Here is a 54406-nt window from a genome sequence, read left to right as displayed (position 1 = left end):
CCGCTCGCGACAGCGTGTACAGTCCCTCGCGGCCGTTCCACAGGAGATAGCCCGTGTAGAGGCACGCCGGCACGGCGACGATGGCGAGCACGCCCTCGATCGCCGACGCTTTCGTGAACAGGAAGTGCGGCGCGACGACGCCCCAGAACGCCGCGAACAACGCCCACGCACCGGCGTACGCGTACCGGGCGACGCCACGGCGTCGAGCCACGTCGAGGACGGCACCGACGAGGAACGCGGCGAGGACGAGCCACCCGAGGAGGTCAGAGCCGACGGTGACACCACCGACGCTGACGGACTCGACGGACAGCGGAATCGACATACACGAATCGAGGTCGCGTCGGCATATAGACCTGTTGCCCTCGTGTCGAGGGTGCTCACGACCGCGTTTCGAACGCGCTCGCGACCGCCACAGCATGCAGTCGGCCGTCGCTGGCCTACCGAGCGCGCAGTCCGCCGTCGTCGACCTACCGGGCGCGCGACCGCGTCGTCGGCGTCCTCTCCCCGTCGACGTCGGCTTCGACGTCCGGGTCGGCGTGCGCCTTCGCGGTCGCGTACGCCTCTCGGACGCGCGTGAACGCGTCCTCGGTCCCACCGTGGTCCGGGTGCGCCTCCTTCACGCGGTCGCGGTACGCCGACCGAACCGCGTCCACGTCCGCCGACGGCGACAACCCGAGCGCGTCGAACGCCTCCCGGACGACGGCTTCCGGGTCGGCGTCCTCGTCGTACCACTCCACGACCGGGACGTCGAACGGCAACCGGCCACCGAGGTGATGCCCGTGCATCTCGTGCTCGCACAGCACCGTCGCCGTCCCCGTCGCCTGCAGTCGGAAGTACGCCTTCGCGTCGAACGTCACCGCGACGTCGCGCTCGGGCAGATAGAACGCGACCGACTCGCCCTCGAGCTCGTGGTCCTCCAGGAACGACTCCTCGATAGCGTCGAGGTACTCTCGGATCTCGACGCGGCGACGCCCCTCGCTCGAGACCGACGCCCCAGACCCGTGATCCGCGCGTCCGGCGTCGTCGAACAACCACTCCGCGACCGCGAACGTGCACGCTGCGACGACCGTGAACGCACCCGCGAGCGACGCGCCAGCCACCACCCACGGCGGCAGACCCGTCACCCACTCGAAGAGTTCGACCCCGTACACGACTGTTCGGCTGACGATAGGGGACGCGCGCACAAATGTGCCACGCCGACACGCGTCAACCCCACGACACCCCTCGGACGACCACACCCGCACGCCACCGTCCACGCGACACCGTCAGCGCCACATCCCACGATTTTTGACCCCACGCACGTCAACGAACACGACATGAAGGTCCCGAGACGCCACCTCCTCCGCACCGCCGGCGCCAGCGCGCTCGCCGGCACCACCGCACTCGCCGGCTGCCAGACGCTCACCGAGACACCACACCTCCTCGTCGTCGAGAACGAGACCGACACCACGCACACCGTCACCGTCGTCGTCCGCCGCGCGACCGACGGCACCACCAGCGAGCCACGCACCGAGACCACGGGCACGAGCTCGCGCTTCGTCGTCGACTTCACGTACGACGTCCCCGCCGGCGGCCGACAGGAAGGCCCTGGCGTCCTCCCGACGGGCGACACCTACGAGGTCGTCGCCAGCACGCCCGACCTCGGCACCGGTCGCACCACGTACACCGACCGCGAGAGCGTCCGCATCACGCTCGCCGACGACACCATCACCGCCGAGACGTTCAACCCCAGCTGAATCGACGGCGACGGCGACGACCACCGCTGGCGCTACCAGCGCCACGCTCGACAGAAAACCCGGTCGTGAACGGCCAGCCCTACCCGATGTACCGGAGGTCGTCGTCAGTGACCTGCGGCGACTGCTGTTGCTCCATCTGCTGGATCTTCTCGATGACGTCCTCCATCTCGTCCGCGCGCTCCTCCAGGGACTCGTACTCGATCTCGATCTCGAACAGCTCGACGAGCACCTCCAGAACCGCACGCGCGCTCTTCGGGTCGACGAGATACCCGGACGTCTCGCCCATCAGGCACGCCGCGTCCATCCCGCGGCGGCCACCGAGCCCGAGCACGAGCCCGGACACGCCGACGATACCACCCGCGGGTTCGTCCTCCCGGAACTCCACGCCGACGTCCTCCAGGGCCTCGACGCGCGCCTCGCTCGACGCCGCACCGAGCACGTCGTACTCCTCGATGAGCTCGCCCGTCGGCACCCCACCGAGCGCGTACGCCGACTCGCACCCGAACTCAGCGGCGATGTCGAGGAACGCGTCCGCCATCCGATAATGGCCCTCGTTACTCTGGGCCTGATGGTCGCCCGTCAGAATCAGGAGGTCGCGACCGTCGGTCTCGACCGCGTGGAACTCCGCGTGCGTCAACTCCGCCACGCCGTCGTCGCCGACGTCCACCTGCGGCGGCAGGTCGTTCGAGTACACGCGACGCACGAGCGTCGACTCCAACTCCTCCAGCAGGTGCTCGGCAGCGAGTTTCCCAACGTGCCCAACACCAGGCAGTCCTTCGAGGAACACCGGGTCGTCGAGTTCGACGTCCGCGACCACCTCGATGTCGAGTGCATCCATACGCGCTACTCGCGGGCGCGTCGCTTAAGTTTGCGTCGGTACTCGCCCCAGCGGTCCTCGGGCGAGAACGGCGCCGGCGCCGAGTTCACCGCGTCCGCGCCGCACTCCGGGCACGTCTCGGCGAACGTGTACACCGGTCGGTCGTGCGCGGACGTCCACGCCGAACAGACGCGGATGTCCGAGTGCATCTACTCGTCGTCGGTGTGGCGCTCGCGGTGATAGTCGCCCTCGCCACCGACCGCCTCGATCGCCTCGCGAGCGCGCGCCGCACTCGCCTCCAGTTCGGATTCGGCGGTCTTGTAGTTCGGCGCCTGCACCTTGATGCGGTACTCGGGCGCGCCGACGTACGTCACCGACAGGTCGACCTCGTCGGGGACCTCGTCGTCGCCCTCGCCCGCCTGCATCGCCTCCTTCACGTCGTCCACGCCGTCCGGGTTCGGCGACTCCAGGTCGACGTAGCCCGTGACGTTCACGTACGGCACGGAGACGTTCTCGCGCGCCGTCTCCACGAGCGACGTGATCTCGTCGTCGTCGAGGTCGGTCTTCTCGAGCGCGCTCTCGCCGTGGATCGCCGCCTCCTCGAAGCCGTCGTACAGACTCCCGAACTGGCCGAGGAGTTCGTTCGCCACGCTCGCGTACTGCTCGTCGCTCACGTCCTCGCCGAACGCGAGCAGCATCCAGTTGTCCGCCTTCCGCTCGTTCTTCCAGTCCTGGATCTTGTCCGACCGCTGGTGGTCGTTGACGTCCTTCAGCGACAGGTCGATCTGCTGTGAGGACTCGTCCACGTCGAGGACCTTGCAGACGACGGTCTGACCGACGTTCACGTGGTCGCGGACGTTCTTGATCCAACCGCTCGCGACCTCGCTGATGTGGATGAGCCCGCGCTTGTCCTCGTACTCCTCGAGGTCGACGAAGACGCCGAAGTCCTCGATCTCGTCGATCTTGCCGACGACGAGCTCGCCGTTCTCGGGCCACCCGCTGTACTTCATCGTGCCTCTACGACGCCCGTGACCTCGCCCTCGAGGTCGGCTTTGCCGCCGGTCGGGTGGGCGAGCGTGTGCCCACAGACGGCGCAAGCGACCTCGCTCGAGGCCTTCTCGAAGACGGTCTGTTCGCTCTCACAATCCGGACACGTGACGGTGATGAAACTTCCTGCCATAGATTTACTCCTGGAACTCGAGGCGGCCCGTACGCCATCCTTCGCGGAGGTGGGCCTTCCCGCAGTCGCTGCAGCGGTACTTGAGGTCGGTCTTCTTCGTCGGCTTCTCGCCGGACGGCACCTTCGAGAACTTCCCGGAGTTACCGATCGAGGAGATCGCGCGCTTGCGCTGTCGGCCCTGGACCTTCGTCATGCCTGTGGGGCGACCGCCACGGACCTTCTCCACTTCGTGCTCGTGGTGCTCGTTGCAGTGCGGACAGTACGTGTTGAACCGGCGTGGCATCTTCATGGATATCTACCTTGACGTGGGTTTGTTCGCGGGCGCTTAAAACCGGTACGGTTCACGGCGAACGCGGGTCTGCGTGGAATCCGCTGGATGACGCGTTCTCGGCGGGGTGTGTCGGCGTCGCGGTCGCTGACGGTCAGTTCCCGTCGTCGATGTCGATGGTGCGCCCACCGTCTGCTTCGGCGGTGGCGTCCTGGCTGGCGTCCGTTACGGCGTTCGAGTCGTCGGTATCGGGGTCAGTGGCGTCGGCGCCGACGTCGGTGGTGTCGTTGGCGTCGGTCGCGTTGGCGCCGTTGGGGGTATCGCTCTCGGCGTCGTCGGCCCGGAAGATGCTATCGGGGGTGCGCGCCTCCGAGCCGGTTCCGACGAACGCTTCGCCGACCTGTTCGCGCCACCGGTCGATCTTGTCGATGTCGTCGGACAGGTCGCTGGCGAACGCGGCGACCTCCGTCATCGACTCCTCGCACGTGCGTTCGAGCGTCTCGACGGTCGTCCTGACGGTCGCGAGGTCGTCGTCGACGGTGTCGACGCGGCCGTCGACGCTCGCGATGCGCGCGTCGAGCCGTTCGGTGCGTTCGTCCGCTCGCGACAGGTGCGTGTCGACGGTGTCGAGGCGTTCGACGACGGTGTCGAGGCGGCCGGCGAGCGTGCCCATGCGGTCCTCGACCGATTCGAGGCGCGCGCCGACGTCGGCGTGGCCGCCGCTGGCGTCGTCGAGCGTGGCTTCGAGCGCGTCCACGTCGTCGCTGGCGGCGTCGACGTCTCGACGGAGGCCGTCGACGAGTTCGGTCGCCGTCCCGTGTTCGTCGATGATGGCTTCGAGGCCGTCGGCGTACGCCGCGAAGTCCTCGAGTCGCGCGCGGAGCTGGGCGAGCCGGAGGTCGTCGCTCCGGGCGAACGCGGGCCCGAACGCCTCCTGGAGCGCCGCCGTCTGGTCGTCGGAGAGGGCGTCGGCTTCGACGTCCGCGACGAGGGCGTCCACGAGCGCGCCGTCCGGGAGCGCGTCCGCGATCGTTCGTTCGTCCATCGCCGCGACGACCGCGTCCGGGTCGAGCGCGGCCGCGATCGCTCGTTCGTCCATCGCCTCGACGACAGCCTCTGGGTCGAGTGCGGCCGCGACAGCGCCCGGGTCGATGGCGTCCGCGACCGCGGTGGCGTCGACCGCGCTCGCGACCGCTGCCTGGGACGCTCCCGCGCTTGCCCCGTCGGTCGGCTCGTCGGTCGGTTCGTCGCGGCCGACGGGGTCGACCATGTCTATCTCGGGCGCGTCGATGACGGACTCGACCGTCTTCGGGTCGTCGCAGCGCACGACGTACCCGGTCGTCACCTCCTCGCCCGCGGCGACGATATCGACGAGCGCGACGCGAGCGCGGTCGCCGTCGAGCAACCAGTCGCCGCCTCCGCCGGCGTCGAGGTCGAGCGCGTCCAGCGGGAACGACGCGGCGAGCGACTCCTCGACGCGGATGGCGGCGTCGTCGTCGCGCGTGCTCGTGATGCGATAGTGCACTCGCATGTGGTTGTCGCCCGGCTCGATACCCTTGTCGACGCGGACCCCGTCCGTCTGCGTCGTCGTCGTGTTACTGAGACTGCCTGTGGTTGCCATTGACGCCCCTCTCTACGTTCCTATCACACCCGAACCACCATTAATTTCACGCCTATAATTTTGGAAGCTTAGTCTGGTCCGTCGATGCGTAGCGGGCGTGCCCCGCAGCGGTTCGACACGCTTAATGGCCGCGTATCCGAAGCGCGAGCCATGAAGCGACTCATCATCGACGGGGACCCCGGCGTTCGGAAGGACGCGACCATCGCCTACGACGACGAGGAGTCGATACACGTCTTCAACGTGAACCGACAGGGCGACTGGCACGGCCCCGAGCGCGTCCAGCTCTGGTGTACCGTCGGCACCGAGGACGAGCTCGAGACGTTCCAGACACGCGACTACATCCCGCACCACCTGGAGGTCGACCGCGTCGAGGCCGAAGCGGTCGAAGTGCTCTCCGAGAAGAACAAACTCAACGTCTGACGTCGACTCCTCCCCGTCTCGCCGTACTACCCGAGTAGCGACGCGACCACGGGTCGAGTAACCGCGACGGACGCGTTCGTGGACGCGTCCGCGTCGGACGCCGTCTCGTCGTCGACGAGCGCGCCCCGGTCGACGGCGTACACGACGACGTCGCCCCAGCGCTGCACGCGCTCGATGCCGGGGTCGGCGGCGAGGTCCGCGACGTCGTACCGCGAGCGCTCGTTCGGCCCGACGTAGACGTACGCGACGTCGTACTCGCGGAGGACGGTCGCGCGCTCGCTCGCGTCGCCGGTCTCGTAGAGCGTCTCGACGGCGGCGACGCGCGCGTCCCACTCCGCTTGCGTGTGGTAGTTTGCAGCGTGCGCCCACCCCGCGATGGTCGGGAGTCCGGTATGGCTGGAGACGCCGCTGACGAGCCCCGACGCGGGATCGTTCGACCCGTAGAGGTACCGTCCGGTCGTCGGCGCCTCCACCACGACCGGCCGACCCTCGCGGTCGTTCAGCCACTCGATAGCGGCCGCCTGGTTCGGATAGCACTCCTCGCTCCAGTCCTTCGCGTCGAGCGTCCACTCTCCTTGCCCGGTCTCGCCGCTGCGCGAACACACCCAGTGCTGGCTCGGGTTCGCCTCGAAGTGCCCGACGAGCGCGAACCCGCCGTACAGCGACAGCGAGACGAGCAGGACGACCGCGCCGACCGTCGACCCGACGCGCAGCACGCGCCCCCAGTCGACGCCACCGCCGGCACGGCCGCCGTCCGTCTCCGGGTCACCGTCGGCGTCGATGCCACCGTCCGCGCTCGCCGAGCGCGCGCTCGCCGTCGGCGCTCGCGCGAGCGTCGGGCTGACGAGCCAGCGCGGCCACGCTCGCGACGCGACGTCCGCGAGCATCACGCCACCGGCGACGCCCCACATCACCCACACCTGCCAGTAGAGCTTGAACACGGTGTTCAGGCGACCGGGGCCGGCGCGTTCGGCGACGTACACGAACTCGACGAGCGTCACGAGTCCGGTCGCGCCGAGCACGAGCACGACCTCGAACCCGACGTCCCGACGGAGCCGGAGGAGCACCATCCCGACGAGGAGGACGGGGACGACGGCGACGAGCACGGTCGCGTCGAGCACCCACGCGACGCCGGCGAGGGTCGCGACCGCGACGGCAAGACCGACGGCGGCGCGTCGTTCGGGGCGGTCGTCGTCGAGCAGGGCCGCTGCGAGCGCGAACAGCGCCGCGCCGCCGGCGGCGACGAACGCGACCATCGACCCGTGGTACGCCGCGAACGCGGCGAGCGCGAGCACGCCGAGCGCGACGAACGCGCGGTCGCGGAACGACGTCTCGAGCGCGAACGCGCCGAGGACGCCCGCGATGGCGACGACGACGAGGTTCGCGCCCACCCAGCCGACGACGAGGTTCGCGACCGCGAGCGTCGCCAAGATCGCGACGAGCAGTCCCGTCTCGAGGGCGTCGCGGTCGACCCGGGACCGGTCGAGGAAGTACGCGACCGTCACGAGGAGGAACGCGCCGTGCACGAGCACGAGGCCGACGAGCGACGACCGGTCCGGGAGGAGCGCGGGGTACTGGCCGCTCGTCGCCCCCGAGAAGAACGGGAGCGCGAACGCGACCGAGAGCGCGCCGACGACGCCCGCGAGCACCACGGCGACCACGAGACGAGACACCTCCTCGTGGACGCGGGACGCGTCCGCGACCGCTCGCACGCGGTCCGCAACTGGTGCCGGAAGCACGGACGCGGGATGGGTCGCCGCGAACGCCGTGGTGAGCGCGACGATGCCCGCGACCGACGGGAAACTCCACGTGTTCACGACCGCGAGCAACCCGCCGAGTGCGGGGGCGGCCGCGAACAGGTACGCGCGCTTCCGCCAGACCGCGTCGGCGGGCGCCTGCCAGTACGCGAACGCGAACGCCGCCGCGACGAGCAGGAGCGGCGGACTCATCATGTGCGCGTGCAGGTCGCCGTTCAGGTACGCGAACAACGGGAACTCGTTTATCGTCCACGGGATGACGCGGCTCGCCGCCCAGTACCCGAACGCGTCAGCGGACACCGCCAGGCCCGAGAACTGGTAGCCGAAGATCTCGACGAACCGGCCGCCGCTCTCGGGCGTGACCACCTGCACGGTGTCGTTCGGGACGACGAGGAAGAGCACGCGTAGCGGCGCCAGGAGGACGTCCACGGGACCGCTGAACGTGATGGGTTGCTGGAGGTGCTGAACGAGGAGGATGAGGCCGCGTGCGGGCGTCGACAGGTTGCTCGCGACGCCGACGAGGAACGCGCCGAGGACGCCCGCGCGCCGCGGTGAGATACCGCGCGCCAAAGCGACCGACCGCCCGAGCCCGTACGCCGCGGCGACCGTGAGCCCGTAGTACGCCGCCAGCGCGAGGTTGTACGCGTACGCGGGCGCAGTTCCCGTGAGTCGCCCGAGCTGTGCGGCGATCATGTGCCCGCCGTAGTAGTACTGGAGGCGGTCGCCCGCGAACCACATGTCCTCCGGCGGGAGCGCCGGCGCCCGGTAGAGCGTCGCGAGCAACCCGAAGTCCAGCATCTTCTCGCCCGCGTACGGGTCCGCGGCCGCGTCCGCCGCGCGGACGGCGACGACGAGCGCGAACCCGACGACGAACACGACGAACGCCTCCACGGCCGGGCCGCGCTCGGGGACGTGTCCGCGGGAGAGCGCGTACGCGGAGCCGGCGAGGACGACGAGGAGGGCGACGACGATACCGGGCCACCCGAACGCGACCTGGCCGACCCAGTAGCTCGCGACGCCGAGGACGGCGATCGCGACCGGGAGCCCGAGCCCGCTCCCGCGGTCCGGGAGCGGCGAGAGGAGCAGCGTCGCGAACGGCGTGGCGGCGGCGGCCAGGGCGGCGAGGACCGCCAGCCAGACGAGGACCAGCGTGTACTCCATCTATCACCACGTAGGCGAGCGCGGTGGCTAAACCCTTTCTGCTCGCGATACCGACCACGCGCCGAGCGTTCGCCGGTTCGAACTTCGGCCATCGGTCGTCGACCGAACTCTGTCGCGAAGCGAACGATTTTACACCACGCGGGGACCGACGTAGGGTAGATGTCGCAGTCCCTCGGCGTCGTCCTGCCAGCGTACGACCCCGCGGTCGACACGCTCGCCGCGTACGTCGACGCCCTCCACGACGCGCTCGACCCGGACGTCGTCCGTATCGAGCTGGACGCGCCCGACGACGCGACGCTCGCCGGTCTCGAGGACGTGGACGCGACCGTCAACGCGGTGGACGCACGCCGCGGGAAGGGCGCCGCCATCACGGCCGGGTTCGAGGCGCTCGTCGACCACGTGGACGTGCTCGCGTTCGCCGACGCGGACGGAGCGACGCCGGCGCACTCCATCGCGGACGTCGTCGACGCCGTCAGCAACGACGACGTCACGCTCGCCGTCGGGTCGCGTCGCCACCCGGACGCCGACGTTCGAAGCCACCAGACGTTCGCGCGCCGATACCTCGGCGACGGGTTCGCGTTCCTCGCCCGCTCGCTCCTCGGCATCGACCTCTACGACTTCCAGTGCGGCGCGAAAGCCATCACGGTCGACGGCTGGCGGACGGTGCGCCCGCACCTCTACGAACCGGGGTTCGCGTGGGACGTCGAACTGCTCGCGGTCGCCGCCGCACACTCGCTGCCCATCCGCGAGATTCCAGTGACGTGGGAGGACCAACCCGAGTCGACGGTGTCGCCGGTGTCGACCGCGTACGAACTCGGCCGCTGCCTGCTGCGGAGCCGACACCGCATGAAGGAACTCGGCGGCAGTAGCGTGCACGCAGCGATAGCCGACCGCCGGTCCGGCCGGAGCGCGCTCGTCGACCGACCCCACGGCGACGTCGAGGAACCGTGACGGGCGACGAGGACACTCGGACGACCGATGCGTCCGCGAGCGACGGTGGAACGACCGGCGCCGCGACACGTTCCACGTCGAACGCGGGCGTCCTCGGTCGGTTCCGCGCGCTCGTCTCCGGCGTCCGCTTCGCGGAGTTCGCGTCCGTCGGTGCGGTCGGCGCGGTACTCGACACGACGCTCCTGCTCGTCCTCACCGGCCCGTTCGGGGTCGCGACGTGGCTCGCGAAGCTCACGTCCGCCGAAGCAGCGATCCTCCTGATGTTCGCAGTGAACGAACGCTGGACGTTCGCCGACGAGGGCGACCCAGACCGGTGGCCGCGCCGCCTCCTGAAATCGAACCTCGTCCGCGTCGGCGGCGTCCTCGTCGCAACCGGCGTCGTCACCGGCCTCGACACCTACGTCGACGTCTCCATCCCCGTCCTCGGGTTCGACCTCTGGCTCGTGTTCGCGAACGGCGCCGGCATCGCCGCCGGCCTGCTCGTGAACTACGTCGCCGAGAGCCTCTTCACCTGGCGCGTCCACGAGTGACTAATTGCCATACGGCGTTGCAATCACAACCCTTAACTAGCGGAGCGCGGTACGTGATGGTAGCGGGATGGGATAGCCAGGAGATTCCGGCGGGCTCATAACCCGCAGATCGGTAGTTCAAATCTACCTCCCGCTATGCTTCTGACGCGAACAACACGAGGAGCGTAGCGACGAGTGTCGTGAGTGTCGAACATAGCAGCGGGGAGGTTCGAACCAGGGAGCACGAGGCGCGAACGAAGCGAGCGACCGTGCGACCGTGGTTCGAATCTACCTCCCGCATTCGCGCGACTTTCGTTCTCGATCGTTTCTTCGAACTCCGAATGTCTAGTCGTTCGGAGCGGTTGCTCCGGTGGTGTTGTTGGCGAGCGGGGTGGGTGGTCGGTGGTTCTAATCGGTCGGTCTCAGGGGAGGAGGACGCCGTCGATGACGTGGACGACGCCGTTCTTGGCTTCGATGTCGGTGGCGACGATCTCTGCGCCGCCGAGGCCGCCGCCGTTGAGGGTGGTGCCGTCGGTGGTGACGTTGCCGCCGGCGAGCATCTTGACGGGGGCTGGGTTGACGATGGAGGGTGCGTACCGGCGGCCTTTGGTGACGTGGTACTTGAGGATGGTCGCGAGGTCGTCTCTCGCGAGGAGTTGGGCGGGGGTGGCGCCGAGTGCGTCGAGGAGGGCCTCGAACGCTGCGTTGGTCGGCGCGAACACGGTGTACTGGCCGTCGTCGCTGTCGAGGGCGGTGCCGAGACCCGTCTCCTGGAGTGCCGCGACGAGCGTGCTGAACGTGGCGGGGTCGCCCGCGGCGATCTCGGTGATGGTCTGCTCGGCGCTTGCGCCCTGGCGGTTGCCCTTGCCGGGGCGGGCGGCGACGGTGCCGGCGCCGGTGGCGAGGAGGGTTCCGGTTGTGAGCGTCTTGAGGACCGTTCGGCGGTCGATGGGTGTCATTGTGATACCTCGTCCGTATGGACCACCGATAAGAGATTAGACACTAGCCCGAACTGGTTGGGTTGCTTTGTTGCCAAAGTATCGCTTAGAGGCCTTCTCAGTGCGTTTTTGCCACTTGAGGGCAATCGTTGCGAAGCGGTAACTATGCCATAATTACTGATACGATGGTGTCGCGGTGGTTGGCGGGGTGGTCAGTCGCCGGACGCTTCGTTCGCGATGGTGGCGCGGTCGTCGGCGACGGCGTGGTCGTCGAGGAGGTGGCAGGCGACGTCGTGGTCGTCGTCGACGGCGCGCGTTTTCGGCGCGTCCTGCTCGCACGGCGTCGTGAACGCGTCCCCGAGTACGGACGCGGCAGCGTCCGCGTTCCCGTTCGCGAGGGCGTCGATAGCGTCGGCGAGCACGCGCTCGGCGTCGTCGTCGCCGAGCGCGTCCGGGAGGTCGTACTCCGCGCGGACGGCGTCGTCGACGGCGTCCGACCGGAGGTCGCTCGCGTCCTCGACGTCGGCGTGCGTGCGGGCGAGGTCCATCGCGGCGTCGCCGTCGAACTCCCCGCCCTCGACGTCGTGCCGGAGGTCGAGGACGCGCCGCCACGCTGACTGGTCGAAGTCGTACGCGTCGGGCTGGATGACCTTCGGGCAGCGCGTGTGGAACCGGCACCCGCTCGGGGGGTTCTCCGGGCTCGGGACGTCGCCCGTGAGTTCCACGCCGAGGCCGCGCTGGCGCGGGTCCGGGTTCGGAATCGAGGACAGCAGTGCTTGCGTGTACGGATGCTGCGGGTCCGCGAACAGCTCCTCGGTCGGTGCGACCTCGACTATCTCTCCGAGGTACATCACGGCGACGCGGTCGCAGACCTCCTTGACGACGCCGAGGTCGTGACTGATGAACAGCATCGACAGCCCGAAGCGCTCTTGGAGGTCGTTGATGAGGCTGAGGATCTCCGCCTGGATGGAGACGTCGAGCGCGCTCACGGGCTCGTCGGCGACGACGAGCTCCGGATTGACGACGAGCGCGCGAGCGAGCGCGATGCGTTGCTTCTGGCCGCCCGAGAACTCGTGGGGGTAGCGGTCGGCGTCCGCGGCCTCCAGACCGACGCGCTCCAGGAGGTCGGAGACGATCTCGTCCTGTCGCTCGGGGTCGGTGAGGCCGTGTATCTCGAGGGGTTCGGCGACGCTCTCGCCGACGGTCATCCGCGGGTCGAAGCTGCTCGTCGGGTCCTGGAACACCATCTGTGCCTGCCGGCGGAAGCGCTTCAGTTGCGCGTCGGAGAACCCCGCGACGTCTCGCGGGTCGCGGTCGGCCTCGTCGTCCCCGCGGAAGCCGTCGCGGACGCGGTCCAGCAGCGACCGCGAGTCGTCGTCCGCCGGGAGCTTCCCGTGGTACCGTATCTCGCCGGCGGTCGGGTCCTCCAGTCGCAGGAGCGACGTCGCCGCCGTGGACTTCCCGCAGCCGGACTCGCCGACGAGCCCGAGCGTCTCCCCGCGGTGCAGGGTGAAGTCGACGCCGTCGACGGCCTTCACCGTCCCCACCTGGCGACGCAGCAGGCCCTTCGTGATTGGGTAGTGCTTCTTGAGGCCGTCGACGGTGACGAGCGGTTCGCCGTCGGCGCCACGGTCGGCGGGGCGGCGAGCGACGCCATCGGCCGTCGCATACTCATCGTCGGTCGCGGGCTCGTCGTCGCGGTCGTCGCGGTCGTCGCGAGCGGGTTCGTCAGTCATCTCGCTCACCTCCGTCGGTCCGCGCCGTGTCGTCGTCGGCGTCGTCGGTCGCGACCGCGACCCCGGCGTTCTGTACGACGGTCGCGTCGTACCCGGCCTGGTAGTACACGCAGGACGCGACGTGGTCGTCGGCGCCGTCGACGTTCACCGCCGGTGGCTGGTCGCCCTCGCGGCAGGCGTCGACCGCGTGCGGGCATCGTGGCGCGAACCGACAGCCATCCGGTGGGTCGGTCGGGTCCGGGAGCGTCCCGCCGATGCCCTCCGCGGCGTTCCGACGACCGGGCAGACACTCGAGGAGCGCCTTCGTGTACGGATGCGACGGGTTCTCGAAGACGTCGAAGACGCTCCCTTGCTCCATGACCTTCCCGGCGTACATCACGACGACGCGGTCGGCGACCTCCGCGACGACGCCGAGGTCGTGCGTGATGAGGAGGATGCCCATCCCGAACTCGTCCTGGATGTCGCGGAGGAGCCTGAGAATCTGGGCCTGGATGGTGACGTCGAGCGCGGTCGTCGGCTCGTCCGCGATGAGGAGGTCGGGTTCGCCCGCGATGGCGATCGCGATGACGACGCGCTGGGTCTGCCCGCCCGAGAACTCGTGGGGGTAGTCGTCGAACCGCTCGCCGGCCTTCGGGATGCCGACGCGGTCGAGCAGGTCGACCGCTATCTCGCGCGCCTCGGCCTTCGAGACGTCGCGATGCAGTCGCACGGCTTCCACGACCTGTCGGCCGACCGTGTAGACGGGATTGAGCGTGCTCTGTGGGTTCTGGAAGACGTGCCCGATGCTGCCGCCCCGGAGCGTCCGGAGTCGCTTCTCGGGGAGCGTCAGGAGGTCCTCGCCTTCGAAGTCGACGCTCTCGGCGTCTATCTCGCCCGGGGGCTGCGGGACGAGGCGCGTGATGGCTTCGCTCGTCACGGTCTTCCCGCTGCCGGACTCGCCGACGATGCAGACCGTCTCGCCGCGGTCGACGTCGAACGACACGTCGCTCGCGGCGTGCACGGTCCCGGCTTCGGTGTGGAATCGAACGCTCAGGTCTCGGACGGACAGGAGTGGATCATCTTGCATCAGGCATCACCTCGAGGGTCGAGGACGTCGCGGAGGGCGTCGCCGAGCAGACTGAACGCGAGCACGACGAGTGCGAGTGCGAGCGTCAGTTCGCTCGACACCCACCACGCGTTCGGGAAGTTGTTCAGGCCGTTCGCGATGCTCTCGCCGAGCGAGATGACCATGATGTCGTTCAGACTCAGGTACGCGATGGCGGCTTCGGCGAGGATGAGCATCGGGATGCGGCGCGTCACCGACGTGAGGACGGTGTTCGAGACGTTCGGGAGGATGTGCTTGCGCATGATGCGGCGGTCGTCCGCGCCCGCGGAGCGCGCGGCGGTGACGAACTCGGCTTCGCGACGCTGGACGACCTCCGAGCGAACGAGGCGGGCTGCACCGCCCCAGGAGAGCAGGCCGAACACGAGGATGAGCAGGAAGAGGCTCCGGCCGAACACGTAACTCAGGACGATGTACGCGACGAACGCGGGGATGGTCTGCTGGATGTCGATGTAGCCCGTGATGGTGTCGTCGACGAGTCCGCCGGTGTAGCCGGCGAACGTCCCGACGAGCGTCGCGATCGGGAGCATGATCATCGACGTGAGGAGCGCGACCTCCAGGCTCACGCGGAACCCGACGAACAGGACCGCGAGCACGCTCTTCCCGACGTAGTTCGTCCCGAGCGGGTGCTCCCACGTGCCGAGACACCCGGAGTCCACCACCTGTCCGGCGCAGTTCGACGGCGAGGAAACGCCGATCGCGGGGCCGAACTCGAGGAACTCGTACATCGTGAACCGGACCGCGAACAGCGTCACCAGGCCGACGCCGACGACGGTCGCGGCGAGCGCGAGTGGCTCGCGGACGCGCTCGACGCGATTGTAGAGCGCGAGCACGACGCCGAACGCGATGGCGGCCGCGAGCAGGAGCGTGAACAGGTCCGTCGTCCCGAACGGCGTCGAGACGGGCGCGGGTGGCTGATGGGAGAACGTCTCGTAGCTGCCGTCGACCTCCTTGAACGTCGTCGGCATCCCGACGACTGCATTCCCGAACGCACCCCCGAGCACGAAGAACGTGACGTACGCGAGTGCGACCGCGCCCGTCGGGTGGTCCTTCAGTCGTCGAAGGTACAGTCGCGTCCGGTCGAGGTCGTCGAACAGGCGGCCGAGCACGAAGCACGCGAACACGAGCAGCGAGAACACGAACACCCACTCGACCCCGTAGACGTCCCAGTAGAGGTACCCGTAGTAGGGTATCTCGACGCTATCGAACGTCGGGTCCGGCGCGAGATAGTAGTAGTCGTACGCGAACGCGACCGCGAGCACCGTCGACAGCGCCGCGAAGACCTTCGTGCGGACGGCGACGCGACGCCAGTTCTCCACGACGGGGAGTGCGAACGCGAACAGGAAGCAGACCGCGAGGACGAGGTACGCGAAGTCGAGCGACGACGGCTCGACCCATCGGACCGTGCCAGCGAGGACGTCCACGGTCGGCACGCGCGCCCCCGACTCGGCGACGTTCGCGTACGCGAACACGCCGAGGATCGCAGCGAGGACCGTCGCGAACGCACCCCGGCGAACGCTGACGTCGTCGGGTTCCTCGACGCGCTCCCAGTCCACGCGCTCGAACGCCGCGAGTTCCCGACGGTCACCGGTCGCCATCGACGCTCACCTCATCGCAGGGCGTGGCCGAACGTTGCAGCATCGACCCAACGATTCACCCCCACATCTAAAAAGATGACATAGTGTCAAACGCCGGCTTTAGTATCGATACCGGTCACGTCGTGCGGTTCTCCGGGATTCCGCCGTGATACACACCCGGTTTTAATACCGAGCCTCGGAGAGTGTGGTTCGATGACCGACACTCGCTGCCGTCGCCGGCGATCCCGACACCAGACCCTCGTCGGGGAGGCCGAACCGTGAGCTTCCAGCTGAAGGTGGCGCGACGCGGGGCGTTCGCCGTCCTGTCGATGTTCCTCATCGTCACCGTCGCGTTCGCGTTCGTCACCCTCACCGAGGACCCGAACGTCGGCGCCGTCGCGTACGAGGCGTCGAACACCGGCGGCGACCCGAAGGAAGCCGTGCAGGCGTACCGCGAAGCCAGGAACCTGAACGACCCGTTCCTCCAGCGGTACGCGAAGTGGATGATGAACGTCGCGACGCTCGACTGGGGGCTCTCCTACAGCACCGGTCAGTCCGTGCTCGGCGTGCTCGGCAGCAGCCTCCCGTTCACGCTCCTCTATCTCGTCCCGTCGATGCTCCTGTCGCTCGTCATCGGCGTCACCGTCGGCCTCTACTCGGCGCTGAACCAGCACTCGCTGAGCGACAAGTTCGCGACCGCGACCGCGTACTTCAGTCTCGGCACGCCGAACTTCTGGCTCGCCCAGATACTGTTCGTGGTCGCCATCACGCAGATGAACTGGGTCCCGTACCTCTACATCGCCCCCGGCTTCGACATCTGGGGCGGCACCCTCTCGCTTCCGTTACTCCCGGACGTGCCACTCCTGAAAGGCGACCTCGTGAAGTACTACTCGCTGCCCGTCGTCACGCTCACGACCGTGCTTCTCGCCGGCCAGCTCCGGTACGCGCGCGCCGAGAGCCTCGAGTACGTCGACGCGGACTTCGTGAAGATCGCGAAAGCGAAAGGCGCGGGCCCGATCCGGATCGCGGTCCACATCCTCCGGAACGCCGCCATCCCGCTCGTCGCGCTGTTCTTCACGGACATGCTCAGCGTCCTCGTCCTGAACATCTTCGTCATCGAGTTCGCGTTCGCCATCCCCGGGTTCGCGCAGGTGAGCATGAACGCCATCACCGCCCGCGACCTCCCGCTCATCCTCGGGATGACGATGGTCATCGCGCTCGTCGGCGTGTTCGGGAACTTCCTCCAGGACATGGCGTACACCGTCCTCGACCCCAGAGTCGGGAGCGACGCGGAGTAGGTCGACCGCGGACATCGCTCTTCTCCCTTCCAATCAAGACGATACACCGAACCGACGGCCTGGCGGCCGTCGGATGCTACCGGAGTCCGGTCAGTCGTCGCCGTCGGCGTCGACGATGACGACCTCGCCGTCGACGACGTCGACGTTCACGAGCGTCTTCACGTCGTAGCCCGCGTCCGCGACCTCGTTGTCGCCGCCGACCTTCTTGATGACGGCGACGGTGTCGACGACGTCCGCGCCGATGTCGTCGAGCGCGCCCAGTACGGCCGCGAGCGTCCCGCCCGTGGAGAGGACGTCGTCGAGGACGAGCACGCGGTCGCCCTCGCGGACGTCGTTGATGTACATCTCGTTCTCCGAGTATCCCGTCGTCTGGTGGAGCGCGGTCTCGCCGTCGAGCCCGTACTCGCGCTTCCGGATGACGGTCAGCGGGATGTCCGTCATGAGCGACACGGCCGTGGAGATGTGGATACCCATCGCGGCCGGTGTGACGATCTTGTCGACGTCGTCGAGTTCCGCCTTCCGGATGATGCGGATGACGATCTCGCGCAGCAGCCCCGGGTCGAGCTGGGGGACGCCGTCCGAGATCGGGTGGACGAAGTAGTGATAGCCGTCTTTCTCGATGATCGGGCACTCGAGCAGGGACTCCTGCAGTCGGTCCATGCCGGAACTACTCCATGCGAAGCAAAAAGCTGGCGGTCGACGCGCCGATATCGGCGTCAATCCTCGACCGTCGTCGCGGGCCCGTTCCCGGCGTCCGTGCCTGCCGCGCTCGCGGTCGCTGCATCCGCGTTCCAGGACGCGAGCACGAGGAACTCGTCGTCGTCGGTCACCCAGAGGACGTAGACGCTGTCGTCGGCGTCGACGCCGTCGAGCGTCGCTGACTCGCCCGCGGAGACCGTCCGGCCGCTCGAGAAGTTCCCGACCGGCTCGAACCCCTGGTTCACGAGGCGGACGCGGTCCGCGTCCAGGTTGTCGCCGCCGTAGTGCGTGACGACGAGCGTATCCGTCGACGGGTCGTGCGCGAACGTGAACGACGCCTCCGGCCGCGGCTCCGTCGGCAGCACGGCCGATTCCAGGTCGAAGACGACGACGCCGGCGACGAACGCAGTCGCGACGACGAGCGCCGCCATCAACGTCGCGTGCAGTGCGTTCGTCCCACCGGCTCGACCCGTCACCATGTACTGATGACATCTCGGGCGGTGGCTACGAGAAGCTTCCGGCAGTCGACACGCGCACTCCCGTCAGGAGTCGGTGCTCGCGATGATGGACGACCGCTGGCCCTCCTGCCAGACGAGCTGGACCGACGACGACTCCTTGATGTTCGCGGTGTCCTCCTCGATACGGAGTTCGTCGCCGCTCGTGACCCCGTCGTTCCAGTCGGTGCCCGCACCGGTCGTGAAACCGCCCACCGACGACCCGTCCTCCCACGCGATGGCGCCGTCGACGGTCACGCGGAGCGTGCTCGTCGCCAGCTCGTCACCGCCGTTGTGCCGGAGAATAACTGCGTCATCGGTCCCGCCGCCGCTCGCGATGTCGAACTCGAACTCGATGACGGCATTCGGTTGCTGTTCGGTGACGGCGTTCCCGATGTCGAGGACGAACGCGCCGATGGCCGCGGAGAGGACGACGGTCACGGCGACCATCAGGATGACGCCGATGACCGGCGAGACGGCGTCGTCGTCGGTCAGCAACCCGCGGATGTCGGTCATCGACCCACGGTTAGCCGTGGACTTGGTTAAAACGTCCGGCCGGAGCGACGAGCGTACCGGCCCGTCGAGCGAGCCCGTTCAGGCGTCGTCGAGGTCGATCTCGGGCGGCGAATCCAGGTCCGCGAGGCGCATGTTCCGCTCGTGGTAGACGTGCACCGCGGCCGTGAGCGTGAACGCGATCGAGATGAGGAACGCCCACCCGAGCCCGTCGAGGACGTCCGAGTACGGGACCTCCGCCCAGATGGCGACGCAGAGCGCGCACGCGACCGCCCCCATCGAGAGGTAGAGCTCGCGCCACGGGAGTTCGTGCCCGGGCACGATCTCGAGGTAGATCGCGAGGTCGTTCGCGCGGTCGGTCGCCTCGATGACGCCCTCGTCGGCGTCGTAGTGCACGATGTTCACCTCCGAGAGTCGCGGCAGGTGCGTCTGCTGGAGCGTCGTGTACACGCGCTTGCGTTGTTCCGCCGAGACGTCCTCGCACGTCGTGTCGTACTCCCACGCGGCGACCTGCGTCGCGAGTTCACCGAGCTCGACGGGTTCGTCTCGTCGCTTCAGGTACTGGAGCACGAACCGCCGGCGTTGGTTTCGAAGTACGTCGAATATCTCGCCCTTGGAGAGGTCTTTCGAGGACCGCGCCGAGGACGCTAGCACGCCCACGATTCGCCCTCCGTCGGTACAGGGACCACCTGACCACCAGTCATGCTTGCCCCAACGTCACGCGCCGACGACCATAACTATTCTGTGGCAATCCCCGCCGGCACCGCGACACCCCGCGGCAATGTGACGTCGCGACACCCCCGCGGCAATGTGACGTCGCGACACCCCCGCGGCAATGTGACGTCGCGACACCCCCGCGGCGGTCGGACACCTCGATACCCGGAGGCGTCGGGTTTGAGAAGTATTAAGTCCGGAACGTGCCGGGTTGGGACTAGACATGGCTGTAGATCTCGCGACGTTGCTTGCCGTCGTGGGGTTGCCGTTCCTCGCCGCCGCACTCACCCCGTTCGTCTACCGGTTCCTGGGCGAACGGACGGCGTACTACGCCGCGGCGGTCGCGCTCGCGTGCCTCGGACTGGTCGCGAGCCTCTTCGGCACCCACGGTGCGGCGAGCGTCCAGTGGATACCCGCCCTCGACGTATCCCTCCGGTTCTACGTCGACGGCCTCTCGCTGCTCATCGCGACGCTCGCGAGCGGCGTGGGCGTCCTCATCCTCACCTACTCCGGCGCGTACATGCACGACGAGTCGGGGCAGGCGAAGTACTACGCGGCGCTGCTGGCGTTCATGGGGTCGATGCTCGGCGTGGCGTTCGCCGCGGACATGATCGTCCTCTTCCTGTTCTGGGAGTTGACGAGCCTGTCGTCGTACGTCCTCATCGGGCACTACCAGCGCGCGGGCCCGTCGCTGTACGCGAGTCGGAAGTCGATGCTCATCACGGTCGCCGGCGGGTTGTTCATGCTCGCGGGCTTCCTCGTCCTGCACGCGGTGTCGGCGGACGCGCTCGGGTCGGCGACGTGGGCGCTGTTCGGCGACGGCGGCATCCTGATGCCGGAGAACGCCGCGGCGATGCAGGCCGCGCTCGCCGAGCAGGGCCTGCTCGTGCCTGTGGTCGCGCTCGTCGGCATCGGTGCGGCAGCGAAGTCCGCGCAGGTCCCACTTCATATCTGGCTGCCGAACGCGATGGAGGCCCCGACGCCGGTGTCGGCGTTCCTGCACTCCGCGACGATGGTGAAAGCCGGCGTCTACCTCGTCGGGCGCCTCCGGCCGCTCCTCGGCGGCGAGGAGTGGACGGCTGCGTTCGTCGCACTCGGGTTGCTGACGATGACGGTCGCCGCCATCCTCGCGGTCGCGGCGACGGACATCAAGGAACTGCTCGCGTACTCCACGGCCTCCCACCTCGGACTCATCATCGCCGGGTTCGGGTTCACGTCGTTCTACGGCGCGGAGACCGGCGCCTTCCACATCGTGAATCACGCGCTGTTCAAGGCCGCGCTCTTCCTCGTCGCCGGCATCGTCGCGCACGAGGCCGGGACGCGCGCGCTGAACGAACTCGGGGGGCTCCGCGAGGACCTCCCGATCACGGCCGGTATCGCGGTCATCGCCGGCCTCGGGATGGCGGGCGTCCCGCCGTTCAACGGGTTCTACTCGAAGGAGTTCCTGTTCAAGGCCGCGTGGGAGTACGCGACCGTGCACGGCGGCGTCGCGTTCCTCGTGCCAGTCGTCGCGGTGTTCGGGAGCGTCTTCACGTTCCTGTACTCCATCCGGTTCGTCGCGATGTTCTTCGGCGACAAACCGGACGCGCTCGGGCACGTCCACAGTCCACCAGCGATAATGCTCGGCCCGCCGGCGTTGCTCGCGACGCTCGCCGCGGTCGTCGGCCTCGGCGGCGTCACCGCGACGTTCGGCGTCCACCTGGAACCGCTCGAGACGTTCGTCGCGAGCGTCATCCAGGCGACCGGCGGCGAACTCGGCGGTGGCGCGCACGCGGTCGCCGCGAGCGGCGCGGCGGGCGCGGTCGCGAAAGGCAGCGAGTTCACGTACCACCTGCCGACCTCCCGGGAGACCCTGCCGGCGGCGACGATGAGCGCCATCACGATCGTCCTCGGCGCGGCGGCGTACACCGAGTACGACGCGCTCCACGACCGCCTCGACGACCTCATCTCGGGACCGTTGACCGCGAACTACTACTACGACGGCCTCACCGACGGCGCGAACCCGTTCAGTGACCGCGTCCGCGAGGCCGTGCAGACGCGGCGCCTGCGGACGTACGCGACGTGGACGCTCGCCGCGTTCGTCGTCCTCACGCTCGGCGCGTACGCCGCCGCGGAGGTCGCCGTCGCGCTCCCCATCGACGAACTGTTCCCCGTGACGCCACCGAAGCTCGCGACCTGGCTCGTGCTCGCGCTCGCCGGCGTCGGCGCCGCGATGGTCGTCCGCGCGAACTCGCACGTCGCAGGCGTTCTCACGCTCTCCATCCTCGGGTTCATGATCGCCATCTTCTACATCCTCTCGAAGGCACCCGACCTCGCGCTCACGCAGCTCGTCGTGGAGACGCTCTTGCTCGTCATCTTCCTGCTCGTCCTCGACCGCCTCCCGGCGTTCTACGGGAACGTGACGCGGTCGACCGCGCTCCGTGACGGCGTCCTCTCGGTCGCGGTCGGCGCGACCGTCGCGACGACCGTCCTGCTCGCGACCGCCACCCGACCGGACTCCATCGCGACGTACTTCGTCGAGCGCGCGTACCCCGACGGCGGTGGAAGCAACATCGTCAACATCATCCTCGTCGACTTCCGAGCGTTCGACACCATGGGCGAGATCGCCGTCGTCTCGATGGCCGCGCTCTCCATCATCACACTCATCGCCCTGCGGGAGCGAGGTGAGACGCAATGAGTCGCTATGGAGATGACACGACCGTCATCGCGCGAACCGCGACGCGCATCGTGTCCCCCATCATCTTCGTCACCGCGATCGCGCTCCTCCTCCAGGGGCACAACCTCCCCGGTGGCGGGTTCATCGCGGGCGTGCTGACCGCGGCCGGGTTCGCGCTCATCTACGTCATCTTCGGCGTCGACTACGTGCAGGACACGCTCCTGCATCGGGACGTCGAACCGGCCTTCGGCATCCCGCGACCGGCGCTCGCCGCGGACTACCGCACGATGTTCGCGCTCGGCCTGCTGGTCGCCGCCGGCGCGGGCGTCGTCGCGATGTTCTTCGCCGACACCGGGTTCGCGTTCCTCGGCCAGCACGACTGGCTGTACGACGTGAAACCGCTGTTCAAGTTCCACTTCGCGAGCGCGTTCGCGTTCGACCTCGGCGTGTACCTCGTCGTCGTCGGCGGCCTGCTCGCCATCGTCTCGGTGGTGGGGGCAGAATGACGGAAGTCGTGCTCGCGGCCGTGCTCGGGTTCCTGTTCGCCGTCGGGACGTTCCTCGTCCTGCGGCGCGACGTGGTACGCGTCGTCTGGGGCGTGAGCATCATCTCGCAGGCCGCGAACGTCTACCTCATCACGATGAGTTCGCTCGGCGGCGGCGCGGTCCCGTTCGTGTCCGCCGGTGGGGCGGATGCGCCGGCGACCGTCGACCCACTCGTGCAGGCGCTCGTCCTGACCGCGATCGTCATCGGGTTCGGGACGACCGCGTTCGCGCTCGTCCTCACGTACCGCACGTACGAGGAACACGGCACCATCGACATGCTCGAACTCGCTGACGGCACGGAGGAAGCGGAGACGAACGGTGCGGTGGCGACCGACGGAGGTGCCGACGAATGAGTCCGCCGGTCGCGGTCATCGCACCGCTGCTCGTCGTCCTCGGGACCGCCATCCTGACCGCGCTCGCGCACCGGTCGCTGCGCGTCCAGCGCGCGCTCTCCGTGCTCGGCGGCGTCGCGTACCTCGGCGCGGTCGCGTACCTCTTCGCTCGCGTGAAAGCCGAGGGGACGCTCGTCTACCAGCTGTCGGACTGGCGAGCGCCCTACGGTATCACGATCGTCGCGGACGACCTCTCGGTGTTCATGCTCGCGTTCGGCTCGTTCGTCGGCGTCGCCGCGCTCGCGTTCGCGGTCGCGTACGTCGACGAGGTCGGGCAGCGCGTGAGCTTCCATCCGCTCTATCACTTCATGCTCGTCGGCGTCACCGGGTCGTTCCTCACCGGCGACATCTTCAACCTCTTCGTGTGGTTCGAGGTGATGCTGATGTCGAGCTACGTCCTGGTCGTCTTCTACTCGGGGCCCGAGCACACGCGCGCCGCGCTCCAGTACGTCGTCCTGAACCTCGTCGGGAGCGCGCTCATGCTCGTCGCCATCGGCGGCCTGTACGCGACGACGGGGACGCTGAACATGGCGGACATGGCGCGACGGCTCGCCGACCCGGCGGCGTTCGGTATCACGACGCTCGCGCCCGTCCTCGGCCTCTCGGTCGTCCTGTTCGTCGTGTTCGCGCTCAAAGCGGGTATCGTCCCGTTCCACTGGTGGGTGCCCGCGGCGTACCGCGCCGCGCCCGCACCAGTGTCGGCGGCACTCGCTGGTGTCGTCAAGAAGGTCGGTATCTACGCCATCATCCGCCTGTACTTCACGGTGTTCGCGCCCGCCGACCTCGGCGAACTCGCGCTCCCCGGACTCAGTGGGTCCGGGCCGCTCGCGTACTTCGGCCCGGTCCTGCTCGTGATGGCGATCGCGAGCATCCTCCTCGGCGGGGTCGCGGCGGTGAACCGGGACCGGATCGACGACCTGCTCGCGTACTCGAGCGTCGGTCAGGTCGGGTTCATCGTGCTGCCGCTCGCCCTCGCCGCGTTCGGTATCGTCGCGGGCGTCGACGCGCCGGCACCGTACGGTGACGTCGCAGGTGTGAGCGGTCTCGCGGTGCTCGGCGTCACCGCCGCGCTCGTGTACTCGCTGAATCACGGGCTCGCGAAGAGCGCGCTGTTCCTCGCGAGCGGCGCCATCCACGACGCGACGGGCACCTCGCGCCTCGACCGCCTCGGCGGGCTCGCAGAGCGCGCGCCCGTGCTCTCCGGCGGGTTCTTCGTCGCCGCCATCGGCCTCGTCGGCATCCCGCCGCTCGTCGGGTTCTTCGGGAAGTTCCTCGTGTTCGACGCCGCGGTCGTCGCCGGGAGCGAACTCGCGCTCGGCGGGGCACTCGCCGGCGCGATACTCACGATAACGTACGTCACGCGAGCGTGGAACCGCGGCTTCTGGGGGACGCCCACGGAGGTCGTCGACGCGACGCACACGAACCGCACGCAGGTCGCGGTCGTGGTCGTCCTCGCGCTCGCGGTCGTCGGCGTCGGGGTCGCGTTCGACCCCGTGCTCGAAGCCGCCATCGAGGGCGCGACCGCGGCGCTCGACACGCAGGGGTACGTCGACGCCGTGAACCCAGACACTACCAGTAGCGCCACCAGCGGAGGTGGGCACGCATGAACGACCACGCACCCGACGACAGCGATGTGCGCGACGGCAGCGACGCGGCCGAAGCCGCCGACGCACCCGACGAACCAGCGAACACCGCGCCGCGCGAGGACCTAAGCGACGACGCGCCCCGGCGCTGGCCGCTGCTCGGGTTCGCGTTCGCCGTCCTCTGGCTGTTCGTCCGCGGCGTCGACATCGCCGAAGGCGGCGAGCTCGTCCTCGGGTTGGCGCTCGGCGAGTTCCTCATCGGACTCACGGTCGGCATCCCGATCGCCTTCCTCTTCCGGCGGTTCTTCAGTCCGACGCCCGTGCTCGTCCGGACGCCGCGAGCCGTCCTCGCCGCACTACAGTACGCGACGGTGTTCCTCTGGGAACTCCTGACGGCGAACGTCGACGTCGCGTACCGCGTCCTCTCGCCGTCGATGCCGATCGACCCGGACGTCATCGAAGTGCCCTTGCGGGTCGAGACAGACCTCGCCATCACGACCATCGCGAACTCCATCACGCTCACACCGGGGACCCTCACCATGGACTACGACGCCGAACGGAACAGCCTGTACGTGCACGCCATCGCCGCGGACGACCCGTCGAGTATCGTCGACCCGATCCGGACGTGGGAGGACCTCGCGCTCGTGATGTTCGACGAACGCCGCGACCCCGGGAGTCCGGTTCCGGAACCCGAGGGTGACGCGACCGTCGAGCACGAAGGCGTCGACGCCTGGTCGGCCGACGTCGACGAACGCGACGAGGACGCCGGAGGTGAGGACGATGCGTGACCTCGGGGTCGCGCTCGCCGCGAACGAACCGCTCGGCGGACTCGCGCACGACGTCATCGGTCTCGGCCTCGTCGTCGCCGCCGCCGTGACGCTGTTCTCGGCGTACCGCGTCGTCGCGGGCCCGTCGACGCCGGACCGCGTCGTCGCGCTCGACACCATCGGGACGAACGTCGTCGCCATCGCCGCGCTGTACGCGATGTGGACGGGTCGCGGCCTGTTCGTGGACGTGGCGCTCGTCCTCGCCATCATCGGGTTCATCAGTACCATCGCGGTCGCGCGGTTCGTCACCGAAGGAGACATCATCGAATGACCATGCTCGCCTCCCTCCCCAACGCAATCGACGGCATCGCACCTTCGACGACCGGCGCGGACGCGGTCCCGCTCGCAGCCGGCGGGTCCGCGAGTCTCAATGGACCGATCCAGGCCGCGCTCGTCGTCGCGCTCGTCGCCGTCGGCACGTTCTTCCTCGTCGTCGGCGTCGTCGGCCTCGTCCGCCTGCCGTCGGTCTACAACCGGATGCACGCGACGAGCAAGGCGACGACGCTCGGCGCGTCGTCGATGCTCCTCGCCGGCTTCCTGTACTTCGGCGGTGACGGGTCCGGGCTCGCGGCGCTCGTCGCGGTCGCGTTCCTGTTCATCACCGCGCCGACCGGCGCGCACATGATAAGCCGCGCCGCCCAGAAGATGGGCATCCCGTTCGAGGACACCGTCACCTGGCCGCGCGACGACTGACCGCGCGCGAGCACGCCGCGGCGACGACCGACCCGGGGTCGTGTCGCGGGCGAACGCACCACGGGAGCGTGTCCTTCGGGAGTGCACCCCCGGAGACGGGTGAATACCGCCATTGCCGCAACTAATTTATCGCTGCAACAACAGTTAAATGAGCGTATGCCCGAGCGAGCGGTGGACACTGGGAGGGAGACGGAACCGGCGACCGAGTCGAGCCCGCCGACCGACGAACTGCTGCGAGCGCTCGCGAAGTCGCGAACGCTCGTCCGCTCGCTTCGAGACGGCCCGAAGTACAAACGAACGCTCGCCGAGGACCTCGACGTCTCCAAGTCGACGGTCTACAACTGGGCGCGGGAACTCAACGAACACGGTGTCGTCGCCCGAACGCACGAGGGATACGAGCTCACGGCACTCGGCGCGCAGGTCGCGGCGGTCTTCCAGATGACCGTCGAGACCACCGAGCACCTCTACGAAGCCCGTCCGCTGCTCGAAGCCGTGCCCGAGTCGATGGCGCCGCCACCGTGCGTGATGGCGACCGCGTCCGTCGTGACGACCGATACCAGTCCGACCGCGCCACTGGACGCGTTCATGACGTGGGTCGAGGACGCGACGCACGTCACCGGCCTCCCCGGACTCACGTACCCGCGGAGCTTCGAGGCGGTCGCCGACGACCTCCGTAGCGGCGACATGACGTGCGACGTCGTCATCGAGAACGACGACGTCGACGCGCTCACCGCGAAGTACCCCGCCGTCTGCGAGCAGGTGCTCGCCGGCCCATCGACCGTCCACTACGTCGACGAGACCCCACCGGTGGGACTGTACCTCCTCCCGGACAGCACGCCGAACGTCGGCGTGACGACGTACACCGACCGCGGCCACATCGCCAGCTTCGTCCGCCTGTCTGGCGAGGACGCCGCGACGTGGGCGCGTGGCGTCTACGAGGACGTTCGCAAGGACGCGACGCTCGTCGACTCGCAGTAACTGGTTGCGACCGGTCGCTCCGCGCAAGCCCCTGGTCGGGAGTGACGACTCGACGATGGCAACTCGAGCGACTCGGGAGAACGTTACCGAGGTGGGATGGCCGCGGTCGACGATTCGCGCAAGTCGACGTCGAGGGTATCGACCGCGGGACAACGGTTGGTGGGTGACTAACCGCAAAGAACCCGGCCGGAGGATGGGCTCGAACGACCACTGGGGAGTGGTGGCTCCGGCCGGAGAGAGACAGGCGACGTGGGCGTCGTTGCCGTCAGCTCGTCGTCGGGGGGCGGAACGGGGCCGCGTCCAGGGAGGTCGCTCCGTCTCCGGTCGAGCGGTCGACGCCCGCGAGAGACCACGTCCCTCCCGTCACCACCGTCCATGCGAAGACAACGCACGGCAGTCACCACCTAGCTAACTGGTTGCAGGGCCTGCTAGTTGCTACGCGGACACAACGGACCCCCACCCCCTCAACGTTCCTGATTTATCAACGCCATCGGGGTTCGCGAGCGCGACCTCGTCGAGTCCGTCCACGCCCGCTACGAGAGGACCTCCGCGAGCGCCGCCGCCACCTCTCGCCCGAGCGCCGCCTTCGACCCCGTGAACGCAGCGTACCCTTCCGCGTGCACGAGGAGCGCGCGCGTCTCGTCGGCACCCATGACGCTCGCGTCGTTCGCCACCACGAACGCGAGGCCCGCGCGCTCGAGGGTCTCCCTGGCCTGCTCGACCATCGCCGCATCGTCGCCGCTCGTCTCGGCCTTGAACCCGACGATAGGGAGGTCCGGGTGTGCGTCGCGCACGGTATCGATGAGCTTCCGCGTCGACTCCAGTTCGAGCGACAGGTCCTCGCGACCACTCCGGATCTTCTCGTCCGCGCTCGCGACCGTGTAATCCGATATCGCGGCAACCGATACGAGCGCGTCCGCATCCTCGTCCTCGACCACTCGCAGGACCGCGTCGGTCATCTCCGCGGCCGTCTCCACGTCCACGACCGAGGCGTACGGCACGTCGCCGTCCGGATGCACGAGCGTCACGTCCGCACCCGCGACGTACAGCGCTCGCGCCAGCGCACGGCCCGTCTTCCCCGACGACCGGTTCGTGAGGACGCGCACGGGGTCCACGCGCTCGCTCGTCGCCCCCGACGTCACCACCACGTGCTCGCCCGCGAGCGGCCGACCCCCGGCGGCACGCGCGGTCGCGAGCACGATCGCCTCCTCGGTCGCGATCTTCGCCTTCCCCTCCTCGACGCGCGGGTCGACGAACGACACCCCCCACGATTCGAGCGTGTCGATAGCGTCGAGCACCCCCGGATGGTCGTACATCGGCTCGTGCATCGCGGGCGCCACCACGACCGGCAGGCCCGTGCCGAGCGCGGTCGTCGCGCACGTCGTCACCGTCGAATCGTCGACCGCACTCGCCATCTTCCCGACCGTGTTCGCGGTCGACGGCGCTATCAGGAGGACGTCAGCCCACTCGTCGCGCCCGCAGAGCGCGACGTGCTCGACGCTCCCCGTGATCTCCGTGACGACGTCGTGCTCGGTCGCGAACTCGAGCGCCCACGGATGCACGATTCCCGTCGCGCTCTCGGTCATCACCGCTCGAACGCTCGCACCCTCCCGGCGGAGTTCGTGCGCGAGTTCGACGGTCTTCACCGCTGCAATCGACCCCGTTACGCCGAGCGCCACGTTCACGCCGGCGAGCGCGCCATCGTCTCGTCGCTTCGGTTCGTCCGACTCCGCAGTCATACCACGCGATTGGAGTGCCCCACACAAGAGCGTACCCGATACCGAACCCGCGCCCGAACGACCGTGCACGGTCGGTCGCGCCGTGACCGGTCGGGCGGTCAGCGGAATCGACGCGAGATGAGGACGCCGATCGAACCGATGGACAGCAGCGAGAACACGCCGTCGAAGTGCTGTCGTTTCGGGTCGTCGATCGGTTTCGAGATCGGGTCGAGCACGGAGAGCGGATCGAATCCGTCGTCCGCACCGCCGACACCGAGGACCGCGTTCACGTCCTGACTCGTCGACTCGGAGCCGCTGTCCGCGTTCGATGCCTCGTCGCTCGAAGCGCCGGCGTCACCGGCGGCCTCGGTCGAGGAATCCTCGCCGGCTTCGTCGTTCGCGCCCGAGCGTTCGTCCGCGGACGCGGAGTCGTCTCCACCCTCGGAGTCGCTCCCGCCGGATAGTCCACCGTCGCCGTCGTCGCTCCCGGACGTCCCCTCCGACCCGGAGTTCGAGCCGTCGCCCGACTCCGAGCCGTCACCCGATTTGGAACCGTCGCCGGACTTCGAGCCGTCACCCGATTTGGAACCGTCGCCGGACTTCGAGCCATCGGGCTTCTTCGAACCGTCGCCGGACTTCGAGCCGTCACCCTTCTTCGAACCGTCGTCAGGTTTCGAGCCGTCACCCGACTCCGGAGCGTCGTCGTCGGAACTTCCGTCGTCACCGCCGCTGAGTCCACCGTCGTCGGAGTCGTCATCGCCGCTCCCACCATCGTCACCGCTACCGTCGTCGCCACCGTCCAGTCCACCACCGGAATCGTCGTCGCCAGACCCATCGTCACCACCGGACCCGTCGTCACCACCGGACCCGTCGTCACCACCGGACCCGTCGTCACCACCGGACCCATCGTCACCACCGGACCCGTCGTCACCACCGGACCCGTCGTCACCACCGGACCCATCGTCACCACCGGACCCATCGTCACCACCGGACCCATCGTCACCACCGGACCCGTCGTCACCACCGGACCCATCGTCGCCAGACCCGTCGTCGTCGTCGCCGCCGCCGTCCTTCTCGCCGACGACTATCGTGGTGTTGGCACTGGCCGTATTCCGTTCGCGGTCACCGACCTGCGCGCGCAGCGTCAGGTCGCTTCCGTCGTGGTCCTCCGGGACCTGCATCGTGACGGAGACAGTCCGGTTCGCACCGGGTTCCAGCGTCTCGAACTGCCAGCCGACGCCGCGTCCCGCGAAGTTCGCGCCGTCGTCCGAATGGCTCTGCACCGACCACGTCGGCGGGAACCGCGCCTGGAGGGATGCGGACGACGCCGCAGTCGAACCGGTGTTCTCGACGACGAACGTCACCGTCACCGTCCCGCCCGGGTCCGTCGATCCGGCGGATATCGAGAGCGCGAGGTCGACGGCGGACGCGTCCGTCGACTCGTTCACCGGACTCGTCGCGCCAGTCCCGTCGACCGCACCGGCGACCGGCCCGGTAACGGCGAGGGCGGCGACGAGCACGACGAGCACGCGAACGCCACGTTTGTTTCTCATTAGTAGTTACTCCAATTATACCGTAGCGCGACAAATATATCTTTCCGTGCAGGCTCTACTGGCTTGAATTTTCGGCCCTGGAGCCGAGTTCGAGCGAGGTTCGGCGACGAAACGTTTACCTCCGGACCGCCGTCAGTACGGTCGTGGAGCGAGTCGAGGTCACGACCGTCGTGTACGCGGACAGACAGCGAGTGTACGAGTTCCTGCTCGACTTCCCCGGGTACGCCGCGTACTCCGAGCACATGAAGCGCGTCGGCCAGCGCGGCGACGGCGGCCCCGGCACGCGATACGACCTCACGTTCGCGTGGTGGAAACTCACCTACACCGCGCACTCGGAGGTCACCGAGACGCACCCGCCGGAACGCATCGACTGGCGTATCACGAAGGACATCGACGCGACCGGTCACTGGTTCGTCGAATCCGTCGACCCGCCGGACGGCGAGGACGTCGCGACGCAAGTCCGGTTCCTCGTCGAGTACGACCCGGACTCCGCGACGGTCGGGAACATCGACCTGCCGCGGTTCGTCTCGCTGTCCTGGGTCGTCGAGAAGGTGAAACCGAAGATCCAGCGCGAGGCGACCAACATCGTCGAGCGCGTCGTCGTCGACCTCGAAGGGCAGCGACGGCGCGTCGACCTGGACGTCGACACGACGTCGAGCGACGGCTGAATGCGCCGCGAGCGCCCGCGAACGGCCGCGAGCGCGCAGCAGGCGCCGCGACGCGCGCATGACAACCCTCTTGTTCGGGCCGTTCGTCCGCCCCGATTATGTACGAGGTGAGCGCGTGATGCGAGTGGTGGTCGTGGGTGCTGGCGAGGTCGGTGCGAACATCGCCAGCGGGCTCGCTGACGCGCACGAAGTGGTGGTCGTCGACACCGACCCCGAGCGCGTCGAAGCGATCACGTACCAGTTGGACGTCCTCGCCATCGAGGGCGACGGGACGTCCCTCGCGACGCTCAAGGAGGCCGGGGTGGAGGACGCGGACATGCTCATCGCGAGCACGGACAGCGACGAGGCGAACATCGTCGCGTGCGCCACCGCGAAGACCGTCTCGGACGCGTTCACGGTCGCTCGCGTCCGGAAGACCGATTACTTGACGACGTGGCGTGGCGCCGAGGGCGCGTTCAGCGTCGACTTCATGGTGTGCACGGACCTGCTCGCCGCGGAGACCATCGTCCGCATCGCGGGCCTGCCGGGCGCGCAGGACGTCGACTCGTTCGCGGGCGGACGCGTCCGCATGGCGGAGTTCGAGGTGACCGAGGAGAGCACGCTCGCGAACGAGACCGTCGAGTCCGCGGACCGCTTCGAGTCGTTGACGTTCGCCGCCATCCTCCGGAACGGCGACGTGGAGATTCCGCGTGGTGACACGCTCATCGAGCCGGGTGACAAGGTCGTCGTCATCGGGAGTCCGGAGAGCTGTCGGTTGTTCGCGTCGGAGTTGACGCCGACGAACGGCCTGGAGAGCTCCGACGAGGTGTACGTCGTCGGCGGGAGCGAGATCGGGTATCAGACGGCGCGACTGCTGGAAGCGCAGGGCGTGACGCCGCGGGTCATCGAGCGAGACCCGGAGCGCGCTCGCGAACTCGCGGAGGAACTCGTCGGGAGCGTCGTCCTGGAGAACGACGGGACGGACATCGACTTCCTGGAGCGCGAGCACGTCGCGGACGCGGACCTCGTCGTCGCGGCGTTGTCCTCGGACGAGAAGAACCTCCTCGTGAGTCTGCTCGCGAAGCGCCTGGGCGCGAAGCGGACGGTCGCGGTCGTCGAGGACGGGTCGTTCGTCGACGTCTTCGAGACCGTTGGCGTGGACGTGGCGGTGAACCCGCGGGAGGTGACCGCCGAGGAGATAACGCGGTTCACGCGCGAGGAGCACACGCAGAACGTCGCGATCATCGAGAGCGACCGCGCGGAGGTCCTCGAGATCGAGGTGGACGACGAGAGCTTGCTCGCGAACCGCACCATCGCGGACGCGACCGCGGACCTCCCCCAGGGCGTGGTCGTCGGTGCAATCACGCGTGACGACGAACTCATCACGCCGCGCGGTGATACGGTCGTCAGACCCGGGGACCACGTCGTCGTGTTCGCGGAGACGTCGATACTGGAGGAGGTCACGCCGCAGCTATGAAGGTGGACTGGCGCGCGAGCGTCTCGCTCGTCGGCCGGGTGACGAAGTACCTCGCGGTCGCGTTGCTGGTCCCCATCGTCACCGGGTTGCTCTACGACCCGCGCACGATCGTCCCGTTCGTCGTGACGGCGCTGGTCGCGGTCGGCGTCGGCACCGTCCTGGAACGCCTCGACGACGACCCGGACATCGGTGCGCGCGAGGGGTTCCTGATGGTGGCGGCGACGTGGTTCGCGGTGTCGGTCGTCGGCGCACTGCCGTACCTCCTCGAACATCTCGCGTTCCAGGGAGGGTCGCTGACATATACCACAGACACGACGCTCCATCACCCGGAAAACGCGCTGTTCGAGACGATGAGTGGGTTCACGACGACGGGCGCGACCGTGATGGGTGACATCTCCTTCGAGAGTCACACGCGAGCGCTCATGATGTGGCGACAGATGACGCAGTGGCTCGGCGGGATGGGTATCGTCGTGCTCGCGGTCGCCATTCTCCCGGAGCTATCGGTCGGTGGCGCACAGTTGATGGACGCGGAGGCGCCGGGCCCGGGCATCGAGAAGCTCACGCCGCGCATCGCGGAGACGGCGCGCGCGCTCTGGGTGGCGTACGCGGGCATCACCGCCCTCGAAGTCCTCCTCCTCTACGGCCTGCACGTCGCGGGAACGGCACCGGCCATGACCGCGTACAACGCCATCGCGCACGGGTTCACGACGATGTCAACGGGCGGGTTCTCGCCGGAGGCGCGGTCCATCGAGGCGTTCTCGGCGGCGGTCCAGTGGTTGATAATCCCGTTCATGGTCGCGGCGGGCACGAACTTCGCGCTGTTCTGGCACGCGACGAAGGGGAACGTCGACAAGCTCCTCAAGGACGCGGAGTTCCGCGCGTACGCCGGCGTCATCGGCGTCCTCGCGGCTGTCGCCGCGGCGTTCATCTACCTCGACCCGGGGCTGTCCGGGCCGGCGACGGCGTCGACGGCACCGCACTACGCCGACAAGGGCGTCGCCGCCGGGCCGATCGCGCACACGTTCCCGATATTCGGTGACGTCGAGGGAGCGCTCCGGCAGGCGACGTTCCAGGTGGTGTCGTTCGTGACGACGACGGGGTACGCGACGATGGATTTCAACGCGTGGAACGGTTCGGCGCGGTACGTGCTCGTGTTCGCGATGTTCATCGGTGGGTCCGCCGGGTCGACCGGTGGTGGTATCAAGATCGTGCGGTGGCTCGTCATCCTGAAGTCGCTGCGTCGCGAGCTGTTCACGACCGTTCACCCGGACGCGGTCAGGCCCGTGCGGCTCGCGGGGAAGCCGCTGGACGAGCGCGCCATCCGCGGCATCTACGGGTTCACGCTCCTGTACTTCGCCATCTTCTTCGTCGCCACGCTCGTGCTCGTCGCGGACGCGGCCGTGATGGCCGAACCCGCGCCGCTGTCCGTCATCGAGGCGATGACGGCGGTTGCGGCGACGCTCGGGAACATCGGGCCGGGCCTGGAACTCATCGGGCCGATGGGGAGCTACATCGACTTCACTATCGAGGCGAAGGTGTTCATGGTCGTCCTGATGTGGATCGGCCGCCTCGAGATCTTCCCGGTGCTCGTACTCCTGACGCGCGGGTACTGGTCGTCCTGACCGCGAACGCGGCTTTTTCGGGGCGCGGTCACCGGGCGCGCTCGCTCACGGGATCGCTGTCGCCGTCGTTGCGAGGTCGCGGTACGCGAGGAGCGATTCGATGCCAGCGACGGCGAGGACGAGCGAGACGGCGACGGCGAACACGCCGGAGACGCGCGTGGCGAGCACGACCCGCTCGCGCTCGGCGGCGTCGGCGTCGCCGAAGACGGTGAGGAACGCGCGCGGTCGGTGAACGGCACCGACGCCGAGGACCGCGGCGGTGGACGACGCGGTGACGGCGAGCACGGCGGCGGCTTCGACCATCGCGTCCGTGAACGCCATCGCGCCGACGGCGACGGCGGTGAGCGCCAACAGGACGACCGCCGCGAGGCCGTACGTGCGCTTGAACGCGGAGACGTCACCGGGCATGCCTCCGTCTGCTGGCGCTGCCCTCCTCAATCTACCGGCAGAACCGACCGGCGGGTCCCGAGGCCGCGTCCGCGGACACCGCTGGCGGGCGGACGCGACGTCGTGCGAACGAGAGTCGTAGCGACGACGTGAAAACGGATGGCGTGGATGCGCCGGGGTCGGCGTTCCGCGACGACGGGGTTACTCCGGCGTCTCGAAGTCGCCGCCGTACCGCATGAAGAAGTACGCCATCGAGAGCACGGAGAGCAATGCGGCGGTGCCGGCGACGGCGAGCGTCTTCGCGCTCCCGGGGAGCACCGGGCCGCTCGACCCGGCAGGTTCGAGGCTCTCGACGACACTGATGCTGGCCTCCATCCCGGCGCCGACGTGGGGCTGACAGAAGTAGTCGTAGTCGCCGGTCGTGTTGAACGTGTGCGAGTACTCGTGGCCGGTGTCGTACGTCTTCGACGCCGGGCCCTCCGTTCCCTCCCATTCCGCGCCGTCGGGCTGGTTCTCGACGACGATGTTGTGGTTGTCCGAGTCCCACACGAAGTTCACGGTCGTGCCGACCGCGATCTCGAGGTCGGCGGGCTCGTACACGAGCGACCCGCCGGGGCCGACGACGACCTCTTCGGTCGCGCCACCGCCGCCCCCGCCTTCGGTGCCTTCCTGTGCGGCGGCGGTCCCCGCAGCGCCGGCCGCGGCCGCGCCCGTGACGGCCGTCATGAACTGCCGGCGCGAGACAGGCGTGTCCGTAGCGTCTTCGTCCATACCCGGTGGTTAGGGGAGCCCCGTACTGAAATCTTCGATTCGCGCACGGCGGTTCCGTGCGGCGAGTCGGTGCTTCGTCCGTCCGGTGCGGTCGCGCCCGACCTACAGCGTGTAGTCGTGGGCGCCGGTCTCGGTGTCGAGGAAGGCGTCGGCGAGGTCGATGGCGGCGGCGACGTCGTCGCCGTGCACGCTCTCGACGGGCGTGTGGAGGTACCGCGTCGGGAACGAGATGGCGCCGACCGGGGTCGGCCCGGAGGAGCGCTGGAAGCCGGCGGTGTCGGTGCCGCCGGCGGGGAGGACCTCGTGCTGGACGGCGACGTCGCGGTCGGCGGCGACCGAACGCAGGCGGTCGACGACCTTCCGGTTCGGGATGACGCTCGAGTCCTTGAACTTGATACCGGCGCCGGCGCCGAGTTTCGTGACGTACTTGTCGTCGTCGGTCTCGGGGACGTCGTTCGCGACGGTCGTGTCGAGGTTCAGTGCGAGGTCGGGCGCGAGGTCGACGCCGATGGCTTCGGCACCCCGCAACCCGACCTCCTCCTGGACGGTCGCGGCGAGGTGCACCGTGACGGGCGGGTCGTCGAGGCGGTCGGCGAGCGCGCAGAGCGCGAACACGCTCACGCGGTTGTCGAGCGCTTTCCCGTTGATGCAGTCGCCGACGACCTCGGTGGTCTGCGTGGTTGAGACGCGGTCGCCGACCGCGACGCGTTCGCGGACCTCGTCGGCGGGGAGGCCGAGGTCGACGTCGACGTCGTGGACGCCGCGTTCGTCGTCGTCGTCGCTCCCGCCCGAGTGCGGGGGGATGGAGCCGATGACGCCCAGGAGCTCCTCGTCGTCCGTGTGGACGACGACGCGCTGCGCGCGCAGGACCTCGGGGTCCCAGCCGCCGAGCGCGTCCACCTGCAGGAACCCGTCGTCGTCGACGTTCCGGACCATGAACCCGATCTCGTCCATGTGCGCGGCGACGACCACCTCGTAGTCGGGATTCTCGCTCCCCTCGATGGTGCCGACGAGGTTCCCCATCGCGTCCGAGCGTACCTCGTCGACCGCGCTCGCGGCCGCGAACTCGCGGCGGACGACGTCGCGGACCGCGTCCTCGTACCCTGGTACCCCGTGCGCTTCGGTCAGCTCGACGAGCAGCGACTCGTCGAAGTCGAAGGCTGTCATGACTCCCCATCCGTCGCCCGCGCACAAAAACCGATAGGACGGCGAGGGCGTCGCCGGTTCACGGCGGGGCGCGCGAGGGAATGTGGTTCGACCCTGGTCAGGTGCGGACGTGCACGCGCCGACGGACCGTGGCGAGAACGTCGGTGAGCGCGTGGCGTTTGAGGACGGCGAAGCCGACGAAGATGACGACGAACCCGAGGGCGGTCGTGGCGTCGACGACGTTCCCGAAGACGGCCCAGGCGACGAGCGCGGCGACGACGGGTTCGAGGTAGGAGACGAGCGTGAGTTCGGTTGCGCCGATGCGTTCCAGGAGCTCGAAGTAGACGAGGAAGGCGACGGCGCCCGAGGCGAGCGCGAGGAACCCGAGCGCGACGATGGCCTCGGTCGTCCACGTGGCGTCGGCGAGGGATTCGCCGCGCGCGAGGCTGGCGAGGTGGAGGCCGATGGCGCCGCCGACCATCGCCCACGCCTGCGTCGTGGGCTTCGGGAGGCCGGCGTCGAACGGGCGTGCGAGGACGCTCCCGAGCGCGAAGCACGCGGTGCCGGCGAGCACGAGCGCGACGCCGACGATGCTGCCGTCGAGCGCGCCCGGGCTCGGGTCGACGACGACGGCGACGCCGAGGATGCCGAGTGCGACGCCGACGAGGCCGGTCGTCGTCAGCGGTTCCTCGAGGTCGAGCGCGCTCCCGACGCCCGCGGTGAGGACCGGGGAGAGGGAGACGACGACCGCGGCGACGGCGCCGGAGACGTACGTCTCGCCGACGTAGAGGAGCGCGGGGTACGCGCCGAACACGAAGACGGCGGGAACGAGGACGCTCATGAACTCGGTCCGGGTGCGGGGTCGCCAGCGGTCGGTCGCGGTGACGGCGTACGCGAGGACGACGACGCCGGCGAGGTCGTAGCGGAGCGCGGCGAACGCGAGCGCGGGGACGTGATGGAGGCCGACCTCGATGGCGACGAACGACGTCCCCCAGAGGATTGCGAGCGATACGAACAACAGGCTCGTGTCTGGGAGTGCTCTCCAGAACTTCTGCGATATCATTGGTTGCTATCCAACGCCAGCCGATGGTAGTATTAAAATCCGTTGCAACTCGAACTCCAGAACCAGAATTGTGAATTGCTCTCGACACAGGAGTTGTACGAAACTACGAATTTTATCGATATTCTGGATTCTATCCGAGCGAAGAACCGGTCGGGAGGCTGAAGTCGGTCGCGTGCGACCGTCGACGCATGGACGACCGCGACGTGCGCCTCCTCAAGGCCATCAGCGAACTCGGCACCGGCAGCCCCGAACGACTCCACGAAGAGACGGACATCCCCGTCTCCACCATCCACTACCGGCTGAACAACCTCCGCGAAGCCGGCGTCATCGAGAACGACTGCTACGACCTCGACCTCGACGCGCTCGGCCTCGGCGTCACCGTCATCCTCGAGGTCCTCACCGACTACTCCGGGAGCCACGAGGACGTCGCCGACGACATCGAAGCCATCGAAGGCGTCACCCAGTTGTTCTCGACGATGGGCGAGACCGACTACGTCGCCATCGCACGCCTCCACGATGGCGACGACGTCGGCCGCCTCATCCGCGACTTCGAGACCGTCGACGCCGTCGAACGCACCAACTCCACGTACGTCATCGACGAACTCCACGAGGACGCCCGCGCCCTCGGCAGCTACAGCATGGAGACCCTGCTCGCCACGCTCACCGACGACGACTGACAGCCGACGACCGACCAGCGACGCTCGACCGACCGGCGACCGACCGGCGACGCACGCCGAGACATAAAGTCCACCGCACGCGTACGGGAGCGCGTGCCCGAGGACGCAACGAAGTGGAGTTCGGTGGAGCGCGACCGCGAGGCCGCCGAACGCGCGGTTCGCCAGCGGCTCGCGGTCGTCCTCGCAGACGTCGCCTTCCCCGTCGAGGACCAGCTCGCCGTCGCCGCAGCCGTCGACGCCCCGCACAGCCAACGCGTCACCGTCGGCGACCGCCGGTTCACCGCGATGGAACTCGCCGTCAGACTCGAACCGTACCAGGACTTCCCCTACGAGTCGCTCGACGCGCTCGTCGACGACGTCGTCGCCGGACTCCGCGAAGAAGAACTACTCTGAATCGCGCCCACCGACCGGGCAGCCGCCCAGAAGAGGTCCGCTATCAGTGGTCGACCTGCGGTTCGTCCACGAGCTGCCGGCGCTGCTCGCGGAGGTGCGCGGGCATGTCCGCGTACGCGTGCTCGAACATCTCGCCGGGGTCCAGGCCCGTGTGGTCCTCTGCAGCCGCCACCGCCTCCCGCACGGTCTCCGTCGCCCACTCCTGGGTCGCCGCCTCGTCCGTCTCCGACCACCCGAACTCCTCCTCGAGGTACGTCCGCGCGCGGTCCAGGGGGTCCTCGAGCCGCCAGTCCTCGGCGTCGGACTCGTCGCGGTACTTCGACGGGTCGTCCGTCGTCGTGTGCGCGCCCTTCCGATAGGTCACCGCCTCGACGAGCGTCGGCCCGCCGCCGTTCCGGGCGTTCTCGAGCGCCTCCGAGACGACGTCGTACACCGCGAACACGTCGTTCCCGTCGACGCGAACGCCGTCGAACCCGTACGCCTGGGCCTTCTGGGCGATGGTCGCGCTCGCCGTCTGGCGTTCCCGGGGCACCGAGATGGCGTAGCCGTTGTTCTGACAGAAGAACACCGTCGGCGTCTCGAAGACGCCCGCGAAGTTCAATGCCTCGTGGAAGTCGCCCTCCGACGTGGCGCCGTCGCCGAACGAGACGAGGCTCGCGACGTCGTCGCCCTTGTACTTCGCCGCCATCCCGACGCCGACCGCGTGAGGCAGCTGGGTCGCGATCGGTATCGTGATGGGGAACGTCGTCAGGTCCGCGGGGTCCTCGTGGTCGATGTAGTTCCCTTCGCCGGAGAGGTGAAGCAAGACCTCGCGGAGGTCGACGCCGCGCTGGAGGAACATCGCGTGGTCGCGGTACGTCGGGAACAGGTAGTCCCGGTCGGGCATCGCCGCGACCGCACCGATCTGCGCCGCTTCCTGGCCGGCCATCGGCGCGTACGTCCCGATGCGGCCCTGTCGGTGGAGGCTGACTGCTTTCTCGTCGAATGTCCGGGCGAGTACCATTGTCTCGTAGAGCGAGCGTGCACGCTCTGCGGAGACGCTGTGGTCGGTGACCTGCGAGCCGCCCGGGGACATGACGCGAACGATGTTGTCAGCCTTCGACATTGGTGACACCTGAGGGTCTATCGGACAATCACCCGCACGGGTAATAAAGAATCGCCTCAAACAGATTCGTTCATGAAATTATCACCGAGTACTTAAACTCATCTCGGATTTATCGGCCGGTTGCGGCTTCAGGTCGTGGCAATATTGACGAATCGTCGAATCGAGCCACGGACTCGCAAGCCGGAAACCCTAACACGAGCCGTCGATTCGTGAGAGCCAATGACAGACTGGATCGGCGAGACGTTCACGAGCGACGTCGGCTGGAACCACCTGGAGACACTCGTCGACATCGGCGACCGCATGGCAGGCAGCGACGGGGAACGCCGTGCAGCCGAAGCGACCCGGGACGCCCTCGCCGACGCCGGCGCGCGCGACGCCCACCTCGCCGAGTTCGACATCCAGGGCTGGGAGCGCGGAACGAGCAGTCTCGACGCCGCCGGCGAGACGTACGACCAGCGCCACGAGGTCATCGCGCTCCCCCGGTCGCCGAGCGGGACCGCGTCCGGCGAACTCGTCGACCTCGGGTACGGCCTCCCGCGGGACTTCGAAGACGCCGACCTCGACGGCAAGGTCGTCCTCGCGCGCTCGGACGTCCCCGAGTGGTACGACCGCTACCTGCACCGCCGCGAGAAGTACTATCACGCCGTCGAGGCCGGCGCCGCCGCATTCGTCTACCGGAACCACGTCGACGGCTGCCTCCCGCCGACCGGGAGCGTCGGCACCGACGCCGACCCCGTCGGCGACATCCCCGCCGTCGGCGTCTCCGCCGAGGTCGGCGCACGCATCGCCCGACGCGCCGACGGCGACATCGTCGACGTCGACGTCACCGCCGCCATCGAGGACGCCACCAGCCAGAACGTCCACGCGACGCTCGGCCCCGACAGCGACGACGAACTCCTCCTGACGAGTCACGTCGACGCGCACGACATCGCCGAGGGCGCGATGGACAACGGCGCCGGCACCGCCACCGTCGTCCAGGTCGTCGACGCACTCGCGAAGCGCGAGAACGACCTCGACACGCGCGTCCACGTCGTCTGCTTCGGCGCCGAGGAGGTCGGGCTCGTCGGCTCCGCGCACCTCGCCGAGCGAGCCGACCACGACGACGTCGCCGCCGTCCTGAACCTCGACGGCGTCTGTCAGGGCCGCGACCTCGGGTTCTACGCGCACGGCTTCGACGAACTCGCCGACGCCATCGACGACGTCGCCGACCGCATGGGCCACCCCGCGTACGTCACCCCCGAACTCGGCCCGCACAGCGACCACTGGCCGTTCGTCAAATGGGGCGTCCCCGGCACGCACGTCTACGGGAAGACCCCCGGCGACGGCCGCGGCTGGGGCCACACGCACGCCGATACCCTCGACAAACTCGAGAAGCGCGACCTCCGCGAACAGGGGATCGTCCTCGCGGAACTCGCCGTCGAACTCGCGAGCGACGATACCACCATCGAGCACCGCGACCCCGACGAGATCGCCGCGCAACTCGAAGACGAGGACCAGGCCGAAGGCATGCGAATAACCGGCGACTGGCCGTACGACGACTGACGCCGAGTCCCGCGCCGTCACGCGACGAGTTCCTGAACGCACACTCGCCGACGGCGCGGCGGCGAGACCTGCAGGGTTTTTGGTCACCCCACCGCAACCCCCGAGTATGGACGAGTCCACGACGGCCGACGCGGTCGTTGGCATCGTCGACGCCACCGCCGCCGACGCACCCGACGTCACCGCGCTCGCCGCCGCCGTCGAGCGGGCCGGCGGCACGCCCGTCGTCGACGACGCCCCCGCACTCGCCGCCACCGACCTCGACGCCGCCGTCGCCCCCGGCGACCGAGCACTCGTCGAGTACGTCCGCGCACACGTCACCGCACCCGTCCTCCCCGTCGACACCGACCCGAGCACGCGCAGCGTCCCCGCCGCCGACGCCGCCGACGCCATCGTCACGCTCGTCGCCCGCGAACACGGCACGACGACGCGCAGAACACTCGCCGTGACCGCGCCCGGAACCGACCCCGTCCGCGCACTCGCGGACGTCACCCTCGTCACGAGCGAACCCGCGCGCATCAGCGAGTACACGCTCACCGCCTCGAGCCGCGTCGTCGGCCAGTTCCGCGCGGACGGCGTCGTCCTCGCCACACCCGCCGGCTCCCAGGGGTACGCGCGCGCCGCCGGCAGCCACGTCGTCGCCCCACACACCGGCGTGCTCGCCGCCGTCCCCATCGCGCCGTTCGCGACGAACGCCGACGACTGGGTCGTCCCCGACGACGACGTCACCCTCACCGTCGAACGCGACGAAGGCGACGTCTCCCTCCGCATCGACGACACCCACGTCACCCGCATCGGGTACGGCGACGTCGTCGAAGCCACCCCCGACGACTCGCTCACCATCGCCGTCACCCCCCAGAGCACCGGGCCGTGGCCGCACGCATTGGAAAAGCACTAATGGCTCAACCACACAGGTTGACCTATGGACCCAGCGACGATGTTCGGACCCCTCGACGCCATCCTCACCAGCAAGGTGCTCGGCGTCGAACTCGTCAAGTACCTGCTGGTCGTGCTCGTGCTCGCCAACATGGCGACGCGCATCCTCGCGTACCAGCGTAACGTCAGCGAAGCCGAAGACGAGGACGTCGAGACCGCCTCCCGCCACCCGCTGCACACCGCCTCGACGGTCGTCCTCATCCTCACCACGTTCTACTACACGACCTACGAACAGCACGGCGGCGTCGTCCTCACGATGCTCGTCCTCGGGATGTTCCTCACGGACTTCTTCGAGTTCGAGACGCGGAGCGTCGACCTCCGCAAGGACAAATCCGTTCGGCGCCCCAACGGCGCGCTCTTCGCGTCCCTGCTCGTCCTCGCGTACGCGACGTTCCAGCTCGCGAACGAGTTCGACGTGTTCGTCCAGGGACTCTCCCAGATCATCTGACCACGCAACCACCTCGACGCCGTTCTTCTCCTCGCACGACCCCGCACCCGAGCACCGCCGCCGGAACCCGACCTACGAAGGCCATTCCTACGAACCCACTCCGCCAACAGTAACCGCCGTACGCGACCGAACACCTCCCTCGACACGCTCCCGGCCGTTCGCAAATCAGAGACCTCCACCACGCGACCGACGACGACAACCGGCGCCCCCAGCCAGCGTCGTCGGCCGCTCGCGCACCTCACGCTCGACTCACCGACACCAACCACTCACGGACCAACACCACCACACCAGTCAAAGACGCCGACCGACGACCACGAGCGCAGAACCCAGTCGCTCGTCGACCATCACTCGCAGAACCGAACGCTATCGCAGAAACGCCGCCTCAGCCCGCGAAGTACTCGCGCGTCTGTTCGGCCGCCGGGATGACGACCCAGAACGTCAACACGCCGATGATGATGAACCAGCGCAGGCCGCTCTCGAGCACGAGCGCCATCTCGCCGTACGTCCCCAAGTCAGCCGGCGGCGCCCCCGTGAGCTGTGCACCCTCGAACGACGGCGTCTTGTACCAGCCAGCCAGGACCATCCAGATCAGTCCCACACCGGCGAGGATAGCCGTGCCTTTGGCGAATTCGTCAGCCATTACCTGAACCTTCGTCGGATTCGTCTTTAGACTTTCCCATTCCTTCAGTCCGGAATCGCGTCGAGAACGCGTACACGAACGCCCCCAGGACGATACTGCCGAGTCCCACGAGCGCGAGCACGACGTTCACCTCGTCCGGCGACGCCTGCGCGCGATTCGTCGCCACGTCCAACGCCACGAACCCGAGGATGACCGCAACCATCGCAATCAACGTCGCGAACACCGTCACCGTCTTGTAGAGACGCATCGGGACCTCGACCTCGCGAGACCCGCGAGCACCATCCTCTACTGGCTCGTCGTCAGTCATCGAAAGAACGGGACAGCAGTTACTTCGGCGGCCGCAGCCGGTAGTACCGACGGTTCAAGTCGTACATGTAGCCCTCCTGCATCGACCGCAGCAGCGCGTACGAGATCGTTCCCGCGACGAACGGCAGCAGGAACGTTACGTCCAGCAGGAGACTCGACCCGATCGGGAGCAGGTTCTTGATGGAGAGCATACTGATCGTGAACGCGAACACGACCCCGAACACGCCAACCGCAGCCCAGAACGGCTGCTCGACCGGGCGGCGCGCACTCCCCTTGTTCAGGAACGGCACGATAGCGATGAACCCGACGACGACGAGGTTCGCGACCACGCCGTACGTGCGGTCCGCCATCAGCTTCGCGCCCTCCGCCGCCGTCTCCCCACCGAGGATGGAGAGCTCGGGGTTCAGCGGGCCGAGCTTCAGGAGGCCGAACGACCAGTAGAGGTACCAGTCCGGGAGGATGATAGCCGGCGTACTACTCGGGTTCGCCGGCGGCCCGATGTGCGGCGGGAGCGCCGCCGACAGGAACAGGATCATCCCGACGAAGAAACTCGTCAGGGAGAGGTTCCGGATCATCTCGTGGGGCCACGCCGGGAACGCGAGCACGTCACGTTCCACGTAATCGGACTCCTGACGGAGGTCCTGGTCCTCGCGTCGCGCCCGCTCGAAGTACTCGTACGTCAACCGGGAGAGTCCCTCCGTGCGCTCCTTGCGCTCGCGCCACGTCGGCGTCTCGTCGTCCGGCGCGACGATGCCGGTGCCACTGCCGCCGTCAGCCATGGGTTCCTCGTCGTTGTTGTTGTCTGCCATTGTATTAGTGTGGTTCCGCGATGCCCTGCATCCAGACGATGCCGATGTGGACCGCGATGAGCGTCGTCACGATGAACGGAAGCAGGAACACGTGCAGGATGTACATCCGTTGCAGCGTCGCCTGACTCAACGTGAACCCACCGAACAGGAGCTGGGCGACCCATTCACCCGCCAGTGGTATCGACAGCGACATCTCAACGCCGATCTGGCCGGCCCAGAACGCGAGCTGGTCCCACGGCAGCAGGTAGCCCGTGTACCCGAACACCATCGTCAGCGAGATGAGGACGATGCCGAGGATCCAGTTGAGTTCGCGGGGTTCCTTGTACGCGCCCGTGAAGTACACGCGGAGCATGTGCAGGAACACCGCTGCGACCATGACCTGGGCCGCCCAGCGGTGGATGGAGCGGAGCATGAACCCGAAGTTCAGGTCGGTCATGATGAACACGATCTGGTTGTACGCACCCGACGGGTCACCCGTCGTCGCCGGCGCATAGTAGAACCCCAAGAGGGCACCCGATAAGGCCGCGACGACGTACGCTATCGTCGAGAACGACCCCAACGCATAGAGTGGATACCAGTACCAGAACTTGTTGTCGAGATTGTACTGTTCCGTGTGACTCTTCGGCATCTGCATGTTGACCTTGTAGTAGAGGTCCTCGAGGAGCTCGAGGTAGTCAACGATGCGGAGACGCCGGTCGAGGTACACGAGGACCATCAGGTAGCCCTTCTCCACGGGCGTCAGGTCTCGCTTCTGTATCCAGCCGCGATGGTCGTGTTCGTCTTTCTTCTCCAGACTCATTGTGTCAGCCCTCCTTCTCCGGCCGCGGCAGTGCCACGAACGACTTCTGCACGATACTGAACGGGTCGTACACGGACTGGTGGCACTGACAGTAGATCTTGTCCGCCGCACCGAAGTTCGCGGAGCCGGCGATGGTCTTGAACCCGGGCACGCAACAGAAGTGCGTGCACTTGTTCAGCCACGCGACACAGCCCTCGGCCGTGGACGCGTCGATCCACTCGTCCTCCTTCGCGAGTTCTTGAACGTTCTCGGAGCGGATCACCTGGATTGGCATCGTCTCCGCGGGCGCGAGGTCCTGAGACCGCCACGTGCCGGCAGCGGGCTTCCCGTTCGCTTTCGTCCCGAACGACGTGTTCCATTCGCGCCAGGGGTCACCGAGCTCCTGGAAGTCGTCGATGTGGATCTTGTCACCGCCCTTGTCGCTGTGCCAGTCGTAGCCGCTATCCGAGTACCGGAAGTAGTTGTCCTGGTCCGCTTCCGGGTACACGCCCGAGTACGTCTGCACGCCGCAGTACTGGAACCACGCGGAGGAGTAGTCGACGCCCGTCCCCTCGTAGTCCTCGGTGACGGCGGCGTCGGCGCCCTCCTCGTACTCCGGCCACGCACCCTTGAGGTAGCCTTCCTTGTCCAGCTCGACGGGAATCTGGGGCATTCCGCGCGGCGCGGGCCCGTCGGTGTTCTCGACGGCGTAGAACGTCGTCGTCCCACCGCCCGCGCCGGTTGGCGCGGTGGCGGTGTTCACGGCGGCGGCGCTCGCTGTCGTGACGCCGGCGAGCGCGGCCCCGCCGACGACACCTTTGACGAACCGCCGACGGTCCGATTCGACCGGATACTTGTCTTCGTCCAGTGGCATAGTTATCGCTTGTAGTACGGGTATACTGCCCGTTTCAGTGTCTCGACGGCGTTCTCGGGGTCGAAGTCCTTCGTCCCGTCGACGTCCTCTTCGCGAACGTAGAGGTCCTCCCACTTCCGGCGTCGTTTCTTGACGATCATGACGTCCGGGAGGAACTCCTTGCGGTACAGCAGGAGGATGAACGCCAGGTCGACGAAGATGATCGCGAGGATCGTGCCGAGGTACATGTTGCCGACCGCGTCCAGTCCCCAGCCGGCGACGAGCCCGTACGTGAACAGGCCGACGAACACGACCTCGATGACGGTGAGGAGGACGATAGCGACCGCGGCGGCCGTGCTCTCGCGAGCGGGCTCGTACCGGTGGATGTCGCCGTAGTTGCTTCCTTTGGTCGACATGGATTATTTCTTGTTGGGGGCCGCGGTGTGCGCGGATTCGCCGTATTTGAGCGTGTAGAACGTGAAGAGCAGCGAGCTGATGATGGCGAGGATGGTCGCCAGTCCGACGAAGTGCGCCTGGAACGGGACGCCCATGTGTTCGGGGTCCTGTTCCTTCCCGCCGCCGCCGGTGGACACCGAGTCCTGCACGGTGATGCTCGCTTCCATCCCCGCGCCGACGTGCGGTTGACAGAAGTACTGGTACTCGCCGTTAGTCGTGAACGTGTGCGAGTACTCGTACCCGGTGTCGTACGTCTTCGAGTCTCCGCCGGGTGTGCCTTCCCAGCCGGCGCCGTCGGGTTGGCTGTCCACGACGATGTTGTGGTTGTCCGAGTCCCACACGAAGTTCACGGTCGTGCCGTTCGCTATCGTGAGGTCCGCGGGCTCGTACACGAGCGAGCCGCCGGGGCCGACCACGACCTCTTTCGTCGGGCCGGAGGGCGCACCACCGCCGGCCGTGGTGTTGTTGGCCGACCCTGTACCGTTCGGTGCGCCCGTGGTCGTCGTGTTGTTGGGCGCGCCGGAGCGTCCTTGGTCCTCGGCGGCGGCGCCTGCGGACGCCGCGCCGACTGCCGCGGCGGCTCCGGTAACGCCGCTGGCAGTTCTCAGAAAGTCCCGCCTTTTCATATACATCCGTAGGTCAGGATTGACGTTGCTTAAACCCACCGATGCGGGTGTCTGGAGGGGGTTACGTGGTGGGGTTCGAGCTCTCGTCGGTGTCTCGCTCCGCGTCGCTGTGACCCGTCGTCGCGGCGTCGGTTTCGTCCGTCCGCTCGCGCTCGGTGGCGCCGTCGACGTCGCGGTCTTCGCGCTCGTCGTCGGTTCCGGCGTCGAGCGCAGTCTCGACGGTTCCCTCGTCGTCCTCGGTCGGGAGGAACGCGGGTCGTTCGCCGTCCTCGAGCCCGATCGCTCGGAGACGGTCGCGGTACTCTTCGGCGCGGAACTTGTCGGAGAGGCGCGCGTTCGCGACGGTGAAGAACAGGACGAACGTGGCGGCGAGGAACAGGAGGCCGAAGACGACCATGAGCCCGCGACCGATCTCGCCGGCGCCGGCGGCCCCTGGCGCGAACACGGCGCCGCCGAGGAGGACGACGCCGGAGAGCCCGAGGACGCCCGCGATTATCTGGAGCATGAAGTTCCCGAGTTCGCCGCTTCCTTCGGGGACCTCTTCGGGGTTCGGGAGGACGGCGCCTGCTGGTGGTTCCTCGGGTTCGTAGGAGTCCATCGAGCAGAGCGCGACCGTCGGTTTCACGTCCCGAAGCACCGTTCCGAACCCTTCGACGGAGCCGTCGGGTCGTACGAGGGCGTACCCTTCGTCGGAGAACGCGAGCACGGCGTCTTCGCCGTCGACGTCGCGGCGTTCGACGACCGCGAACACGTCTCGGGTGGCGACGCGCCGCTCCAGGTCCGCTTGTACGCGTTCGAGGAGTTCGTCGCCGGTGATCCACGTCTCCGCGTCGAACGCGGCGTCCCATTCCTCGGGCGTCATCTCCGCCATGTCTCGCGGGCCGAAGTCCTCGAAGTCGTACTTCTCTTCGACGCGTGCGCGGAGTTCCGCATCCGAGGGCGAGTCGTCGGCTGACGCGGCCGGTTTCGCGTCGGCCGGCGGTGACGCGTCCACGGTCGACTCGGCCTGGTCGTCCCCGTCGGACTCGGCCGGGTCGTCGCCCTCGCCGGTCGGGCCGTCGCTGTCGCTCCCGGGGTCGGGGTCGTCGGCCGACGTCGGTCGGGAGTCAGTCATCCTCCGACACTTCGGTCCACGGGCGTTTACTCTTTCCGACCGCGGGCGTCCGGGAACGCGTCCTTTAGGACGCCCCGGCCGTTAGGGCCGGGCATGGTCGAAGACGTGGTGGTCGCGACGGTCGTCGCCGCCGTCGTCACCGCCAGTTTCCCGTTCTACGTCTACGGTGCCTGGTACATCATCAACCAGCCGGTCGTGACGTGGGACGTCCTCGTGTATCACCTGAAGTTCGTCGTCACCGGGCTCGTCCTGAACACCGTTCCGGTCGTCTTCTGGATGGCGCCGCGGTTGTTCGACAACCTCAGTAGCCTCACCGCCCTCCACGCGTTCCTCGGCCTGCAGGCGTACGCGATGCTCCTGTTCGGCCTCTGGGGTATCGTCCGTATCTTCCAGGCGAAACGCGCGGCGGACCTCTACGACGACCCGGACCAGGACGTCTCCATCGACGAGCTCCACGAACACATGGGGAAGTGGCGGACGCGCCTGCGCGTCGGCGTGTTCGGGTACGTGTTCTTCTGGATTCTCGCGTACCTCGTCGGCGTCGCTCGCTACCTGCGGTGGTACAGCATCCTCTGACGGGCGTTCCGATAGAATCTGGAAGGACGACGACGGCGGCGCCGGCAGCGAGCGCGGTTCGTCGTTACTGCTGGCGGTTCGGCATCTCGTCGGGCGCGTTGTCGTGGCGGTTCTGCTCGCGCGCTTCGTCGTTCAGCTTCTCGGTGTTCTTTCGCTCCCCGGGTTCGCGTTCGTCTTCGGCGTCCTCGACGGCGTCGTCGTGCGCGTCGTCGACGTCCGCGAGCTCCTCGGCGGGGACGTTCGTTCGTTCCTCGGGCGAGAGTTCCTCGTGTCGGTCTTGGTCCGTCGCTTCGTCGTTCGTCATACCTCGAATGCGTCGAGCCACGCGGGTATGCGTCGGGCCAAACCGGCTTGGCCGAGCGACGGCCAGCGGCGTGGTCGACGTCACCAGGCCTCGCCGCTGGCGAGGTCGACGTCGCTGTCGCCCTGTTCGCTCGGACAGACGTCCGCGAGGACGCACGCGTCGCAGTCGGCGCTCCGCGCACCGCAGACGGCGCGGCCGTGGTCGATGAGGAGGTGCGTGAACTGCTGCCATTCGCTCTCCGGGACGACGTCGAGGAGGTCCTGCTCGATGGCTTCGGGCCGTTCCTCGGTCGTCAGTCCGAGGCGTCGGGAGAGTCGCTGGACGTGCGTGTCGACGACGATTCCCTCGACGACGTCGTGCGCGTGCTGGAGGACGACGTTCGCCGTCTTCCGCCCGACGCCGGGGAGGTCGGTGAGCGCACTCATCTCGTCGGGGACCTCGCCGTCGTGCTCGGCGAGTAACTGCTCGCCGATGCCCTGCAGGTACCCGGCCTTGTTGTTGTGGAACGTGATACCGTAGATGGCGTCCGCGAGTTCGTCCTGCGTGGCGTTCGCGTAGTCCTCCGGCGTCGTGTACGTCTCGAAGAGGTCGCTCGTGACCTCGTTCACGCGCTCGTCCGTGCATTGCGCGGAGAGGACGACCGCGACGAGGAGTTCCAGTCGCGACGCGTAGTTCAGCGATATCGTCGAGTCGGGGTACTCCTCGTGGAGGCGTTCGACGACGGTCTCGGCTTGCGCGCGGCGTGAGTCGCGTGGCGTACCCATGGTGGTGTCGTTGGATACCCGACGGTTAGCCGTTCGGGTTTCGGTCACGCACCCGATATGGGCCGTTACGGACCCGTATGGACTGCCTAGGGAACCGAAGCAACCTGCCGAATTAAGTGTTGGCGGCCGTATGTTTCTGCTACGGCCAGTCCCGTGTCCCGGGGGGCCACATGGGGGAATCATGAACACGCACGCCGCCACCAGTAGCGACAGCACCGTCTCTATCACCGACTCGGGGCTTCCGGCGCTCCAGCTCGCGATCCAGTCCGACACGACCGACGTCACGACGGTCGTCGTCGAAACGCAACTCCCGGACGCCATCGACCCCGACGCCGTCGCGGTCGACGCCGACGACTGCACTGTCTACGCGAACGGCGACGTCAGGTGGCGCTCGACCCTCGAACCGGGCGAGAGTGCCACCGTCACGCTCGGCGTCCCGGTCACCGAACCGGAGACGGTCGACGAACTCGTCGACGCACCGGTCCACGTCGTCCCACCCGAGCACGCCGAGCCACCAGTCGACGACCGCGAGCCCGTCGACCCCGTGGACGCCGTCTCGTTCGACGCCGCCGAACCGACGGAGCGCGTTCCGGAAGTCGTGTACGAGCGCGTGCACGAGCACACCACCGACGCGGAGCTGACCGCCGACGCCACGACGGACGACGCCCTCACCGCCCCTCACGATGCCGACCCTGCCGCGAACGCGGTCGTCACGGCGCCAGCGGGTGCGTCCGCGACCGTGGACGACGCTGAAAGAGGGGCCGAATCCACCGAGCACGCACGCGACGACTCCGAGACGCGTGACGAACACGTCGACTCCGAGCCTTCCGACGAGGGTCGTGAGTGGACGGGCGACGCGTTCGAGAACGCGCTCCGCGTCCACGACGACCGATCGCGAGCCGACGAAGCAGCCTACCGCTTCTCGGTCGCGTTCACCGAGGACGCCAGCACGGACTGCGCGATCGAAGTCCTCGAAGGGTTACTGAACGGAACGACCGTCTACAGCGCGAGTCCAACCCTTCCCGACCTCGAATCGGGCGCGAACCCCGACCGACTCGCGGTCACGATATCGACCGCGCTCGACGAGGACGACATCGTCGGCGCGCTCGGGGAACTACGGGGAGTGACCGTGGAGACCTTCGAGGCGGTCGACGTCGACGGCGTCCCCGCGGAAACCATCGACTCGAACGCCGACGAGCAGTTCCAGCTGCTCGACGAGGCACTCGACCCCGAAGAGTACGACGAGTTCGCCGCGGAGGTCGACGCCCTCGAGGAGGGAACGGTCGACTTCGGTTCGGAGCCGGTGTCCTTCGACGAACTCGTCGAGAACCCCGACGACGCATGGGAGTTCGCCGACGACGACGACCGCGAGACCAGTGCCGGGACTGGCGGGAGTACGACGGACGACGACGACCGCGTCGCCGAACAGCTCCTCGACGAACTCGAATCGGGTGGGGTCACGGAGCGCGAGCGCGTCGAACTCCGCCGGCGCCTCGGCGTCGACCCGCGAACGAGCACCGAAGCGCGCATCGACCACCTCCAGACTCGCGTCGAGGAACTCGCGGCGTACACGGACGCGCTCGAAGCGTTCCTCGACGAGAACGGGACCGCACGCGACGTGCTCGAGGACCTGCAAGCCGACGTCGGCTCGCTCCACGAACGCACCGCCGCCGCCGCCGACGAACGCGGCGCGCTCCGAGCGGACGTCGACGAGGTCGAGGCGAGGACCACCGACGTCGAAGCGACGACCGACGACATCGAAGCGACGGCCGACGACATCGAGGAGGCGGTCGATGCGATCGACGCACGCGTCGAGACCATCGAATCCGAGCAAGCCGCCGAACGGGAGCGAGTCGACGGACTCGCGTCCGCCGTGCGCTCGAACAGCGACGACATCGACCACCTCGCCGCGGACGTCCGCGAGGACGTCGACGAACTCGCCGACGCCGTCGACGACCTCACCGCGACCGTCGAATCCATCGACGAACGACTCGCGGAACTCGGCGAGACCGTCGAGCAGAACGCTCGCGTTCGCGAGAAACTCGAGACGCTCACGTCCTGACACACCGACTCCGTCACCGAACCGCATGGAATCCTGCCGCCGTGGGTTTTAAGCGCGCGGTCGTCTCCCGTAGAGGTATGAAAGCTACCGCGATGGCTCACCCGATCCAGGGCCTCGTCAAGTATCACGGGATGCGCGACGACATCGAACGACTCCCCTACCACGACTCCATCAGCGTCTGCACGGCACCGAGTCACACGAAGACGACCGTCGAGTTCTCGATGGACTACGACGAGGACACGTACGTCGTCGACGGCGAGGAACTCGAGGGGTCCGCGTTCGACCGCGTCGAACGCGTCGTCGAGAAGGCCCGGTCGATGAGTGACGCCGCACACACCGTCTACCCCGTCCGCCTCGAGAGCGAGAACTCGTTCCCGTCGAACGTCGGCCTCGGCTCCTCGTCCTCCGGGTTCGCGGCCGCCGCACGCGCGCTCGCCGAAGCCGCCGAACTCGACGCGAGCCTCGAGGACATCTCGACCATCGCACGCGTCGGGTCCGCGAGCGCCGCACGCGCCGTCACCGGCGGGTTCTCGTACCTCACAGCCGGCATGAACGACCAGGACTGCCGGAGTCACCGCATCCCGACCGACCTCGAGAGCGAACTGAAGATCGTCGTCGCACTCGTCCCCGCGTACAAGGAGACCGACGACGCGCACAGCGAGGCCGAACGGAGCCACATGTTCGGCGACCGGATGGCGCACGTCGTCGAACAACTCCAGGACTGCAAGGACGCCCTGCACGAGGACGACCTGGAGCGCGTCGGCGACATCGCCGAACACGACTCGCTGAGTCTCGCCGCGACGACGATGACCGGCCCCGAAGGCTGGGTGTACTGGAAGCCCGCGACCCTCTCCGTGTTCGACACGGTCCGGGAACTCCGCGAGAACGGGTACGAGGACGACGACGACGTGAACTCCGTCCCCGTGTGGTTCTCGACGGACACCGGCGCGTCCGTGTACGTGAACACGACCGCCGAGCACGTCGAGCGCGTGAAGGAAGCCGTCGCCGAGACGGGCGTTCGAACGACCATCTGGGAGGTCGGCGGCCCCGCGAAGCTCCTCGACGACGACGAAGCGCTCTTCTAGGTCGTCCGCGAACGACGCTAGCGGTTCCGTCCGTTGGCGCGGCCGTGCCGGACACCCAAAGCCCCTTGACCCGTCCTCCCGTAGCCGCCGCCAATGGCGAAATGCGACGAGTGCGGCAGGCAAGAGAACATGCCGTACACGTGCTCGCACTGCGGGAGCACGTTCTGCGGCGAACATCGCTTGCCGGAGAAGCACGACTGTCCGGGGTTGACGGAGTGGAACGACCCGAAGGGCGTGTTCGACAGCGGGTTCGACGACTCGGTGAGCGCGGAGAGCAGCGGCCGGTCGTTCACGCTGTTCGGGCCGGGTGGGGCGCTATCCTATTTCCGCGGGAACATGACGTACGTGTTCCTGGCGTTGATGTTCGTGACGTGGTTCGCGCAGATGGCGGTGCTGACGTTCGCGAGCCGGAGCCTGCACAACACGCTGTTCGTGTTGAGCTCGCAGAATCCGGAGTACCTCTGGACGTGGGTGACGTCCATCTTCGCGCACGCTCCCTTCGGATTGGCGCACATCGCCGGGAACGCCATCGTGATCTTCTTCTTCGGCCGACTCGTCGAGGACCTGGTCGGGTCGCGTGACTTCACGCTCCTGTTCCTCGGCACCGGGATGCTCGCCGGCCTCGGCCAGATCGGGTTGTCGATGGCGCTCAATCCGGGCGCGTTCTCGGGCGTCCTCGGGGCGAGCGGCGCGGCACTCGCGATACTCGGCGTGCTGACGGTGCTGGCGCCGGACCTGAAGGTGTACATCTACTTCATCCTCCCCGTCCCCATCTGGGCGATCACGATATTCTACGCGCTCATCTCGTCGCTCGCCATCCTCGGCGGCGGCGTGGGCGCTGGCGGCGTGGCGCAGGGCGCGCACCTCATCGGTCTGCTCGTCGGGCTGGCGTACGGGAAGTACATCGAGGGCGACGTGCGGCGCCCGCAGAGCCTCGGGTTCGGTGGCGGCCGCGGCCCGGGCGGCCCCGGCGGTCCGGGTGGCGGTCGCCGTCGGTTCTGATGGCCGTCGCTCGACAGAGGTGGTCGTGATGGACGTCGTTCGTCCCGAGTTCCTACCGGACGCGTCGGCGTCGCGCGAGGCGATGGAGGCCTTGCAGCGCGACGTGGCAGCCGCGGCGGTGTTCGCGGACGAGTTCGAATTCGACCCGGCGCGCGTCGGCCGCCCGGAGGGGCCGCTGGTCGCGGGCGTCGACCAGGCGTTCCTCGACGACCGTGCCGTGTCGGCGGTCGTCGTCCGCCGCGGTGACGAGGTCGTCGAGCGGGCGTACGCGGTGACGCCACTCGAGATACCCTACATCCCGGGACTCCTGTCGTTCCGCGAGGGCGGCCCCATCGTGGACGCGCTCCGCGGGCTGGAGCACGTGCCGGACCTCGTGCTGTTCGA

Annotated in this window: 60 protein-coding genes and 1 tRNA gene (2 of these 61 running past the window's edge); 27 read left to right on the top strand and 34 right to left on the bottom strand. The window is 68.2% G+C overall.

Annotated elements, in window-relative coordinates; all coding sequences use genetic code 11:
* Both artA and ACZ48X_RS16715 read right to left on the bottom strand, forming a co-directional pair.
* On the bottom strand, window positions 1-322 hold the start of the coding sequence (gene artA, locus ACZ48X_RS16720; RefSeq protein WP_336348625.1) for an archaeosortase A. Its footprint begins 623 nt before the window's first position; 322 of the gene's 945 nt are visible here — the first part of the coding sequence; the start codon lies at window positions 320-322; the stop codon falls past the left edge of the window.
* Window positions 323-467: 145 nt separating this feature from the next.
* Window positions 468-1124, bottom strand: coding sequence for a J domain-containing protein (locus tag ACZ48X_RS16715; protein ID WP_464379821.1), 657 nt, complete (start codon window positions 1122-1124; stop codon window positions 468-470).
* A gap of 192 nt (window positions 1125-1316) precedes the next feature.
* Between ACZ48X_RS16715 and ACZ48X_RS16710 the strand changes: the two genes are divergently transcribed.
* Window positions 1317-1736 (top strand): hypothetical protein, encoded by a 420-nt coding sequence (locus ACZ48X_RS16710; RefSeq protein ID WP_336348627.1) that lies wholly within the window; start codon window positions 1317-1319, stop codon window positions 1734-1736.
* 79 nt (window positions 1737-1815) lie between these two features.
* On the opposite strand, the gene ACZ48X_RS16705 is transcribed toward ACZ48X_RS16710, so the two are convergent.
* The 6 genes from ACZ48X_RS16705 to ACZ48X_RS16680 all read right to left on the bottom strand — a co-directional run bounded on the left by ACZ48X_RS16705 (window position 1816) and on the right by ACZ48X_RS16680 (window position 5622).
* Complete coding sequence (locus ACZ48X_RS16705) at window positions 1816-2574, bottom strand: proteasome assembly chaperone family protein (RefSeq protein WP_336348628.1); 759 nt, start codon at window positions 2572-2574, stop codon at window positions 1816-1818.
* A gap of 5 nt (window positions 2575-2579) precedes the next feature.
* Entirely contained in the window at window positions 2580-2762 is a 183-nt protein-coding gene (locus ACZ48X_RS16700; RefSeq protein ID WP_336348629.1) for an RNA-protein complex protein Nop10, read from the bottom strand.
* Window positions 2763-3563, bottom strand: coding sequence for a translation initiation factor IF-2 subunit alpha (locus ACZ48X_RS16695; protein WP_336348630.1), 801 nt, complete (start codon window positions 3561-3563; stop codon window positions 2763-2765).
* Complete coding sequence (locus ACZ48X_RS16690) at window positions 3560-3733, bottom strand: 30S ribosomal protein S27e (RefSeq protein ID WP_227131738.1); 174 nt, start codon at window positions 3731-3733, stop codon at window positions 3560-3562. Before ACZ48X_RS16690 ends, ACZ48X_RS16695 begins: the two co-directional genes overlap by 4 nt.
* Before the next feature lie 4 nt (window positions 3734-3737).
* Window positions 3738-4022, bottom strand: coding sequence for a 50S ribosomal protein L44e (locus tag ACZ48X_RS16685; RefSeq protein ID WP_227131739.1), 285 nt, complete (start codon window positions 4020-4022; stop codon window positions 3738-3740).
* Window positions 4023-4155: 133 nt separating this feature from the next.
* Window positions 4156-5622 (bottom strand): hypothetical protein, encoded by a 1467-nt coding sequence (locus ACZ48X_RS16680; RefSeq protein WP_336348631.1) that lies wholly within the window; start codon window positions 5620-5622, stop codon window positions 4156-4158.
* 150 nt (window positions 5623-5772) lie between these two features.
* Here ACZ48X_RS16680 and ACZ48X_RS16675 point away from each other — a divergent pair, with 150 nt between their 5' ends.
* Complete coding sequence (locus ACZ48X_RS16675) at window positions 5773-6042, top strand: HAH_0734 family protein (RefSeq protein WP_336348632.1); 270 nt, start codon at window positions 5773-5775, stop codon at window positions 6040-6042.
* 26 nt (window positions 6043-6068) lie between these two features.
* On the opposite strand, the gene ACZ48X_RS16670 is transcribed toward ACZ48X_RS16675, so the two are convergent.
* Complete coding sequence (locus ACZ48X_RS16670; RefSeq protein ID WP_336348633.1) at window positions 6069-8960, bottom strand: DUF2298 domain-containing protein; 2892 nt, start codon at window positions 8958-8960, stop codon at window positions 6069-6071.
* Window positions 8961-9119: 159 nt separating this feature from the next.
* On the opposite strand from ACZ48X_RS16670, the gene ACZ48X_RS16665 reads away from it, so the two are divergent.
* From ACZ48X_RS16665 to ACZ48X_RS16655, 3 genes are all read left to right on the top strand, one after another.
* A complete protein-coding gene (locus tag ACZ48X_RS16665; protein WP_336348634.1) occupies window positions 9120-9911 on the top strand; it encodes a glycosyltransferase in 792 nt (263 codons plus the stop codon).
* Window positions 9908-10441, top strand: coding sequence for a GtrA family protein (locus ACZ48X_RS16660; protein ID WP_336348635.1), 534 nt, complete (start codon window positions 9908-9910; stop codon window positions 10439-10441). The genes ACZ48X_RS16665 and ACZ48X_RS16660 overlap by 4 nt, the downstream gene beginning before the upstream one ends.
* A 61-nt stretch (window positions 10442-10502) precedes the next feature.
* Window positions 10503-10577 (top strand) — tRNA-Met (locus ACZ48X_RS16655).
* A 265-nt stretch (window positions 10578-10842) separates the two neighbouring features.
* On the opposite strand, the gene ACZ48X_RS16650 is transcribed toward ACZ48X_RS16655, so the two are convergent.
* The 4 genes from ACZ48X_RS16650 to ACZ48X_RS16635 form a co-directional block, all read right to left on the bottom strand.
* The gene (locus tag ACZ48X_RS16650; RefSeq protein ID WP_336348636.1) at window positions 10843-11379 is read right to left on the bottom strand and encodes a fasciclin domain-containing protein; all 537 of its coding nucleotides are present in this window, start codon (window positions 11377-11379) and stop codon (window positions 10843-10845) included.
* Window positions 11380-11570: 191 nt separating this feature from the next.
* Window positions 11571-13094, bottom strand: a complete 1524-nt coding sequence (locus ACZ48X_RS16645; RefSeq protein WP_336348637.1) for an ABC transporter ATP-binding protein — start codon at window positions 13092-13094, stop codon at window positions 11571-11573.
* Entirely contained in the window at window positions 13087-14160 is a 1074-nt protein-coding gene (locus tag ACZ48X_RS16640; protein ID WP_336348638.1) for an ABC transporter ATP-binding protein, read from the bottom strand. The genes ACZ48X_RS16645 and ACZ48X_RS16640 overlap by 8 nt, the downstream gene beginning before the upstream one ends.
* Complete coding sequence (locus ACZ48X_RS16635; protein WP_336348639.1) at window positions 14160-15794, bottom strand: ABC transporter permease; 1635 nt, start codon at window positions 15792-15794, stop codon at window positions 14160-14162. Before ACZ48X_RS16635 ends, ACZ48X_RS16640 begins: the two co-directional genes overlap by 1 nt.
* Before the next feature lie 257 nt (window positions 15795-16051).
* Here ACZ48X_RS16635 and ACZ48X_RS16630 point away from each other — a divergent pair, with 257 nt between their 5' ends.
* Window positions 16052-17071 carry an ABC transporter permease gene (locus ACZ48X_RS16630; protein ID WP_336348640.1) on the top strand — a complete coding sequence of 340 codons (1020 nt, stop codon included), beginning with the start codon at window positions 16052-16054 and terminating at the stop codon, window positions 17069-17071.
* Between the two features lie 90 nt (window positions 17072-17161).
* On the opposite strand, the gene hpt is transcribed toward ACZ48X_RS16630, so the two are convergent.
* From hpt to ACZ48X_RS16610, 4 genes are all read right to left on the bottom strand, one after another.
* Window positions 17162-17731, bottom strand: coding sequence for a hypoxanthine/guanine phosphoribosyltransferase (hpt, locus tag ACZ48X_RS16625; protein WP_336348641.1), 570 nt, complete (start codon window positions 17729-17731; stop codon window positions 17162-17164).
* Between the two features lie 56 nt (window positions 17732-17787).
* Complete coding sequence (locus ACZ48X_RS16620) at window positions 17788-18249, bottom strand: hypothetical protein (RefSeq protein WP_336348642.1); 462 nt, start codon at window positions 18247-18249, stop codon at window positions 17788-17790.
* A gap of 63 nt (window positions 18250-18312) precedes the next feature.
* Window positions 18313-18780, bottom strand: coding sequence for a type IV pilin N-terminal domain-containing protein (locus tag ACZ48X_RS16615; RefSeq protein WP_336348643.1), 468 nt, complete (start codon window positions 18778-18780; stop codon window positions 18313-18315).
* A gap of 78 nt (window positions 18781-18858) precedes the next feature.
* Window positions 18859-19437, bottom strand: a complete 579-nt coding sequence (locus ACZ48X_RS16610; RefSeq protein WP_336348644.1) for a DUF7344 domain-containing protein — start codon at window positions 19435-19437, stop codon at window positions 18859-18861.
* A gap of 277 nt (window positions 19438-19714) precedes the next feature.
* Between ACZ48X_RS16610 and mbhE the strand changes: the two genes are divergently transcribed.
* The 8 genes from mbhE to ACZ48X_RS16570 all read left to right on the top strand — a co-directional run bounded on the left by mbhE (window position 19715) and on the right by ACZ48X_RS16570 (window position 27165).
* On the top strand, window positions 19715-22168 hold the full coding sequence (gene mbhE, locus ACZ48X_RS16605) for a hydrogen gas-evolving membrane-bound hydrogenase subunit E (RefSeq protein WP_336348645.1): 2454 nt from the start codon (window positions 19715-19717) through the stop codon (window positions 22166-22168).
* Complete coding sequence (locus ACZ48X_RS16600; protein ID WP_336348646.1) at window positions 22165-22653, top strand: MnhB domain-containing protein; 489 nt, start codon at window positions 22165-22167, stop codon at window positions 22651-22653. Before mbhE ends, ACZ48X_RS16600 begins: the two co-directional genes overlap by 4 nt.
* Window positions 22650-23045, top strand: a complete 396-nt coding sequence (locus tag ACZ48X_RS16595; protein ID WP_336348647.1) for a sodium:proton antiporter — start codon at window positions 22650-22652, stop codon at window positions 23043-23045. Before ACZ48X_RS16600 ends, ACZ48X_RS16595 begins: the two co-directional genes overlap by 4 nt.
* Window positions 23042-24691, top strand: coding sequence for a complex I subunit 5 family protein (locus ACZ48X_RS16590; protein ID WP_336348648.1), 1650 nt, complete (start codon window positions 23042-23044; stop codon window positions 24689-24691). The genes ACZ48X_RS16595 and ACZ48X_RS16590 overlap by 4 nt, the downstream gene beginning before the upstream one ends.
* Window positions 24692-24822: 131 nt before the next feature.
* Complete coding sequence (locus ACZ48X_RS16585; protein ID WP_379761979.1) at window positions 24823-25455, top strand: Na+/H+ antiporter subunit E; 633 nt, start codon at window positions 24823-24825, stop codon at window positions 25453-25455.
* A complete protein-coding gene (locus ACZ48X_RS16580; protein ID WP_336348650.1) occupies window positions 25448-25765 on the top strand; it encodes an MrpF/PhaF family protein in 318 nt (105 codons plus the stop codon). The genes ACZ48X_RS16585 and ACZ48X_RS16580 overlap by 8 nt, the downstream gene beginning before the upstream one ends.
* Window positions 25766-25767: 2 nt before the next feature.
* Window positions 25768-26187 carry a monovalent cation/H(+) antiporter subunit G gene (gene mnhG / locus ACZ48X_RS16575; RefSeq protein WP_379761981.1) on the top strand — a complete coding sequence of 140 codons (420 nt, stop codon included), beginning with the start codon at window positions 25768-25770 and terminating at the stop codon, window positions 26185-26187.
* A gap of 156 nt (window positions 26188-26343) precedes the next feature.
* Window positions 26344-27165 (top strand): helix-turn-helix transcriptional regulator, encoded by an 822-nt coding sequence (locus ACZ48X_RS16570; protein WP_336348651.1) that lies wholly within the window; start codon window positions 26344-26346, stop codon window positions 27163-27165.
* Window positions 27166-27698: 533 nt separating this feature from the next.
* On the opposite strand, the gene coaBC is transcribed toward ACZ48X_RS16570, so the two are convergent.
* Entirely contained in the window at window positions 27699-28904 is a 1206-nt protein-coding gene (gene coaBC, locus ACZ48X_RS16565) for a bifunctional phosphopantothenoylcysteine decarboxylase/phosphopantothenate--cysteine ligase CoaBC (protein ID WP_336348652.1), read from the bottom strand.
* A gap of 98 nt (window positions 28905-29002) precedes the next feature.
* Window positions 29003-30436 (bottom strand): NEW3 domain-containing protein, encoded by a 1434-nt coding sequence (locus ACZ48X_RS16560; RefSeq protein WP_336348653.1) that lies wholly within the window; start codon window positions 30434-30436, stop codon window positions 29003-29005.
* A gap of 143 nt (window positions 30437-30579) precedes the next feature.
* On the opposite strand from ACZ48X_RS16560, the gene ACZ48X_RS16555 reads away from it, so the two are divergent.
* The 3 genes from ACZ48X_RS16555 (at window position 30580) to ACZ48X_RS16545 (ending at window position 34182) form a co-directional block, all read left to right on the top strand.
* Window positions 30580-31104 carry an SRPBCC family protein gene (locus ACZ48X_RS16555; RefSeq protein ID WP_336348654.1) on the top strand — a complete coding sequence of 175 codons (525 nt, stop codon included), beginning with the start codon at window positions 30580-30582 and terminating at the stop codon, window positions 31102-31104.
* 118 nt (window positions 31105-31222) lie between these two features.
* Complete coding sequence (trkA, locus tag ACZ48X_RS16550) at window positions 31223-32560, top strand: Trk system potassium transporter TrkA (RefSeq protein ID WP_336349654.1); 1338 nt, start codon at window positions 31223-31225, stop codon at window positions 32558-32560.
* Entirely contained in the window at window positions 32557-34182 is a 1626-nt protein-coding gene (locus tag ACZ48X_RS16545; RefSeq protein WP_336348655.1) for a TrkH family potassium uptake protein, read from the top strand. The genes trkA and ACZ48X_RS16545 overlap by 4 nt, the downstream gene beginning before the upstream one ends.
* A gap of 45 nt (window positions 34183-34227) precedes the next feature.
* On the opposite strand, the gene ACZ48X_RS16540 is transcribed toward ACZ48X_RS16545, so the two are convergent.
* The 4 genes from ACZ48X_RS16540 to ACZ48X_RS16525 all read right to left on the bottom strand — a co-directional run bounded on the left by ACZ48X_RS16540 (window position 34228) and on the right by ACZ48X_RS16525 (window position 37546).
* Entirely contained in the window at window positions 34228-34590 is a 363-nt protein-coding gene (locus ACZ48X_RS16540; protein WP_336348656.1) for a hypothetical protein, read from the bottom strand.
* A 180-nt stretch (window positions 34591-34770) separates the two neighbouring features.
* Window positions 34771-35340, bottom strand: coding sequence for a plastocyanin/azurin family copper-binding protein (locus ACZ48X_RS16535; protein WP_336348657.1), 570 nt, complete (start codon window positions 35338-35340; stop codon window positions 34771-34773).
* 102 nt (window positions 35341-35442) lie between these two features.
* Entirely contained in the window at window positions 35443-36507 is a 1065-nt protein-coding gene (locus ACZ48X_RS16530; protein WP_336348658.1) for a M42 family metallopeptidase, read from the bottom strand.
* Window positions 36508-36604: 97 nt separating this feature from the next.
* Entirely contained in the window at window positions 36605-37546 is a 942-nt protein-coding gene (locus ACZ48X_RS16525) for a DMT family transporter (protein ID WP_379761984.1), read from the bottom strand.
* Window positions 37547-37737: 191 nt separating this feature from the next.
* Here ACZ48X_RS16525 and ACZ48X_RS16520 point away from each other — a divergent pair, with 191 nt between their 5' ends.
* Window positions 37738-38226: an Lrp/AsnC family transcriptional regulator gene (locus ACZ48X_RS16520; protein ID WP_336348660.1), complete on the top strand. Its 489-nt coding sequence runs from the start codon at window positions 37738-37740 to the stop codon at window positions 38224-38226.
* Window positions 38227-38319: 93 nt separating this feature from the next.
* The gene (locus ACZ48X_RS16515) at window positions 38320-38619 is read left to right on the top strand and encodes an MTH865 family protein (RefSeq protein WP_336348661.1); all 300 of its coding nucleotides are present in this window, start codon (window positions 38320-38322) and stop codon (window positions 38617-38619) included.
* Between the two features lie 43 nt (window positions 38620-38662).
* Here the strand turns inward: ACZ48X_RS16515 and pdhA are convergent, their stop codons facing one another.
* The gene (gene pdhA, locus ACZ48X_RS16510) at window positions 38663-39724 is read right to left on the bottom strand and encodes a pyruvate dehydrogenase (acetyl-transferring) E1 component subunit alpha (protein ID WP_336348662.1); all 1062 of its coding nucleotides are present in this window, start codon (window positions 39722-39724) and stop codon (window positions 38663-38665) included.
* Between the two features lie 219 nt (window positions 39725-39943).
* Between pdhA and ACZ48X_RS16505 the strand changes: the two genes are divergently transcribed.
* The 3 genes from ACZ48X_RS16505 to ACZ48X_RS16495 all read left to right on the top strand — a co-directional run bounded on the left by ACZ48X_RS16505 (window position 39944) and on the right by ACZ48X_RS16495 (window position 42647).
* The gene (locus ACZ48X_RS16505; protein ID WP_336348663.1) at window positions 39944-41266 is read left to right on the top strand and encodes a M28 family peptidase; all 1323 of its coding nucleotides are present in this window, start codon (window positions 39944-39946) and stop codon (window positions 41264-41266) included.
* A 106-nt stretch (window positions 41267-41372) separates the two neighbouring features.
* Complete coding sequence (locus ACZ48X_RS16500; protein ID WP_336348664.1) at window positions 41373-42161, top strand: NAD(+)/NADH kinase; 789 nt, start codon at window positions 41373-41375, stop codon at window positions 42159-42161.
* A 24-nt stretch (window positions 42162-42185) separates the two neighbouring features.
* Window positions 42186-42647, top strand: coding sequence for a DUF7313 family protein (locus ACZ48X_RS16495; protein WP_336348665.1), 462 nt, complete (start codon window positions 42186-42188; stop codon window positions 42645-42647).
* Window positions 42648-43029: 382 nt separating this feature from the next.
* On the opposite strand, the gene ACZ48X_RS16490 is transcribed toward ACZ48X_RS16495, so the two are convergent.
* The 8 genes from ACZ48X_RS16490 to ACZ48X_RS16455 form a co-directional block, all read right to left on the bottom strand.
* A complete protein-coding gene (locus ACZ48X_RS16490; RefSeq protein WP_336348666.1) occupies window positions 43030-43287 on the bottom strand; it encodes a DUF7314 family protein in 258 nt (85 codons plus the stop codon).
* Window positions 43280-43594 carry a DUF7315 family membrane protein gene (locus ACZ48X_RS16485; RefSeq protein ID WP_336348667.1) on the bottom strand — a complete coding sequence of 105 codons (315 nt, stop codon included), beginning with the start codon at window positions 43592-43594 and terminating at the stop codon, window positions 43280-43282. Before ACZ48X_RS16485 ends, ACZ48X_RS16490 begins: the two co-directional genes overlap by 8 nt.
* Before the next feature lie 19 nt (window positions 43595-43613).
* Window positions 43614-44402 carry a cytochrome b family protein gene (locus tag ACZ48X_RS16480; protein WP_336348668.1) on the bottom strand — a complete coding sequence of 263 codons (789 nt, stop codon included), beginning with the start codon at window positions 44400-44402 and terminating at the stop codon, window positions 43614-43616.
* Window positions 44403-44406: 4 nt separating this feature from the next.
* Window positions 44407-45201 carry a cytochrome b gene (locus ACZ48X_RS16475; protein ID WP_227131801.1) on the bottom strand — a complete coding sequence of 265 codons (795 nt, stop codon included), beginning with the start codon at window positions 45199-45201 and terminating at the stop codon, window positions 44407-44409.
* Between the two features lie 4 nt (window positions 45202-45205).
* Window positions 45206-46054, bottom strand: a complete 849-nt coding sequence (locus tag ACZ48X_RS16470) for a ubiquinol-cytochrome c reductase iron-sulfur subunit (RefSeq protein WP_336348669.1) — start codon at window positions 46052-46054, stop codon at window positions 45206-45208.
* Window positions 46055-46056: 2 nt separating this feature from the next.
* Window positions 46057-46449 carry a DUF7318 family protein gene (locus ACZ48X_RS16465; protein ID WP_336348670.1) on the bottom strand — a complete coding sequence of 131 codons (393 nt, stop codon included), beginning with the start codon at window positions 46447-46449 and terminating at the stop codon, window positions 46057-46059.
* Window positions 46450-46452: 3 nt separating this feature from the next.
* On the bottom strand, window positions 46453-47115 hold the full coding sequence (locus ACZ48X_RS16460; RefSeq protein WP_336348671.1) for a plastocyanin/azurin family copper-binding protein: 663 nt from the start codon (window positions 47113-47115) through the stop codon (window positions 46453-46455).
* A gap of 61 nt (window positions 47116-47176) precedes the next feature.
* Entirely contained in the window at window positions 47177-48229 is a 1053-nt protein-coding gene (locus tag ACZ48X_RS16455) for a DUF7319 domain-containing protein (RefSeq protein ID WP_336348672.1), read from the bottom strand.
* A gap of 93 nt (window positions 48230-48322) precedes the next feature.
* Between ACZ48X_RS16455 and ACZ48X_RS16450 the strand changes: the two genes are divergently transcribed.
* Window positions 48323-48805 (top strand): DUF7321 family protein, encoded by a 483-nt coding sequence (locus ACZ48X_RS16450; RefSeq protein WP_336348673.1) that lies wholly within the window; start codon window positions 48323-48325, stop codon window positions 48803-48805.
* 64 nt (window positions 48806-48869) lie between these two features.
* Here ACZ48X_RS16450 and ACZ48X_RS16445 read toward each other — a convergent pair whose 3' ends face one another.
* Together ACZ48X_RS16445 and nth are read right to left on the bottom strand one after the other, a co-directional pair.
* Complete coding sequence (locus ACZ48X_RS16445; RefSeq protein ID WP_336348674.1) at window positions 48870-49109, bottom strand: hypothetical protein; 240 nt, start codon at window positions 49107-49109, stop codon at window positions 48870-48872.
* 80 nt (window positions 49110-49189) lie between these two features.
* On the bottom strand, window positions 49190-49873 hold the full coding sequence (gene nth, locus ACZ48X_RS16440) for an endonuclease III (RefSeq protein ID WP_336348675.1): 684 nt from the start codon (window positions 49871-49873) through the stop codon (window positions 49190-49192).
* Between the two features lie 181 nt (window positions 49874-50054).
* Between nth and ACZ48X_RS16435 the strand changes: the two genes are divergently transcribed.
* The 4 genes from ACZ48X_RS16435 to ACZ48X_RS16420 form a co-directional block, all read left to right on the top strand.
* On the top strand, window positions 50055-51935 hold the full coding sequence (locus ACZ48X_RS16435; RefSeq protein ID WP_336348676.1) for a hypothetical protein: 1881 nt from the start codon (window positions 50055-50057) through the stop codon (window positions 51933-51935).
* 77 nt (window positions 51936-52012) lie between these two features.
* Window positions 52013-53020 carry a phosphomevalonate decarboxylase MvaD gene (gene mvaD / locus ACZ48X_RS16430; protein ID WP_336348677.1) on the top strand — a complete coding sequence of 336 codons (1008 nt, stop codon included), beginning with the start codon at window positions 52013-52015 and terminating at the stop codon, window positions 53018-53020.
* Between the two features lie 93 nt (window positions 53021-53113).
* Window positions 53114-54022 carry a rhomboid family intramembrane serine protease gene (locus tag ACZ48X_RS16425; protein ID WP_336348678.1) on the top strand — a complete coding sequence of 303 codons (909 nt, stop codon included), beginning with the start codon at window positions 53114-53116 and terminating at the stop codon, window positions 54020-54022.
* Between the two features lie 28 nt (window positions 54023-54050).
* Window positions 54051-54406, top strand: the beginning of a protein-coding gene (locus ACZ48X_RS16420) for an endonuclease V (protein WP_336348679.1). 403 nt of this gene lie beyond the right edge of the window; only the first 356 of its 759 coding nucleotides appear in the window; the start codon lies at window positions 54051-54053; the stop codon falls past the right edge of the window.

Source organism: Halorubellus litoreus, assembly GCF_055378595.1.
The sequence above is the reverse complement of the archived record's forward strand: the minus strand, read 5'-3'. Positions and strand labels throughout refer to the sequence as shown.

Excerpts from the sequence above, each read along its gene's own strand:
- ACZ48X_RS16475 (WP_227131801.1), bottom strand. The coding sequence starts at position 45,201 with ATGAGTCTGGAGAAGAAAGACGAACACGACCATCGCGGCTGGATACAG.
- ACZ48X_RS16445 (WP_336348674.1), bottom strand. The coding sequence starts at position 49,109 with ATGACGAACGACGAAGCGACGGACCAAGACCGACACGAGGAACTCTCG.
- nth (WP_336348675.1), bottom strand. The coding sequence starts at position 49,873 with ATGGGTACGCCACGCGACTCACGCCGCGCGCAAGCCGAGACCGTCGTC.
- ACZ48X_RS16520 (WP_336348660.1), top strand. The coding sequence starts at position 37,738 with ATGGACGACCGCGACGTGCGCCTCCTCAAGGCCATCAGCGAACTCGGC.
- ACZ48X_RS16480 (WP_336348668.1), bottom strand. The coding sequence starts at position 44,402 with ATGGCAGACAACAACAACGACGAGGAACCCATGGCTGACGGCGGCAGT.
- ACZ48X_RS16540 (WP_336348656.1), bottom strand. The coding sequence starts at position 34,590 with ATGCCCGGTGACGTCTCCGCGTTCAAGCGCACGTACGGCCTCGCGGCG.
- pdhA (WP_336348662.1), bottom strand. The coding sequence starts at position 39,724 with ATGTCGAAGGCTGACAACATCGTTCGCGTCATGTCCCCGGGCGGCTCG.
- ACZ48X_RS16460 (WP_336348671.1), bottom strand. The coding sequence starts at position 47,115 with ATGAAAAGGCGGGACTTTCTGAGAACTGCCAGCGGCGTTACCGGAGCC.
- ACZ48X_RS16645 (WP_336348637.1), bottom strand. The coding sequence starts at position 13,094 with ATGACTGACGAACCCGCTCGCGACGACCGCGACGACCGCGACGACGAG.
- ACZ48X_RS16495 (WP_336348665.1), top strand. The coding sequence starts at position 42,186 with ATGGACCCAGCGACGATGTTCGGACCCCTCGACGCCATCCTCACCAGC.
- ACZ48X_RS16490 (WP_336348666.1), bottom strand. The coding sequence starts at position 43,287 with ATGGCTGACGAATTCGCCAAAGGCACGGCTATCCTCGCCGGTGTGGGA.
- ACZ48X_RS16615 (WP_336348643.1), bottom strand. The coding sequence starts at position 18,780 with ATGACCGACATCCGCGGGTTGCTGACCGACGACGACGCCGTCTCGCCG.
- ACZ48X_RS16695 (WP_336348630.1), bottom strand. The coding sequence starts at position 3,563 with ATGAAGTACAGCGGGTGGCCCGAGAACGGCGAGCTCGTCGTCGGCAAG.
- ACZ48X_RS16435 (WP_336348676.1), top strand. The coding sequence starts at position 50,055 with ATGAACACGCACGCCGCCACCAGTAGCGACAGCACCGTCTCTATCACC.
- ACZ48X_RS16505 (WP_336348663.1), top strand. The coding sequence starts at position 39,944 with ATGACAGACTGGATCGGCGAGACGTTCACGAGCGACGTCGGCTGGAAC.
- ACZ48X_RS16530 (WP_336348658.1), bottom strand. The coding sequence starts at position 36,507 with ATGACAGCCTTCGACTTCGACGAGTCGCTGCTCGTCGAGCTGACCGAA.
- ACZ48X_RS16705 (WP_336348628.1), bottom strand. The coding sequence starts at position 2,574 with ATGGATGCACTCGACATCGAGGTGGTCGCGGACGTCGAACTCGACGAC.
- ACZ48X_RS16580 (WP_336348650.1), top strand. The coding sequence starts at position 25,448 with ATGCGTGACCTCGGGGTCGCGCTCGCCGCGAACGAACCGCTCGGCGGA.
- ACZ48X_RS16680 (WP_336348631.1), bottom strand. The coding sequence starts at position 5,622 with ATGGCAACCACAGGCAGTCTCAGTAACACGACGACGACGCAGACGGAC.
- ACZ48X_RS16685 (WP_227131739.1), bottom strand. The coding sequence starts at position 4,022 with ATGAAGATGCCACGCCGGTTCAACACGTACTGTCCGCACTGCAACGAG.
- ACZ48X_RS16675 (WP_336348632.1), top strand. The coding sequence starts at position 5,773 with ATGAAGCGACTCATCATCGACGGGGACCCCGGCGTTCGGAAGGACGCG.
- ACZ48X_RS16700 (WP_336348629.1), bottom strand. The coding sequence starts at position 2,762 with ATGCACTCGGACATCCGCGTCTGTTCGGCGTGGACGTCCGCGCACGAC.
- ACZ48X_RS16485 (WP_336348667.1), bottom strand. The coding sequence starts at position 43,594 with ATGACTGACGACGAGCCAGTAGAGGATGGTGCTCGCGGGTCTCGCGAG.
- ACZ48X_RS16665 (WP_336348634.1), top strand. The coding sequence starts at position 9,120 with ATGTCGCAGTCCCTCGGCGTCGTCCTGCCAGCGTACGACCCCGCGGTC.
- ACZ48X_RS16635 (WP_336348639.1), bottom strand. The coding sequence starts at position 15,794 with ATGGCGACCGGTGACCGTCGGGAACTCGCGGCGTTCGAGCGCGTGGAC.
- ACZ48X_RS16560 (WP_336348653.1), bottom strand. The coding sequence starts at position 30,436 with ATGAGAAACAAACGTGGCGTTCGCGTGCTCGTCGTGCTCGTCGCCGCC.
- ACZ48X_RS16455 (WP_336348672.1), bottom strand. The coding sequence starts at position 48,229 with ATGACTGACTCCCGACCGACGTCGGCCGACGACCCCGACCCCGGGAGC.
- ACZ48X_RS16600 (WP_336348646.1), top strand. The coding sequence starts at position 22,165 with ATGAGTCGCTATGGAGATGACACGACCGTCATCGCGCGAACCGCGACG.
- mvaD (WP_336348677.1), top strand. The coding sequence starts at position 52,013 with ATGAAAGCTACCGCGATGGCTCACCCGATCCAGGGCCTCGTCAAGTAT.
- trkA (WP_336349654.1), top strand. The coding sequence starts at position 31,223 with ATGCGAGTGGTGGTCGTGGGTGCTGGCGAGGTCGGTGCGAACATCGCC.
- ACZ48X_RS16425 (WP_336348678.1), top strand. The coding sequence starts at position 53,114 with ATGGCGAAATGCGACGAGTGCGGCAGGCAAGAGAACATGCCGTACACG.
- ACZ48X_RS16500 (WP_336348664.1), top strand. The coding sequence starts at position 41,373 with ATGGACGAGTCCACGACGGCCGACGCGGTCGTTGGCATCGTCGACGCC.
- ACZ48X_RS16710 (WP_336348627.1), top strand. The coding sequence starts at position 1,317 with ATGAAGGTCCCGAGACGCCACCTCCTCCGCACCGCCGGCGCCAGCGCG.
- ACZ48X_RS16535 (WP_336348657.1), bottom strand. The coding sequence starts at position 35,340 with ATGGACGAAGACGCTACGGACACGCCTGTCTCGCGCCGGCAGTTCATG.
- ACZ48X_RS16670 (WP_336348633.1), bottom strand. The coding sequence starts at position 8,960 with ATGGAGTACACGCTGGTCCTCGTCTGGCTGGCGGTCCTCGCCGCCCTG.
- mnhG (WP_379761981.1), top strand. The coding sequence starts at position 25,768 with ATGCTCGCCTCCCTCCCCAACGCAATCGACGGCATCGCACCTTCGACG.
- ACZ48X_RS16465 (WP_336348670.1), bottom strand. The coding sequence starts at position 46,449 with ATGTCGACCAAAGGAAGCAACTACGGCGACATCCACCGGTACGAGCCC.
- ACZ48X_RS16650 (WP_336348636.1), bottom strand. The coding sequence starts at position 11,379 with ATGACACCCATCGACCGCCGAACGGTCCTCAAGACGCTCACAACCGGA.
- ACZ48X_RS16545 (WP_336348655.1), top strand. The coding sequence starts at position 32,557 with ATGAAGGTGGACTGGCGCGCGAGCGTCTCGCTCGTCGGCCGGGTGACG.
- ACZ48X_RS16570 (WP_336348651.1), top strand. The coding sequence starts at position 26,344 with ATGCCCGAGCGAGCGGTGGACACTGGGAGGGAGACGGAACCGGCGACC.
- ACZ48X_RS16640 (WP_336348638.1), bottom strand. The coding sequence starts at position 14,160 with ATGCAAGATGATCCACTCCTGTCCGTCCGAGACCTGAGCGTTCGATTC.
- ACZ48X_RS16470 (WP_336348669.1), bottom strand. The coding sequence starts at position 46,054 with ATGCCACTGGACGAAGACAAGTATCCGGTCGAATCGGACCGTCGGCGG.
- ACZ48X_RS16450 (WP_336348673.1), top strand. The coding sequence starts at position 48,323 with ATGGTCGAAGACGTGGTGGTCGCGACGGTCGTCGCCGCCGTCGTCACC.
- ACZ48X_RS16590 (WP_336348648.1), top strand. The coding sequence starts at position 23,042 with ATGAGTCCGCCGGTCGCGGTCATCGCACCGCTGCTCGTCGTCCTCGGG.
- ACZ48X_RS16690 (WP_227131738.1), bottom strand. The coding sequence starts at position 3,733 with ATGGCAGGAAGTTTCATCACCGTCACGTGTCCGGATTGTGAGAGCGAA.
- hpt (WP_336348641.1), bottom strand. The coding sequence starts at position 17,731 with ATGGACCGACTGCAGGAGTCCCTGCTCGAGTGCCCGATCATCGAGAAA.
- ACZ48X_RS16595 (WP_336348647.1), top strand. The coding sequence starts at position 22,650 with ATGACGGAAGTCGTGCTCGCGGCCGTGCTCGGGTTCCTGTTCGCCGTC.
- coaBC (WP_336348652.1), bottom strand. The coding sequence starts at position 28,904 with ATGACTGCGGAGTCGGACGAACCGAAGCGACGAGACGATGGCGCGCTC.
- ACZ48X_RS16620 (WP_336348642.1), bottom strand. The coding sequence starts at position 18,249 with ATGGTGACGGGTCGAGCCGGTGGGACGAACGCACTGCACGCGACGTTG.
- mbhE (WP_336348645.1), top strand. The coding sequence starts at position 19,715 with ATGGCTGTAGATCTCGCGACGTTGCTTGCCGTCGTGGGGTTGCCGTTC.